This window comes from Longimycelium tulufanense, assembly GCF_014645795.1.
In the GTDB taxonomy this organism is placed as follows: Bacteria; Actinomycetota; Actinomycetes; order Mycobacteriales; family Pseudonocardiaceae; genus Longimycelium; species Longimycelium tulufanense.
In genome coordinates this window covers 134,522-192,192 of record NZ_BMMK01000005.1, presented here as the reverse complement: position 1 = coordinate 192,192, position 57,671 = coordinate 134,522, and the positions used below count along the sequence as shown (strand labels likewise).

The window sequence follows — 57,671 nt, the reverse complement described above, 5'->3', positions numbered from 1 at the left end:
GTGGTCATGCTCCGCCCGCGTGGCTTCCAGGAACGTGTAACCCCGTGCCACGGCGTGGTTCAGACGTTTCTCCGGAGCGGATGCGGGTGCCCTCAGCAGGGTCTGTATGGCATAGGCACTTTCTTCGGGTGTACCCACCCAGCGTCCCCAGCTGCCGTCGTCACGTTGGGTCCCGAGCACCCAGTCGACCGCTTGTTCCACCATCCGTGCGGCTCGTTCCCCGCCATGGCGCGCGAGCGCCAGTGCGCAACACGCCGTCGCGTAATAGGGCGAGGCGTGCCACTTGTCCCACCAGTTCCCTTCGTCCTGCTGGGATTTGCCCAGCCAGGACACGAGCTCGTCGATCGCGTTCTCCGCGTGCCGTCCTTGCAGGAGTCCTCGGTTCACGGCCATTCCCAGCGCCTGGAGAACGTGCGCGTTCGTACTGATGGAGGGGGTTCGTTCGGCGTGGAAACAGGAGAAGTGGGCATTGCCCCGGTAGGACCAGAGACAGTCCGGCGGGACCGGGCGACCCCACTGGGCCAGCACGCACAGCACCGTGGCGGTGTCGTCGGCATCCGGGGGGAGCCCGGGGCCTGCGGGAACACCGTCGGGTCCCACCGCGGCGTAGAGCCGGTCGAGCAGCGCTGGGGGCACCATCGGCACCAGGTCGGCGGTCAGTGCGGCGAGAACCCAGCTCAGCTCGAAGAAGGGCACCGGCGCGACACCGGGCACCGGTCCGCCATGCCGTTCCTGCACGGCACGCAGGTACTCGACGGAGTCCTGGTGTCGCCCGGCGGGTGGTCGCCCGAGCCAGGCCGCGGTCGCGGCAGGGGAGCAGCCGACAACACCGTGTTCGTGCGGAACGACGGCGGCGCCCCGGGTGATCGGGCCGAGAGCCTCCAACGAGTGCAGGAGCTTGGCGGGTGGCGTCCGGCCGTGGCGGATCATGTCCCGGAGCTGGTGCAGCACACCCTCGTCGACTCCGGGCGGCATCGACAGGCGACCCGGCACGCACCAGCCGGAGAGCTCGGCGACCCGGTGTGCGGCCAGGTGCTCCAGATGGCCGTTGACATCCGCCACGAGCGCGGGAATCACGAGCTCTGCCGCGATGGTGTCGGGAACCGGTGTGTGGTTGCCCGGCACCAGCCAGTCGGACAACGCTCCCAGTGCGCGGCGGATGGCGCTCGCCATTGCCGGCCGCGCCATTGCTGGCGCCCGGACCGGGGTGGCGCCGACCAGGAGTGCCAGCAGGGCCTCGGTGGCGCTGAGGGTAGGGACCAGGGAATAGCAACCCGGACCGCCCCAGGTGCCGTCCGGGTGCTGACGGTCGAGCAGGAACCGCAACCGCTCTCGATGACCGGCCAACCACGGTGCCAGGCGCACGAGGCGGGCGGTCTCGTAGACGGAAGGGGACACGCCGCCGAGCGGGTCGGCGACGATCTCGGAAAGCAGCGCCTCACCGGAGCCGCGACGCTGGTCGACCTGGCGACCAGGCAGCATCGACATCCCCCGTCACCCCCGACGGGCCCTCCCCGGCCCGGACATTCGGCAACAACGGCCGCACCGATCTAGTGTCACCAGAGGTGATCAAATCACTACTTAGGGTAGCAGTTGTCCCGGGGTGCTCACTACCGAACGCCCCTGACGAGTGATCCGGGTGCCTGATCGCCAGCGATGGTCGTGGCTCTCGAGCGGTGGCGTAGCCGCGGGGTGTCAGGTCCGAGCCGGGGGATCCGGCACGGACCCGAATACGTTATAATAATACCGGTCAAGTAATACCGGATGGTCGAACGCGTCGGGGGAACGCCCGTGATCGAACTCAAGACACCCGCCGAGCTGGAGACGATGCGTGCGGCGGGACGTGTGGTGGCGGAGACGCTCGCCGCCGTGCACAGCCGCGCCGAGGCGGGAACTTCCCTGCGTGAACTCGACGAACTCGCCAGGTCCGTGATCAGCGACGCCGGTGCGAAACCCTCGTTCCTGAACTACCACCCGTCCTGGGCGCCGATGCCCTATCCCGGGTGTCTGTGCACCTCGGTCAACGATGCCGTCGTCCACGGGATCCCGAACGACTACCACCTCACCGACGGAGACCTCCTCAGTGTCGACTGCGGTGCCTCCATCGACGGCCTCCATGGTGATGCCGCCATCAGCTTCGTAGTTGGCACGGCAGATCCGGCGGACCACGAGCTGATCGAGTGCGCCGAACGTGCCCTCGCCGCAGGTGTTCAAGCAGCACAGGTCGGTGCCAGGCTGGGCGATATCGCCCACGCCATCGGAAGCATCGGTCGCACCGCCGGCTACGGCCTGATGGCCGCCTACGGTGGACACGGCATCGGGCGGGAGATGCACGAGGCCCCGTTCGTACCGAACGAAGGCCAGCCCGGCCGGGGACTACGACTCCGGCCGGGACTCGTGCTGGCGCTCGAGCCGATGTTCCTGGCGGGTGGTCGGGACGAGTACCGGACCGGCGATGACGGGTGGACCCAGCGGACCGCCGACGGCAGCCGCGCCGCCCATGTCGAGCACACCGTTGCCGTCACCGAGGACGGCCCGGTCGTCCTCACCCGGCGCTGAGCGGGCCCTACCAGGCCGGGGCGGAGACCGACGGGTCCTGCCCGCAGGCCACAACGAGCTGGTCCAGGGAGATGTCCAACGCGGCGGCGACCGCTGCGATCGTGAAGAAGGAGGGAGTCGGCGCCCGGCCGGTCTCGATCTTGCGCAGGGTTTCCGGGGACAGCCCGGCCCTGGCGGCGACGTCCACCATGCTCCGCCCACCGCGGGCCGAACGGAGGAGGGCGCCCAGCCGCTCACCGCGCCGGCGTTCCTCGGCGGTCAGGGGAACACGCACCATAGCCGGAATGGTAGTCCCCGGCGTGTCCCGGAGCGTCCGATGGCGTGGGCCACCACGATGGAGGCGAGTCGGTGCCGCTGGGCGGTGGGGGTGCGGGACCGGCCCGGACGGGACGGTGGTGATCCCGGGGCGGCGGTTGGCAGGCACGGCCGTGTGCCTTCAGCAGCGCGACACCTCGGACGAGATCTTCGGACAATGCGAAGATGTTCATCCGCGGGCAACCGCGGGTTCGGTCAAGGCACCGCGCGACTGTGGTGTCATCGCGCGGTGCGAGTCGAGAAAGACGTGCTCGAGAGCAGTTGGCGGCGTAGCGAGCCGGAGGGATACCGACGTTCCCGGTTGCGGGGATGGTCCCGGGTGCTGATGGCCCCGCTCGTGTTGCTTCTCGGGCTGCTGCCACTGGCAGGGAGCGCCAACGCGAGCGCGGCCGTCCCGGTTCGGGTGTTGGAGTGGAACATCTGGCACGGCGGCAAGGACCCGGCCGTGGGCGGTGCGCAGAACCTGCCGCGGTTGATCGACCAGCTGGTCGCGCTCCAGCCGGATGTCTTCTTCGCCATTGAGACCTACGGATCGGCCGAGGAGATCCGGACCGGGCTGAGTCGGCGTGCGGGCAAGGGTGTGTACTCGGCGACCCGGATCACCTCGGGAGCCAGCGACAACCTCTGGATCTTCACCCACTACCCGGTCGTCGAGGTCTACCCGAAGCCCACCGGGTCCGTGGTGAGCGACTTCAACCTCGGCGGGGTCCGGGTCCGGTTGCCCAACGGCCGCCAGCTCAACCTCTTCGACACCTGGCTGTCCTACAGCAATCCCTGGATCGGTGATCTGGTCGACGAGAACGCTCACAACGTCCGGGCGGGCAAGAAGCCACCACACAGCACCGCGGACGTCGTGGCGGCCGAAGAGAGCAGGCAGCTTCCCAACATCACCGACATTGTCGACGTGCAGTTGCCCCGGATGCTTCGAGGCAACACCGACCCAACCGTTCTCGCCGGTGATCTCAACACCGTTCCGAGCCATGACTGGGAACAAGGGTGGGCCGGCTGCCGGGACCACTTCGGCATGGCGTTCCCGTTGCGGACCACGAAGAAGCTCACCGATGCCGGCTTCGTGGACACCTTCCGGGCCGCCAATCCCGATGTGTGTTCCGCTCCCGGACGAACCTGGAGCCCGCAACCGGAGTACGACCACATGATCATGCCGGACCGCATCGACTTCGTCTTCGCCAAGGGCCGCACCGTCAGCACGACGCGGTCCTTCGTCGTGGGCCAGCGACTTCCCCAGCACGGCCCCGGCCGTTTCTACTCCGACCACGCGGCCGTGGTCAGCGACCTGCTGATCGGCTGATTCCACTCAACGTCACGGAGTGAGCCGTGGGCCCGGGCGGATTCGCCCGGGCCCACGCACGAGCCCCGTCACCGGGTGAAGCGGAACCAGTTGACGTTGACGAAGTCCTGGCCGGACGGGCTGTGGAACACCAGGTAGAGCCGATGGGTTCCGCTGATCTGCGGTGTGGTTTCGGCGCGAATCGTGGTCCAGTTCTGCCAACCGCCGGTGTTGCTCACCGGAACCGAGGCGATGGCCGGACCGGTGGGGGAGTCCAGCCGGTACTCGATGCTCCCGGCTGCCACCGAACCCGACGCCACGCGGGTCAGCACACCGATCGGAGCTCCTGCTTCGAAACTCATCTCGTAGTAGCCGAGATAATCACCATCACCGATCCAGCCGACATTCTGGCCGCCCCCGGCATCGGAACAGCGCTCCAGCCGGGTGCCGCTCTGCTCGTCGTAGTACGTCGCCCCGAGCACCTCGAAGGCATCCTTGCTGGCGGGGAATCGTTGCCCATAGCCGTAGGGGAACAACGCGGGCTTGCCGTCACCGATGTTGATGGGTTGCTGGTCGGCGCTGCGCATCCACGTCATCGGTAGCTTTCCGGTCGGCTCATGGTCGCCGAACAGCACGTCCGCCACACCCTGCCCCTCGGTTCCCGGCAGCCAGGCCGCAACGAGCGCGTCCCAGCCGTCCAGCTCGGGGGCAATGTCCAACGGACGACCGGAAACGAGCACCACGACGAGGGGCACCCCGGACGCCTCGAGCCGTGCCAACACGGCCAGGTCCGTTCCGTCCAGGCCCATCGACCCCGGGCGGTCTCCTTCGAACTCCGCGTACGGTGTCTCCCCGACGACCGCGATCGCAACCCGGTAGCTGTTGTCGATCCCGTGACCATCGCGGTTGAACGTGACGGTGGTCGAGGGGGAGACGGCCGTACGGATACCTTCGAGGATCGTTGTTCCGGGCGTGATGTCCCCGCTGTCGCCCTGCCAGGAGATCGTCCAGCCGCCACTCTGGTTGCCGATGTCGTCGGCGCTCTTGCCCGCCACGAAGATCTTGTCCGCGGTCTTGGGCAGTGGCAGGACACCGCGCTCGTTCTTCAGCAGGACCATCGACTGGCGTACGGCCTGGCGGGCGAGGGCGCGGTGCTGGGCGCTGCCGATCGTCGGGGTGAAACTGCGGTCGGTGAAGGGGTGCTCGAACAGGCCGAGCTCGAACTTCTTGGTGAGGATCCGCCGGTTGGCGTCATCGATCCGGGACATCGGGATGCGTCCCTGCTCGACCTCCTGGCGGAGCAGGCCGAGGAAGCGCCGGAAGTCGTGCGGGACCATGACCATGTCGATGCCGGCGTTCACGCCGAGCCGGACCTCTTCGGCGGTGAGGCCGGGCCGGTCGTCGATCTTGTCGATGCCTTCCCAGTCCGACACGACGAAACCGGAGAAGCCCAGCTCACCCTTGAGCACATCGGTCACCAGGTACCGGTTGGCGTGCATCTTCGCGCCGTTCCAGCTGTTGTAGGACACCATGACCGAGCCGACGCCCGCCGCCACGGCCGCGCGGTAGGGCTCGAGGTGGAGCTCCCGCAGCTCGGCCTCACCGACCTCGGTGTTGCCCTGGTCCACGCCGCCGGTCGTGCCACCGTCCCCGACGTAGTGCTTGGCGGTGGCCAGAACCGAGTCCGGCGCGTCCAACCGCGTCCCCTGCAGCCCGGTCACGATCGTGGTCAACGCGGTCGCGATCTCGGGGCGTTCCCCGTAGGACTCGTAGGTCCGGCCCCACCGGTCGTTACGGGCCACGCACAGGCAGGGCGCGAAGGTCCAGTCGACACCGGTTCCGGCCACCTCCCTCGCGGTGGCGGCGCCGATCTGGCGCACCAGCTCGGGATCGCGGGTCGCGCCGAGACCGATGTTGTGCGGGAAGATGGTCGCGCCGTACACGTTGTTGTGGCCGTGCACCGCGTCCACACCGTAGATCATGGGGATGCCGAGCGGCGTGGAGAGTGCCACCTTCTGGAACTCGTCGTACATGTCGGCCCACGCGGTCGCGGTGTTCGGGGAGGGGGCCGAGCCACCCCCGCTGAGGATCGAACCGATCCGGTATGTCGCAAGGTCTTGCCGGTTGCCCAGCGCGGTCCGCTCGACCTGGGTCATCTGCCCGAGCTTGTCCTCCAACGACATCCGGGACATCAGGTCCGCGACGCGTTCGGGGACCGGGAGGTCCGGATCCTGGTAGGGGAAACGGGAAGTGTCTGCTGTGGCCATCGTCGGTGCCAGGGTGCTGAGGACGAGCGCGGTGGCACCGAGGGCGAGGACCAAGCGGGCTCGGCCGGGGCGAGGCCGGCCGCCGGATCTGGAGGGGGACCGGGACGGATCTGACCGCGTCATCGCGACCTCCCGCGTTTGTTGTTGTTCACAACATGCGGCGGCGGTGCCGGCAATGTAGCCGCCTTCGCGCGACGTGGTCCAGACCTATCCGGGTCATCCCCCGGCGCCTCGGCGCGTTCGAGTCCACATGATGAGCGGCCCGGCCCGGGGCCGCATGAGCAGTGCTTCCCGCGCACCTGCACCGCCGGTGGGGCCCGTGCTTGCGTCCTTGTGGCGCAGCCGCCGCGTCGGTCCGGTGGACAGTGGAGTGAGGCCCCGTGCGGTTCGGGAGCCAACGGAGGAAGCTGGTCCTGGCGGAGTGACGGAGGTACACGGGGTCGCCGACCGGGTACACCGGGGACGGAGGTCGCGGCCGTCGGCGCGAGGAGCAGCGTGCTATGAGGCCCACCATTCGGCTGGGACGCGTGGCCGGGGTGCGCGTCGGCCTGCACTGGAGTGTCGTCGGCATCGTGCTGCTGGTCGCCGTCGGCCTGGCCGGCTACAACTTCCCCGCGGTGTTCCCGGGCTATCCGACGTTCGCCTATGTGGTGGCCGGCGTGGTCGCGGCGCTGCTCCTGCTGTGCTCGCTGCTCGCCCACGAGGTCGCGCACGCGGTCGTGGCGCGACGCAACGGCCTGGAGGTGGAGGGCATCACGCTGTGGCTGCTCGGCGGGGTGGCCCAGCTCCGCGGAGAACCGCGCGGCCCGGGCGCGGACTTCCGCATCGCCGCGGTGGGGCCGCTGGCCAGCTTCCTGGTCGCCCTGGTCTTCGCCGTGGCCTCGTGGGTCGGGGTCAATGCGGGTATCGGGCGACTGTCCGTCGGGGTGATGGCCTACCTGGCAGTGATCAACGTGATCCTGGCGGTGTTCAACCTGGTTCCGGCGGCACCGTTGGACGGTGGCCGGGTGCTCAGGGCGGCGTTGTGGGCCTGGCGCGGTGACCGGGTGCAGGCGGCGGTGTGGGCCACCCGCGCCGGCCGCGGGTTCGGGTTCCTGCTCATCGTCCTGGGGGTCGTGACCCTGCTGGCCGGCAACGGGGGCGGCCTGTGGTGGATCCTGCTGGGCTGGTTCGTGGTCAACATGGCCGCCGCCGAGGAGCAGCAGGCGCGGGTGGGTGCCGCCCTGTCCGGGCTGCGGGTCCGCGATGTGATGACCGAGCACCCCCAGACCGTCGGTGGCGAGCAGACCGTCGCCAACTTCCTCACCGACGTCGCCGTGGTGCGGATGCACTCCACCTACCCGTTGGTCGACAACGAGGGGCGGCTGCGCGGGCTGGTCACGCTGAACCGGCTCCGCGAGGTCCCGCGGGAGCGCCGGGGCCACACCACGCTGTGGGAGATCGCCCGCCCACCCCACGAGGTGCCCCAGGCCGAGCCGGACGAGCCGCTGTCCAGCGTGCTGCCGCGCCTGGAGCAGCCCGGCGACGGTCGCATCCTGGTGCAGCACGAGGGCCGCATCGTCGGCATCATCTCCCCGTCCGACATCAGCCGGGCGGTAGCCAGGCGAGGTTTCACCGTGGGCGGCCGTGCCGGCGCCGACTTCGGCCAGGACACCTCGCGGCCACCTGAGAACTGGTGGTACCCGGGCAAGGGGGATCAGTATCCCCCGCGCAGGGACGACCACCCCCAGCGTTGAGTACCACCGCCTACCCACCGCATGCCACGTGGCGGGCCGCGTATGCCGCGCTCGCGGAGGGGTAACCGGAGAAGGATGAGGCACGTAAGGGCCGGGAGTCGCGATGCTGAGCCGACGCGAACGCCAGCAACTTGCGCGCATCGAACTGTGGTTCGAGCAGAGCGACCCCGAGCTGGCCGAGGCACTGGCTACGGGACGACCGACAGGTGCGGGGCGACGCCGCTGGCCCTACCTCGTCCTGCTGTATCTCGGCGCGGTCCTCTCGCTCGCAGGTGTGGTGGCGGCCAGCCCGACCAGCTTTTTCGGCGGTCTGGTGATCCTGACCGGCACCGCACTGGCGTACCTGTGGCGGCGCGAGAAGCAGCAAAGACGCCTGCCGTAGCCGTGCCGGGAACTCGGTCCAGGAGGGTGTCTCGACGGCCTGGCCAGCTTCGCGACCTCGTGCCACACCACACGGCATGCGCTGGGTGACTCGATCGTTTTCCGACAGGCCCGACCGGAGGTGGGTGGGATGACAGGGCCGGTGGGCGAGCTGGGCATCCTGCCCAGGGTGGACAGCGCCGCATTGCGCGATGACCTGTGCTCCCGCGTGGACGGTGAAGTGCGCTTCGACGCGGGGACGCGCGGCGCCTACGCCACCGACGCCTCCAACTACCGCCAGGTGCCCATCGGCATTGTCCTACCTCGGACGGTCGAGGCCGGGGCCGTCGCCGTTGAGGTCTGCCGCGAGCACGGCGCCCCGGTGCTCTCCCGCGGGGGAGGGACCAGCCTGGGTGGGCAGTGCACCAACGTCGCGGTCGTCATCGACTGGACCAAGTACTGCCACCACCTGCTGTCGGTGGATGCGGAGAACCGGACATGCCTCGTCGAGCCCGGCATCGTCCTCGACGAGCTGAACCGGCAACTCTCCGGGTACGGCCTGGAGTTCGGCCCCCGCCCGTCCACCCACAGCCACTGCGCCATCGGCGGCATGATCGGCAACAACTCCTGCGGCGCCACGGCCCAGCGGACCGGCAAGGTGGTGGACAACGTCGGTGCGATGGAGGTCGTCACCTACGACGGGCTCCGCAGCTGGGTGGGCCCGACCGATGAGCCCGAGCTGAGCCGCCTCGCCGCCGAGGACGGTCGGCGCGGCGAGCTGTACCGGGGCCTGTGCCAGCTACGGGACCGCTATGCCGGGCTGATCCGGCAGCGCTACCCGGACATCCCGCGTCGCGTCTCCGGGTACAACCTGGACGCGCTCCTTTCCGAACAGGACTTCGACGTTGCCAAGCTGCTGGTGGGCAGTGAGGGAACGCTGGCCACGGTGCTGCGCGCCGAGCTGAAGCTCGTCCCGAGGATCGAGCACAAGGCAACGCTCGTGCTCGGCTACGCCGACATCGCTGACGCCGCCGACCACGTCGCCGACATCCTTGCCGTCGCCAGCCCCCTCCAGCTCGAGGCCATCGACGACCGGCTGGTCGAGCTGATGCACCGCCAACGCATGCACGAGGAGTCCGCACGGCAGCTCCCCCGCGGCGGTGGCTGGCTGCTCGCCCAGTACGGTGGAGACTCGCCGGAGGAGGCCCGGGACCGGGCGCGAGAAGTCCTGGCGGCACTGCACAAGCGGCCGGAGAACGACGACGTCCTGCTGGCCGAGGACCCCCGGCTGCAGGAGAAGATCCACGCCGCACGGGAGTCCGGGCTGGGGGTGACCGCCCACCCGCCCGGGCTGCCGGACAACTGGCCGGGCTGGGAGGACTCCGCGGTACCACCGGACCGGCTCGGTGACTACCTGCGCGACCTCAGGGCGTTGTTCACCGAGTTCGAGCTGGACCACCCCTCGATCTACGGGCACTTCGGCCACGGCTGCGTGCACACCCGCATCCCCTTCCAGCTCACCACCGCGCTCGGGGTGCGCGGCTTCCGCCGGTTCGTGCAGCGCGCCGCCGACCTGGTCAGCGAGTACGGCGGCTCGCTGTCCGGGGAGCACGGCGACGGCCAGGCCCGTGGGGAGCTGCTGGTCCGCATGTTCGGGCCAGAGTTGGTCGGTGCGTTCGGCGAGCTGAAGAACCTGTTCGACCCCGGCAACCGGATGAACCCCGGCAAGATTGTGGCGCCCTGCCGGGTCGACGAGCACCTGCGGCTGGGGCCGGACTGGCGACCGCGGCAGGAACCGACCCACTTCCGGTACCCCGACGACGGCCGCAGCTTCGTCCGCGCGGTCGGCCGCTGCGTGGGGGTGGGCAAGTGCCGGCAGCACTCCGGCGGCGTGATGTGCCCCTCCTACATGGCCACGCTCGAGGAGGAGCACTCCACCCGGGGCCGGGCGCGTCTGCTGTTCGAGATGATGCGGGGACACGAGGACTCCCCGATCACCGACGGCTGGCGGTCCACCGCCGTGCGCGACGCCCTCGACCTCTGTCTGGCCTGCAAGGGCTGTAAGAAGGACTGCCCGGTCGGCGTCGACATGGCCACCTACAAGGCCGAGTTCCTTGCCCACCACTACCACCGGCGGCCGCGCCCCGCCCAGCACTACAGCCTTGGCTGGATGCCACTGTGGGCCCACCTCGCGGGCCAGGTGCCCCGGCTTGCTAACGCGGCTCTGCACACACCGCTGGTGTCGCGCGTGGGAAAGCGCGTCGCGGGCATAGCCCCGCAACGGGAGATCCCGAGGTTCGCGCCACGGACGTTCCAGCGGTGGTGGCGGCAATACCGCTGTCCGGAGAGTGCTGTTCCTGGAGATCCACGGACGGTGGTGTTGTGGCCGGACACCTTCACCAATCACTACCACCCGCACATCGCTCGGGCCGCGGTCCGGGTGCTGCAAGCCGCCGGCTTCCGGGTGGTCGTACCCGAACAGGCCCTGTGCTGTGGCTTGACGTGGATCTCCACCGGGCAGCTCGACATGGCGGCCAAGATGATCCGGCGAACCCTCCGCGCGCTGCGTCCATGGATCCGGACCGACACGTTGGTGGTCGGCCTGGAACCCTCCTGCACCGCAGTGTTCCGCGCCGACATGGAAGAGCTGATGCCCGATGACGAGGACGTACGCCGGCTACGCCGCCGTTTCGTCACCCTGGCCGAGATATTGACCAGCCACCTGCCCGGGCCCTGGTCACCACCCCAGGTGCACCGGGAGGCGCTCATCCAGACGCACTGCCACCAGCACGCAGTGCTGGGCTTCGGGCCCGACGTTGAACTCATGCGGCAGATCGGTCTGGACGCCGAGGTACTGGACTCCGGATGTTGCGGCCTGGCAGGAAACTTCGGCTTCGAAAAGGACCACTACGATGTGTCGATGGCCTGCGCGGAGCGCGCCCTGCTCCCAGCGGTGCGGGAAGCCGCGCCTGACACGGTGCTGCTCGCCGATGGCTTCAGTTGCCGTACCCAGATCGAGCATGGGAGTACGCGGCATGCCCGGCACCTCGCCGAGGTTCTGGCGGGCGCACTGGGATAAGACGCCCATCCCGTTGCCGTTGTACACCCCACGCGATACTGCCCGACATCGGTCGTCCTCGGCGAGTGTGTCCCGCCCACCTCCTCGGTCTCGGTTGGGATCCGACAAGCGATTGCGGCGTTCCCTCACCAGCGGCACCGGATCGGCTCACCGCCCGGATCCCGGCAGCATCTCCTGCATCTTCACCTTGGTGCCCTGCTTGAGGATGTTCCACGCCTCCGGGTCGCCCTTCAGCAACGCCGCGGCGGTCTTCTCCATCTGCTCCCACGTGGCGTGCGGCGGGATCGGCGGGATGTTCGGGTCGGTCAGGAACTCGACCACACACGGCCGGTCACAACGCAGCGCCTCCTCCCAGGCACCGCGCACGGTGTCCGGCTTGTCCACCCGGATGCCGTGCAACCCGATGCTCTCGGCGAAGGACGCGTAGGGGAACTCGGGAAGCCGCTGCGACGGCAGGAACTGCGGCGACCCGCCCATCGCGCGCAACTCCCAGGTCACCTGGTTGAGATCGCCGTTGTTGAGCACCCCGACGACCAGCCGCCGGTCACGCCACTCCTGCCAGTACATCTCGATGGTCAGCAGCTCGTTGAGCCCGTTCATCTGCATGGCGCCATCACCGACGAGCGCGAAGACCGGCCGGTCCGGGTGCGCGAACTTGGCGGCGGTCGCGTACGGCATGCCGCAGCCCATCGTCGCCAACGTTCCGGACAGCGAGCCCCGCATGCGGCCCCGGAACTTCAGGTGCCGGGCGTACCAGTTGGCGGCCGATCCGGAGTCGGAGGTGATGATTGCGTCTTCGGGCAGCAGCGGGGACAGGTCGTGGAAGACCAGCTCCGGGTTGATCGGGTCGGCCGACACCTTGGCCCGCCGATCCATCACATCCCACCACCGGGAGATGTTGTGCTCGATGGTCCGGCGCCAGTCACCGTCCGCCTTGCGCCGCAGTCGCGGCAGCAGGGCCCGCAGCGTGCGCGCGGCGTCGCCGTGCAGGTTCGCCTCGAAGGGGTACCGCAGACCGAGCATGGTGGGGTCGATGTCGATCTGTACCCCGCGGGCCTGGCCGTAGTCCGGAAGGAACTGGCTGTAGGGCAGGTTCGACCCGACCACGAGCAGCGTGTCGCAGTCCCGCATCAGCTCGTAGGACGGCCGGGTGCCCAGCAGGCCGATCGCACCGGTGACGAACGGCAGGTCGTCCGGCAGCACGTCCTTGCCCAACATCGCCTTGGCGACCCCCGCACCCAGCACCTCGGCGACCTCGACCAGCTCCTCGCGCGCGTTCCGCGCACCCTGGCCGGCCAGGATCGCGACCCGCTCGCCCGCGTTGAGCACCTCGGCGGCGTGGGCCAGGTCCTCCTCGGCGGGCACCGGGACGGCGTGCGGCATGCCCAGGCTGGAGGGCACCATCTTGAACTCGTGCGGCGGCGGGCTGTACTCGAGGTCCTGCACGTCGGCCGGGATGATGACGGTGGTCACCGTGCGCCGGCTGTAGGCGATCCGCATCGCCCGGTCGAGCACGTTCGGCAGTTGTTCGGGCACCGTGACCATCTGCACGTACTCGTTGGCCACGTCCTTGAAAAGGCTGATGAGGTCGACCTCCTGCTGGTAGGAGCCACCCATCGCGCTGCGCGCGGTCTGCCCGACGAGCGCCACCACCGGCACGTGGTCGAGCTTGGCGTCGTACAGGCCGTTGAGCAGGTGGATCGCGCCGGGGCCGGAGGTGGCCGTGCACACCCCGACCTGGCCGGAGAACTTTGCGTAGCCGGTCGCCTCGAAGGCGGCCAGCTCCTCGTGGCGGGCCTGGACGAACCGCGGGTCGTTGTCCGCCCGCTCCCAGGCCGCGAGCAACCCGTTGATCCCGTCGCCGGCGTAGCCGAAGACGTGGGTCACCCCCCACTCCCGAAGTCGCCGCAACACGTAGTCGGCCACAAGCTGGGCCATGGCACCTCCTCGGACGAGGCCACGCCGGCACCCGAAGGTGGCCGGCACCTTCGGGTAAGGCGTTCCCGGGTACGGCGCTCGAAAACCCGACCGACCCCGAGGCGCGTCGATTACCGTGCCCGATATCATCGGGATATGACGATGACAGCGGCCGATGACGAACTCATACGGGTGGAGCTCGCACCTGCGGCGGCGTTGTTCCGGTCCCTGGGCGATCCGACCCGCCTGGCGATCCTGCGCAGGCTGGCCAGCCAGGGCCCGGCCCGGGTCGTGGACCTGGTCGAGGTGTTGGGCCTGGCGCAGTCCACGGTGTCCCAACACCTGGCCTGCCTGCGTGGCTGCGGGTTGGTGGCCTCGGAACCCGCGGGACGGGCGTCGGTGTTCCGGCTGGCGCAGCCGGGACTGGTCGACGTGCTGGCGGCGGCCGAGGTGGTCCTGGCCGCGACCGGCAACGCTGTGGCGCTGTGCCCGACCTACGGCTGCGCCGGGGACGAGCGGGTGGAGGACACCCAGCCGTGAGCGGGCCGGAGCGGGAGCCGCAGACCGACGTGCACCCCAGCCGTGTGGACGAATGCTGCGATGTGTCGCCGCCCGGGGCCGAGCCCCGCGGCCTCGACCAGGACCGGCGGCGGGTGTTGTCCCGCCGCGTCCGACTCCTGGTCGCCGCGACGATCACCTACAACCTCGTCGAGGCGGGGGTGGCACTCTCGGCCGGCGCGGCGGCCGACTCGACCGCGCTGGTCGGGTTCGGCCTGGACTCGCTGGTCGAGGTCGCTTCCGCGGCCGCGGTCGCCTGGCAGTTCTCCGGCCGCGACCCGCAGGCCCGGGAGCGCGTCGCACTGAAGGTCATTGCGGCCTCCTTCGTCCTGCTCGCCGGGTACGTCACCGTCGAGTCCGTGCGCGCGCTCCTGGGCGTCGCGCCTGCGGAGCACTCGACGGTCGGCATCGTGCTGGCCGCCCTGTCGCTGGTGATCATGCCGGTGCTGTCGACCGCCCAACGCCGCGCCGGCCGGGAACTGGGCTCGGCGAGCGCGGTCGCCGACTCGAAACAGACCCTGCTGTGCACCTACCTGTCCGGGGTCCTGCTGACCGGGCTGCTGCTCAACAGCCTGTTCGGCTGGTCGTGGACCGACCCGCTGGCCGCGCTGGTCATCGCCGCCGTCGCGCTGAAGGAGGCTCGCGACGCCTGGCGTGGCCGGCACTGCTGCTAGCCGTGCCGGGACAGGGCGCCCGAGCTGCCCGCCCCAGCCATCAACGATGGGCGGCGTGTCGTGACCTTGGCTCGAAACGCTCGCTCATTTACCCATCAGTAGATTACTGTCCGGAAGCGGGCCGTGACTGCTGAGGGAGGCGGGAGGCGGCATGGACTTCGAGGAGTACCGGCGCTTCGACGCTCTGGGCCTGGCGGAGCTGGTCGCCAGGGGCGAGGTGTCGGCCGCGGAGCTGCTGGAGACCGCGCTGGTCCGAGCCGAGCGGGTCAACCCGCGCATCAATGCCATCGTGCGCACGATGGAGACCCAGGCCAAGGAACGGGTGTCGCAGGACCTGTCCGGCCCGTTCGCGGGTGTCCCCTTCCTCATCAAGGATCTGCACCAGGACTTCGCCGGTGAGCCCACCGCCGGTGGCTGCCGTCCGCTGGCCGGCCACCCCGTCCTGGAGTCCTCCGCGACCGTGCGGCGCTGGCTGGACGCCGGGCTGGTCATCTTCGGCAAGACCAACACCCCCGAGTTCGGCGCCAAGGGCGTGACCGAGCCGGACCTGTTCGGCCCCACCCGCAACCCCTGGGCGTTGGACCGGACCCCCGGCGGGTCCTCCGGGGGCTCGGCGGCCGCGGTGGCGGCCGGCATCGTGCCGGTGGCCGGGGCCAACGACGGGGGCGGGTCGATCCGCATCCCCGCCGGCTGCTGCGGGTTGTTCGGGCTCAAGCCCGGGCGGGGACTGGTCTCCTCCGGTCCCGCCTTCGGCGAGCTGCTCCACGGTGCGGCCACCAATGGTGTGCTGTCCCGCACCGTGCGGGACACCGCCGCGATGCTCGACGTCCTGGTGGGCCCGGAAGCGGACAGCCCCTACGGGGTGACCCCGCCGGAACAGAGCTACCTGTCCCAGCTGGGGCAGCCCCCTGGCCGGCTGCGGATCGGCTTCAGTCACCGGTCGGCGCTCAACCCCCGGGTGCATCCCGACGCGGTCGCGGCCGTCACCGGCGCCGCCGAACTGCTGGCGGAGCTGGGACACGTGGTGGAGCCGGCCGAGGTGGACTACGACGACGAGGAACTGGCCCACGACTTCCTCACCGCGTGGTTCGCCACCATGGCCGCCCTGGTGCGCGACATCGGGAACCGGACCGGCTGCCGACTCGGCGACTTCGAGTTCGACACCCAGATCATGACGGGGCTGGGGCGGCTCACCACCGCGCCCGACTACATCATCGCCCACATGCGGTGGCACCTGTACGTGCGCGCCCTGGCCGACTTCCACAGCCGCTACGACCTGTTGCTCACCCCGACGCTGTCCCGCCCACCGATCCCGATCGGATCGCTGGGCACTCCACCGTTGCTGCGGGTGGCCGGCAAGGCAGTGCTGCGGCTGCGCTTGACGCGGCTGCTGCGTCGGTTGGGCGTGGTGAACAAGGTCATTCGGGACAACCTGGGTTGGGTGCCCTACACCCAGCTCGCCAACCTCACCGGCCGCCCCGCGATGTCGGTGCCGACCTACTGGACGGCCGACAACCTGCCGTTGGGTGTCCAGTTCGTGGCCCCACTCGGCGGCGAGGGTCTGCTCCTGCGCCTGGCCGCGCAGATCGAGGAAGCCCGCCCCTGGGCGAACCGTTTCCCACCCCTGTGACGGATAAGCCGGCCCGTTTTGCGCTGGTCCCGCTGGGTAGTCCGATATCTGCTCGCGTCCCCATGCGAACGAGAGGATCTTCGCGTCATAGGGTCGTTCGTGGTGACCGCGGTGTGTTCGCCGACCGGAAGTCCACAGTCGCACGCCGGTGACTTCGGTGTGGCGGCGGGTGCTACCGGCAGCGTTGCACACCACCACGACGAGAGAGGAGCTCCGTGACCAAGCGCCGTCTGCCTCGTCCCCGGGAGCTTGCCGAGATCCTGCGGCCGAAGCCGATCAAGCTCAACCCGACCGAGCGCAGGCTCGCCAATGCGCACACGATCGCGGACCTGCGCCTGATCGCTCGCCGCCGCTGCCCGCGGGCGGTGTTCGACTACACCGACGGTGCGGCCGAGCAGGAGGAGAGCCTGCGCCGCGCCCGGCAGACCTTCCGCCGGGTCGAGTTCCACCCGAACGTGCTGCGCGGTGTGTCCGATGTGGACCTTGGGATCGAGATCCTCGGCAAGCGTTCCTCGCTGCCGTTTGCCTTCGCGCCGACGGGTTTCACGCGCATGATGCATCACGAGGGTGAGGTTGCGGTGGCCCGGGTGGCCCAGCGTGCGGGAATTCCCTATGCGCTGTCCACCATGGGAACCACCTCGATCGAGGGTGTCGCCGCGGCCGCTCCGCGGGCGCGGCGGTGGTTCCAGCTCTACGTGTGGCGGGACCGCGGGGCGGGGCGCGAGCTGATGGACCGCGCACACAGCGCCGGTTACGACACCCTCATGTTGACGGTGGACACCCCGGTGGCAGGGGCGAGGATGCGTGACGTGCGTAACGGCCTGACCATCCCGCCGACGCTCACGCTGCGTACGTTCCTCGACGGCGCGATGCATCCGTCCTGGTGGTTCAACCTGCTCACCACGGAACCACTGACCTTCGCGTCACTGCGGTCCTGGGGTGGCACGATCGCGGACCTGATCAACTCGCTGTTCGACCCCACGCTGAACCTCGAGACCCTGGACTGGGTGCGGGAGTCGTGGCCGGGCAAGCTCGTGGTGAAGGGGATCCAGAACCCCGAGGACGCCCGTGCGGTCGTGGCGCGTGGTGCGGACGCGGTCATCCTGTCCAACCACGGTGGGCGGCAGCTCGACCGCGCTCCGGTCCCGCTCGAACTGCTGCCCGCGACGTTGGAATCGGTGGACGACAAGGCCGAGGTCTGGCTGGACACCGGCATCCTGTCCGGCGCCGACATCGTGGCCGCGCTCGCCATGGGCGCGCGGACCTGCCTCATCGGCCGGGCCTACCTGTACGGCCTGATGGCCGGTGGGGAGCGGGGTGTCCAGCGGGCCCTCGACATCCTCCGGACGGAGATCGTCCGGACCATGCAGCTGCTCGGCGTCCGCACGGTCGACGAGCTACGTCCGAGCCACGCGACCCTGCGCTAGCCGCGCAAGCGGCCGAACCACGGTCTGGCTTTGTCCGGCACCGACGTTGCCGCATGCGAACAATGGCCGAGGCGGTGCGGGCGCGCGGTGTGTGGCGGCCGGCAATCCCGAGCCTGGACGCACTGCTGGTGCGCGGTCGGCCGACGGATGGCGCACGCCGCCGGAGGCACCACCGACGTTGCGGTACTTCCGCGACCGGACATCGACAAACGTCACGGTCGCGGAGATCCGTCGAAGTCCGCCCCGGTCAGTTCGCCTCGCTCAGCAGGACAAGCCGCCGGGCGGCTGCTGCCGCGGCGCCCCGCACCTCCGGAACCACCCGGCGCAGATCCAGACGCCTGGCCGGACCCACCACCGAGATCGCTGATTCCGGTGCTCCGGCGTGGGCCGCGACGGCTGCCGCGACACAGACCAGGCCACGGCTGTCGTGGTGCACGGCGTATCCGTGCGCATGGAACGGTGCCAACGGTTCGGCCCGCGCGGAACGCCGGGCGAGCAGAAGTCGTCCGGCAGCCGACGACAGCGCCGGGACCGTGCGCCCGGCGTGCCGGGTGACCCTGCCGGCCGCTTCGACGTCGACGAGGCAGGACCCGTCCAGGATCGACAGATAGGACGGCTCGTTGGTGAGCTCCGACAACCGCAGCAGTACCGGGAGGACGGTGGTGCGCAGCGCCCGCAGCCGGGGAACCCGCATGCCGAGGGAGAACAACTGGGTGCCCAGCCGGAACCCGCGCCGGCCGCGTTCCAGCAGCCCCCAGCCAACCAGCTCGTGGAGCAGCCGGTACACCGTCGGTTTGGGGATACTGCACCGGTCAGCCAGCTCGGCGACCGTCAGTTCCCCGTCGGTCGGACCAAATTCAGCCAGTATCGCCAGGCCGCGGGACAGCATCGACTGCCTCCTGCTGTCGCCGGCCCCTGCTGACGGTGCGTGGTTCGGGTCGAGATCCCTCAGTGACGTCGCAATACCCATGGTGACACTCCCATCGGTGATTGGCGGCCGGATTCGTGATCGTGCGGGCAATGCGGCTTGTCGTGGTCCGGACGTAGGTCGAACGCCAGCCGCGGTTTCCCTCGTCAGCAGGGAAACCGCGTACGTAACTCAACGCCGATCTCCTCGATCGCGGGGTTGACCGCCTCGGGAATCCCCGACAGCAGGAAGAACCCGTGAATCATGCCTTCGTGCCGGTGCACCCTCGCCTCCACGCCCACCGTGCGAAGCCGGTTCCCGTATTCCTCGCCCTCATCGCGTACCGGGTCGAACTCGGCAGTCAGGATGAGGGCCGGCGGAAGCTTCGAAAGGTTGGGAGCTAGCAAGGGTGCCGCGTAGGGGTGATCGGATTCCTCCGTTGCGGACATGTAGAGCTCCCAGCAGGTCAACAAGGTGTCTCGGGTGATGAAGTAGCCCTGCCCGTAGTCGTGGTAGGACGCGAAACGCGATCCTTTGGCCGGAGCGAGGATCGGGCACATGAGGATCTGGAGGTGGAGCCGGGGGCCCCGGCGGTCCCTGGCCATCAGTGCGACCGCCGCCGCCAGGTTGGCGCCGGCGCTCTCACCGGCAACGACAACGGCGTGCGGGTCCGCGCTGAGGGCGCCCGCCTGTGCGGCGAGCGCGGTCACCGCGGCGTAGGCATCCTCGACCGGTCCGGGGAAGCAGGTCTCCGGGGCGAGCCGGTACTCGACGCTGGCGATCACCGCGCCGGTGGCGTTGGCGAGCCGACGCAACGGGCGGTCCACCAGCTCCAGCGAGCCGTAGGACCATCCACCCCCGTGGAAGAACACGACGAGGGGCCGGCCGCCGTCCCCGCCTCCCGGCTGGTAGATCCGCACCGGAAGGCGCCCGGCCGGGCCGCGGACCAGCAGGTCGACCACGCCGGCGACCGGCTCCGGGTCACCCTGCGCCGCGCGCAGGCCGGGCATGAGGTCACGGGCGGTGGGGACGCCGACCCGGTGTAACGGGGGAGTGCCCTGTTCCCGCAGCCAGGTCAGGAACTGCTCGATCCTGGGATGGAGAGGCATGTCGGTCTCCGGGGTGGAAGGTGTCTCGGCAAGGTCGACTTCGGCGGTGGGGTCGAAAGACTCGCGCGTCTGGTACTGCGAGCCGGCAGGTGCTCGTGTCATGGGAGACGTGTGTGCTTCCCCGTGGTGACGAGCGGCGAGGGAGTATCGGCAATCGTTCGGCAGCCAGGCTGGGTTGGTCGCAATCCAGACGCCGGTGGTGCGGTGCCGGAATCGGTGCAACACGTGCACAGGCAGGTCCCACCACGCGCCCGATGTCCGGCCGGTCGTGCCGATGTGCGGCTGGCGATGTCCATTCCCGCGACAGCGCGTGTTCAGCACACAGCCGCTTTCCATGAGACGGTGGCGTCGGTGAAGCCGACAGCTCGGTGCCGGGGTCGTGGTGCCGTTGAAGCCGCTCACGGCGTACTCGTCGTCTCCCCTCGACGCCGGTTCTCCATGAACGTCTCGAACTTGTCGCGGAAGTCCTGCGGGGTGCGTATACGCGGGCGACGCCACGGATCCACGAGCGCACGGCTGGAGCGGGCCTCGGCGATCAGCTGCGCGCCGTTCCCGCGGTAGATCTCGTGGTAGCACTCGAGCCGGACAGTGGATGTGCCGGCCCAGGTGCGGATGACGAAGCTGGCAGGACAGGCATACCCCTGGCTGTCGCATTCCCCCCACCGCACGCGGGCCGAGGTCGCGACATGGTCCCGGCACATGATTCGTGGTGCGGTTTCCACCCAACGTGGCATAGCTTTCCGGGCCCCCAAGGCGGCTGCTGCGGCAACGTGAACTGCGAGAGACCAGCGGGTTGAAAACGGCTCGAAGAACTGGTTCATTAGTCGACTCCGGCGTGGAGGCTAAGCAGGTGCCGGGATGCCCGTCAAGGTTCGTTCGGGTCAACTATCGAGTCCTTTGCGGAGAGTGTTCACGCTGGCCACGTGAAGTGGCAGAACATTTCAGACCCTTTCGTGTCCTTCATTTCAAGCCTGGTCGCTGTCTTCGCTCGGCATCCCGTAATAGCTCTGGACTGGTGACTCGTTGACACCCGTTGGCGCGTTCGCTTAGCTTTGCCGCGCAAATCCGGATCCGGCTGGAGCGGATCCGGATCACGCGACGGAATTCGTTCACCGCAGGTGGTTGACGTGGAACGTCGTCGAACCCCGCTGATTCGGACGGCAGGTGTTGCTTCGTGGTGGGATTTTCCGTTGCCCTGCCGCCAGGCGTCGGCGACGCGGACATCGATCCGCTGCGGGGGGACGAGCCGGTCGCACTGAGGCGGCTCCGTGGCGCTGCACGCGCACGGAAGCGGGGTGCGCGGATCGTCACCGATGACGGGGCAGCCGGACCGGGCCGCGGGCTGGCGCGGGCCGAGCTGGCGCGGGCAACGACGGTACCGGACGGGGATGCGTGATGAGCGAGCCATCGTCAGGTGGCCCGGCGTGGGTCTTCCCCGATCAGGGCAGCCAGTTCCCCGGCATGGGGCGCGAGCTCGACCGGAGCGAACCCACCCTGGGGCTGCTCGCCCGCGCCGGGGAGGTCACCGGGCTACCGGTGGCGGAGCTGATGCGTTCGGCCGACGCAGCAACGCCGACCGACCCGGAGGTCGGCCAGGTCCTGGTGTTCGTCTGGTCCTGCGCGATGGCGGCGCGGCTCGGGGTCCGCGGCTGCCGGCCGGCCCTCGTGGCCGGCCACAGCCTCGGTGAGTACAGCGCGCTGGTCGCGTGTGGCAGCCTCGACATCGACACCGCGCTCCGGCTGGTGTCCTCCCGGGGAAAGGCCATGGCCCGGGCGACCCGGCGCCACCCCGGCGCGATGGCGGCCGTCGTCGGCCTGCCACCCGACGTTGTCCTGAAGCTCTGCGGTGAGCAAGACGGCGAGACCGTCGTCGTCGCGCACTTCAACTCTCCCCGGCACATCGTGGTTTCCGGTGAAGCCTCCGCTGTCCGGGCCGTGGCCACCGCCGCCCGCGACAGCGGTGCGTTGTGGGTCCGGCTGTTCTCGGGGGGAAGTGCTCACCACTCGCCCTTGATGGCCGAGGCCGAAGCGGAACTGGCGCGGGAGCTTGCCACGGTGCGGCTCCGGCCGCCCGGCGTGCCACTGGTGTCCAGCGTGACCGGGCAGGTCGTGTCGGACGTGACGCGGTACCGCGAGCTGCTCCTGCGGCAGGTGACCTCGCCCGTGCGGTGGGACGCGACCGTCCGCACGCTGATCGCTCTCGGTGCCGGGACGTTCGTCGAGATCGGCCCAGGCCGGATGCTGGCAAGCCTCGGCCGGGAGATAGCGCGGACGGCACGACACCTGGGAACGCACGAGGCGCTACGCCTGGCCGAGCCGTCGGTGGCGGTGGGTGAGATGTCCGAGGCGGCCCTGGGCTACTTGGTGTTCCGCGCATTCGGTAGGGAGTTGACGTGACTTCTCCCCGTTCTACAGCACCGGGGTTCTTTCCCCCGCGGGCAAGGGTCTCCCTTCACCGCCAGCCGGCGCTCGAGTGGCGTCGGACGGTTCGGGTACCGCCCGGGCCTGGGGCCCGGAACATCCCAGGAGGTTCACGGTGGCGGACGTGGAGGGAAACGTTGTCCTGGTCACGGATGCCACCAGGGGCATCGGCCTCGCGGTGGCCAAGGAACTGGCGGGCGCGGGCGCAATCGTCCTCCTCAACGACCCCGAGCCCGAGGAACAGGCCGAACGGGCGTTGGCGGAGGTACGGAAGCTGCAGCCGGAAGCACGGCTCGTCCGGGGTGACGTGGCAGATCCCGCGGACATCGACCGGATGTTCGCCGAGATCCGGACCAACTATGGCGGACTCGACGGCCTGGTCAGCAACGCCGGTATCACCGCCGACGGGTACGCCGTGACGATGGGCGAGGCCAAGTGGCGTCGCGTGCTCGACACGAACCTCACCGGAGCGTTCCTGTGCTGCCGCGCGGCCGCCCGCCTGATGGCCGGCCAACGGGCCGGCGCCATCGTCGTGGTCAGCTCGACCAGCGCCACCAACTCCCTGCCGGGGCGGGCGAACTACGCGGCGTCCGAGGCCGGACTGCTGGCGGTGGTGCGGGTGCTGGCCAAGGAACTCGGTGGGTACGGGGTGCGGGTGAACGCGGTGCTCCCCGGGCTCGTCGAGACCACGATGACCGACACGGCGCCCGATGACCGGCTCGCCGACCACCTGCGGCAGGTTCCGCTCGCCCGCAGCGGCCGGCCGGCCGAGGTGGCCTCGGTCGTGCGGTTCCTGTTGAGCGAGCGGACCGCGTCCTATGTCACCGGAACCTCGGTGGTGGTGGACGGCGGCCTCACCTGTTGAACCCAACCCGTTGGCACCGCCGACCGGCCACGCCGGTTGGGCGGTTGTGCAGCGAATCCCACCGGAGCCACAAGGAGCGGAGAACATGTCCCCGAGCCTGGCCGAGACGAGGCGCCTGGCCGCCGAGCGCAGCGCGCTGTTCCCGGGTCAAGCACCTTCTGGCGGAACGCCTGTCGCTGGACGTCGAGCCGGAACTGATCGGCGACGACCAGCCGCTGTTCGGCCGTGGCCTCGAGCTCGACTCGATCGACATGCTGGAGCTGGCGATGGCGGTCGAGGAGGAGTTCGGGGTGACCATCACCGACGACGACGCCGAGAGTTTGCTCTCGCTGAACCGACTCGTCGACCACATCCAGGCGAAGCAGTCCTGAACGCAGCCACCGTGCCGGGAACAGGTGGACGGCGTGGCGGCCGCCGCCGACCTCCCGCGGCTGCCGTCGCACCCCTACCCCGTTCCACCACCGGGCCGTGTCACTGCACCGAGACGAACAGAATGAGGTGGAAGATGAACCGCGTCGAAACCAACCCCACCGACCAGTATCGCGCGTTGCGCCGAGGCTGTGGCCTGGTCGACTACTCGGCAGTCGGGTTCGTGCGGGTGTCCGGTGCCGTGGCGACGGACTTCCTGGGTGAGATCTGTACCCGCAGCACCGACTTCCTTCTGGAAGGGCAGATCTCCGCCGCGCTGATGCTGCGCGAGAACGGCTTGATCGTCTCGGAGGTGCTGATCTACCGCAGCGCCACCGACTATCTGGTGGAGATATGGCCGGACCAGGCCCGCGTGGCGGTCGACCACCTGCTTACCGCTGCCGAGGGCGTCACGGACCTTGACGTCACCGATGCCAGTGACCAATACGCCGCGTACGGTGTGGAGGGGCCCGCTGCTGGCCGGATCGCGGCGAAGTTTCTCCCGTTCCCGGTGGCGTCCATGGCCTACGGCAGCTTCGTCGTTACCGAGGACGGTTTGGCCGCCCGCATCGGGGTCACCGGTGAGTACGGCTACAAGTTCGTGGTCCCGGCAGCGAAAGCCGCGGACATGCACGACCAGCTCGTCGTGCTCGGCGCCCCGGACTGCGGGCGAGCCGTGTTGGACGTGTGCCGGATGGAGGCCCGCTACGTCAACCTGGAACGCGAGAGCGGCGGCGCCGAGGTCACCCCGTTCGAGGTCGGCCTGCAGTGGCTGATCGACTTCGAGCACGACTTCGTCGGTAGGGAGGCGCTTCTTGTCCGCTGGAACAATGGTCTCGAGCGCGAGCCCGTGTGTTGGGTAGCGGACGAGGGGCTGGTTGCACCACCTGCGCGGGGGAGCGGCGTGGTCGTGGACGACACCGAGGTTGGCATGGTGACTCACGCCGTGCACTCCCCGTCGCTGGCGCGGGTCATCGGCACGGCACTGGTCGACAGTTCGGTCGCTGCGTCTGGGCTGGACCTCGGCTTGGCCGCGCCGAAGTTGGCTATCCGTACCATCTCGGCCCCGTTCCTGGTGCCGAGGAGCTTCCGCATGCCGCTTGCGTGAACCACCCAGTTGGGACGCGACCACGTCGCCAGCAAGGACGAGAGACGTTCCCTGGTGCGAGAACCGATGTTGACGTTCGCACGAGCGCGAAGGTTACGATTGATCTCGGTAGTTATCGCTTGTAACCTGCCGGGCTATCCCCCGGGGCAGCCAGTGGTGTCGCCGCGTTCCATTCTCCATTCTCCGTTGTCCGGTGCGCAGGAGGAACGGTATGTGTGGAATCACTGGCTGGGTGTCGTTCGAACGGGATCTCGGTGCGCACCGGGACACCCTCGATGCGATGGTCGCGACGATGGCGCGTCGCGGGCCGGACGCCACGGGCGGGTGGACCGGCCGCCACGCCGCTGTCGGGCACCGCCGCCTGTTGACCATCGATCCTCGGGGCGGTGCGCAGCCCATGGTCGAGAACACACCCACCGGGTCGGTGGCCCTGACCTACAGCGGCGAAACCTACAACTTCGCCGAGCTTCGCGCCGAGCTTCGCCGGCGCGGCCATCGATTCCGCACCCGCAGCGACACCGAGGTCGTGCTGCGCGGATATCTCGAGTGGCATGAGGACGTCGTGCACCGCCTGAACGGGATGTACGCCTTCGCGGTGTGGGACGATCGGCGCAGTCGGCTGTTGATGGTGCGTGACCGGCTCGGTATCAAGCCGCTCCACTACTACCCGACCTCGGACGGGGTGCTCTTCGGCTCCGAGCCGAAGGCGATCCTGGCCAACCCCTTGGTGGCGCCACCGTTGACCTGGACGGAATGCGGGAGATCGTCGCCGGGGTGAAGACACCGGGAGTCGCGGTCTGGCGGGGCATGCGGGAGGTGCTTCCCGGGGCGCTGGTCACGGTGGGCCGGGATGGCCTCCGGGAACATGTGTACTGGCGGCTCACCCCGCGGCACCACCGAGACGATCGACAGACCACCATCGTTCGGCTCCGGGAACTGTTGCGGGACACGGTTCGTCGTCAACTGGTCTCGGACGTGCCCGCGTCCGTGCTGCTGTCCGGTGACCTGGAATCCAGCGCCGTTGCCGGGTTCGCGGCTGGTGAGTTGGCGGAGCGGGGGAAGCGGGTCCGCTCCCTCTCCGTCGGATTCGCCGAAGGCGCCGACAACATCGGCCCAGACGGTGTCTACGTCAACCCGGACGCTCCCTACGTGCGGGCGGTCGTCGACCATCTCGGCACCGACCACACCGACCTCCTGCTGGACCATGCTTCGCTGGCCGATCCCGCAGTTCGCGAAGCGGCTGTTGTCGCACGCGACATGCCCGTCGGGCGTGGGGACATGGACCACGCCTTTCTCCTGCAGTGCCAGGCGATCCGGGAATCGTCAACCGTCGTGTTGTCCGACGAGGGCGTGAACGAGACGTTCGGCGACTACCGGTGGTTCCACGACCCGATGGTCGGTGCGGCGGAGGGCTTTCCGTGGCTCAGCGCGGTGACCGGTCGGGTGCGGCAGGAACGGCCGTACCTCCGCTCCGAGCTGGCCCAGGCATTGGACATCCCGGGGTTCACCACCCAGCACTATCGGGACGCGGTCGCCGAGACACCCGTGCTCGATGATGAGGACGCGGACACCAGGAGGCGGCGGGAACTGCTCTACCTGCACCTCACCCGAAGCCTGCCGGGAACACTCGACCGCAAGGACAGGATGAGCATGGCCGTGGGCCTCCAGGTCCGGGTTCCCTTCTGCGACCACCGCATCACGGAGTACGCCTTCAACATCCCGTGGTCGTTACACGTCTTCGGCGGGCGGGAGAAGAGCGTGTTGCGCGCCGCGTCGTGTGCGGTGGTACCCCCGGTGGTGCTGAGGCGCGTCAGGAACCCATACCCGGCCATCCGGGGCCGTCGCTATCTCGAGTCGTTGCGGCGGCAGGCACTCGAGGTGGCGGCCGAGCCGGGACACGACGTGTTCACCCTGGTGGACCGGTGCTTCGTACGGCGGGCGGCGGAGGTGGAGCCGGGACAGCCGCCCCGGCAACGATGGTTGGCCCTGGAAAAGTTGCTCGATCTCCGGGTGTGGCTGGATCACTACCGTCCCCGGCTCGTCCTGGCCCGAGCCCTTCGGTATGGGGCATCGGTCCCACACTGTCGCACCCCCTGGTCGAGCCCAGCCGCCGGTGGACGGCCCACCGAACCCCAGGCGGTCGAGCTGGACGTGCGTTCGGTACATGGGTTGAGACCGACGGTGACCGCAGCGGCACGGTCAACATCTCCACGGGGGCGACAAGCGCCACCGCCGGGTTCGGCGTGCCAACGGTAGTCCTGACCAGGAGGACGGCCCCATTCCGGACCCTGCCCGCCCTGTGTGGTGAACCACCTGGCACGCAAGGTCGAGCGTCACCGGTCCCCCGGACGATCTCCTCGCGCACCGTGCTGACGTTGGTGTGAGGTTTCCCAGGTCTCTTATGCTTGTCGGAAACTCGTCGCCGCTTCCCTTGCGAATCGTTCGGTGCCCGATCCCGGCGAGGTATGCCAGGGTGTGTGCTGACTATCTCACCTGACCACCGCGGTCCTTGACCGCGGCAACAGTTGTCGTGAAAGGCGATCACGGCGGTGATCGGGAGACGAAACAGTTATACTGTGTAACAGTCGTCTCTGGTAGCTTTCCCCCGTGCCGTGGATCGGGACCACTCGTGCCGTGGGGAGTTTCTGGTGAGGGGTCGGGGCAGTGAGGTCAGTCCGGCCGCCGGCCCAGGTTCGGCTCCCGCTCGCCCCGGCCGGGCACCAAGCCTGCCGGGCCGCGAGTCGAACCTCCGTGACCTGGGTAGACGGCTCCGCGCGGTGGCCCGCGGCGCCCCTTCGGTGGTGCAGGTGCACGGGGAGCCCGGGATCGGGAAAAGCGCGCTGCTCACCGCGGTCGGCCAGCTCGCGGCCGAGCTCGGTTTCGATGTCGGCACGGCCAGCGGACTTCCCCTGGAGGGCGAATTCGCCTTCGGCGTGATCCGGCAGTTGCTCAATGACCTGCTACCGGCGCGTGGTGACGAGTACTCCGGTTTGTTCGACCAGGTGGGGCAGCGGCGAGAAGCGCACTACGACAACGATGTCGCCCAGGTTGATACCGAGCTGATCCAGGCGACACTGCACTCGATCCACCTGATTACCACGTCGCTTGCCGAGCGAAAACCACTACTTCTGGTTGTCGATGATGCCCATCTGGCCGATGCGCCGTCATTGCGTTACCTGGGATACGCGGCACGGCGGCTCAGCGGCATGCCCGTCATGATCGCCCTGGGTGTCACCGACGGTGAGCTGGTGCGGGACGAGGCGTCCCTGACCGAGCTCACCCTGGCCGCCCACCGGGTCCGGCTCGACGGGCTGTCCCCGGCCGACGTGGCGCAGGTGCTGCGGGACGTCGGCGGACACCGCCCGCGTACCGGCCTGGTCGAGGCGTGCCACGAGGTGACCGGGGGAAACCCCTTCCTGGTGCACGAGCTGTGGGCCACCCTGCGCCGCAGGGTCGCGCGGCGGTCCACGCCACCGTCGGTCCACGACGTGATGACCCTGGGGGCGCCCACCGTCGCCGAGCGGCTGCGCTCCCGGCTCCGTAACTTTCCCTACGCCGTGGAGTTGGCCCGCGCCGTGGCGATCCTCGACGACAACGTCCAGCTCCGGCAGGCGGCATCGCTGGCGCGGCTGGACGTGGACGCCGCGCGAGCCGCCCTGGACGTTTTGGTCAGGATGCGTGTCCTGCAGGACAGGCACCCCCTGCGGTTCACCCATTCCCTCGTCCGCCGTGCGGTCCTCGAGGAGCTCCCCCTGGGCACGCGTATGTTCGGCCACAGCAGGGCCGCGGAGCTGCTGCACACCGAAGGGGCCGCGGACGACGTGGTCGCGGCGCATCTCCTGCAGGCAGGAGCCCCGACCGAACGGTGGCAGGTCGACGTTCTGCACCACACGGCCCGGCGGGCGTTGCGGCAGGGTGCCCCGGATGTGGCCGCGACCCATCTGCGGCACGTAGTGGATGCGCCGCTGTCCCGGGCACGGCGCGCCGAGGTCCTCGGGATGCTGGGCAACGCGGAGCTGATCTTCGACCACGCGGCGGGGATGGCCACCCTGCGGGAGGCGATGGCGCACGCCACCGAACCCACCCTGCGCGCGGGCGTCGCGCTGAGCCTGATCCAGGCGCTGCAGGCGGTGGACGCCTATGAGGAGGCCGGCACGGTCGCGGAGGAGGCACTGGCCTGCCTGGGTTCCGATCACCCCGATCTTGCCTGGCAGCTGCGCAGGATGGTGTTCACCGCGGCGTTGATGCGGCGGCACACCGTTTCCGCGGCCCACGCGCAACGGGAGCGCCTGTTCGCGGAGGTTCCCGACGAACCCCGGCTGCGCCGGGAGTGGCTGGGCTTCTTCGCCGTGCAGTACGCCCGGCGTGGCCGGCACCGGGAACTCGTCGTGCGGTACGCCAAGGAGGCGCTCTCCCCGTTCGAGCTGGCGATCCTCAGCCCGCCAGGGTACTTCCCCCTGTGGTCGTTGCTGGAGGCCGACGAGCTGGACTTCGTGACGGAGTTCTGCCGGGACGTGGGGCAGCGGGCGCTGGACCACGGGCTGCTGCGGCCGGCGGCGTTGGTCCATCTGCTCCGCGGGTCGGTGTACCGCCTGCACGGTGATCTCCCGGCGGCGGCCGCGGAGCTGACCCAGGCGATGGAGCTGTTCGAGGAATGGGGCGTGCCGCCCGGTGACCATGACCGCAGCCTGTGTGGGATGGAGCTGCTGCTGACCACCGTGGACCAGGGCGAGTACGAGACCGCCGAGCGCTGGGTGCGGCGCATGGGGATCTCCGGTGCGCTCCCGGAGCTGTTCCGGAACAACTTTCTGCTACTGGCGCGGGGAAGGCTGCGGGTGGCCACCGGGGACGTCGACGGTGGACTAGCCGACCTGCTCGAGTGCGGCTCGCGGGCCCGCAGCTGGCAGATCGAGAACCCGATGACGCTGCCGTGGCGGGCCGAGGCGGCGCTGGCGCACCTCGCCAGGGGGGAGCAGGAGCAGGCGCGGGAGCTGGCCGCCCGGGACCTGGTGGCGGCGCGTGCCTGGGGCACCGCCCGCCCGGTGGGGGTGGCCCTGCGGGTGCTGGGTGCCGCGAGCGAGCCCGCGGCGGCGGTCCCCGTGTTGACCGAGGCGGTGGAGGTGTTGCGGCGGTCGCCGGCCCGGCTCCCGCTTGCACACGCACTGTTCGATCTCGGCGTGGCGCAGCAGGGCCTGCACCGGCCGGCCGAGGCACGCAACCACCTGCTCGCCGCGGCCGAGCTCGCCCGGGACTGCGGGGCGAACCCGTTGGTACAGCGGGCAGAGGCACAACTGATGTCCGTCGAGCCAGCGACCAGCGCGGCCGACCGGTTCGCCCGGGCCGGGTTGACCGGGCAGGAGGGTCGAGCCGCGGAGCTGGCGGTGGAGGGGCTGACCAACCGGGAGATCGCCGCCCGGATGTATGTCACCGTGCGCTGCGTGGAGTTTCACCTGTCGAACGTGTACCGCAAGCTGGGGATCGACGGGCGTCCGCAACTTCGTACGACACTGGAGTCCCTGTAGGAAGTACTGTGGCGGAAACCCTTGCGAAACAGCAGGTTTCCCGTAACAGCGCCCGCTCGGACAGAGTCGGGAACGTTCGGGACAAGTATGCGGTAGGCAGCACCGCGAGTCTCTACGGCGGGCACCGTAGGAAACCGACGAAGGCACCGCAGCGGACGCGAGAGAATTCTTCGGTGGCGACCGTAAGGACATTTCCGGCCGGAACCGGGAGACTTTCCGTGACCGTGGGTCGGTGGCACCGCGGGGGCGCGGTGAGTGAACGGCGCCCCCGCGCCACGCCGAACGCCTTCGGTCGACGAACGTAGGCGAGGGACTACGCGCGACAACGCACCGGACCGAGGTGCGGTGTCGTGGCGTACGAGGTCGTGACCGGGGCGCGGACGGGGCAACAAATGGTCGTGGGCCAGGGCAGCAGTGCGGGTGTCCCGGCCCAGCCGCCGGGTCGCCGGCGCCGAATGGTGCCGGACCCGCTGCTGGCGGGAGCGGCCGGTGAGGGGAGGCTTCGGTGAAGGTTCCGGTACTCCGCTGGCCGGAGGATGCCGAGGAAGTGGCGCGGTGCCGGGCGCTGGGGCTGCCCCGGCTGCTGTTGTTGGAGCGGTCCGCGTGCCCGCCGGTATGCGCCGATCCGCTCGAGGACTGGGCGCGGACCCCGGTTCCCGAGGACGACCTGCGGGCCAGGACCGCGGCGCTGTTGGCCCGTGCGGCCGGACACCTGCCGGTGGTCGACACCGCGAACGTCCTGCACTTCTGCGGTTCCGCCCTCTTGCTGGGCCCCGGCGAGGCCCCACTGGTCCGGCTTCTGGTGCACGGCTACCGGTCGCTGGTGACCCGTGCCGAGTTGGCCATGCAGATCTGGCCGGACGCGGCGCCACACCGGCGCAACGCACTGGACCTGCGGGTGCTCCGGATTCGCCGCCGCATCGCCCCGCTCGGGCTGGAGATCCGCACGGTCTGGGGCCGCGGTTACGTGCTGACCAGCCGTTGCGTTGACCCAGTGACGCCGGGGGACCCCGATCACGTTGGCGCTTAAGAAAAAGTGGTGCTCAACGCCATTGTTCACCAAGACCGGAGGTGTTGTGCACTGGTCGGGATCGGCCGGGGCGTCGTTGTTCCAGTTGTTCCCACCAGCGGGAGCACCGGGCGTGATGGCTCGGGTGGCTGAAATCCTGCGACATCAACAACGGAGTTCGTGGAGGACGTCGCTCATCGTCTGCTCGAACAGTGCGGTGCGGGCACGCCGGCCGATCGCGGAGAGGTGGCCGGCGGCCTCCATGCACACGATTCCCCACAGCCGGACCCAACACCGGATCGCGACCACGGCCGCTTCCCTGCACAGTGGTACCCCGCACCGGTCGCAGAACTGTTCGATCTTCGCGATCACGTCCGGTGGACAGTCTCCGCGCGGGGCTGCCGCGTCCTCACGACCGTTCCACACCTGTCCGAACAGTGCGAGGAACACGCTGCCGAACTCGGTCCGGGCCTGCCGCTGGTTCTCGCCGACCTCCTCCCACAGGATCGGCGACACCAGCATGAACTGGAACTCACGGGGATGCCGCAACGCCCAGGTGCGGAAGGCACGGCTGGCACCGAGAAGCTGCTCGGTCCCATCCTGGTTCCGTCGGCGCTGGGTGGCCGCCCGCACGTGTTGGGTGAGCTCGGCGAACAGGTCCACCGTCAACGCCTCGACCAGCTCGTCGTAACTGGCGAAGTACCGGTAGATGGCCGGGGAGGTCAGCCCCATCTCCCGTGCCACGGCGCGGATGGTCAGCTGGCCGGGGCCCTGCTCGACGAGGATCCGGCGCGCCACGGTCTTGATCTCCTCCGCGGCGGCGGCTCGCATCCGCGCACGCCAGCTCTGCCCGGGCCGCGCGGTTCCCTTGTCGTCCGACGCCATCGTCCTCGCCCTCGGCCCTTGACCGGCCCGGTGTCGTTTGAGTGGCGGAGAGACGCTCGACCGGCCGGTTACTGCTGGTAACCGACGCTATCGTAGGTAGCGGCCACAGGGGTGCCAAGGGCGGGATCACATGGCCCGATGCCCAACGGGACATCCCTGCACTCGTTCCGCTCGGTAATCGAACGGATGGCGGTACGCCTGCCCCCGTCCGGCCGGTCCGGCAACAGATCGCGCCGGACCTGTTCCACCATGCATCTCGATCCGCACCCGCTCGGCGCCCGGCACCCGGCACCCGCTTCGTTCGCGACGGAGACGTGTCCTGCCGTTTTTCCGTCTGCCGGAAGGAAGTCTGGCCAGGACAGGCCAGACTGCCGCAGGTCTCACAGCGTGGGAGGATGGCCCCGGTACGTGTTGCTGGCGGTTGACGCTGTGCCGCTGCCTTTGGTCAGATGGCGGCGTGACCGGCTCGACCCCGTTGACCAGGCGGCGGCACGTGGACTACGTCCGTGTCGTCGCACAGGGCTGTCAGCGGTAAATCACTCCTCGTTCCCCGTTTCCGCGTGCCATCGAGACATTGCGCGGCGCATGGACAATCACGCCTGTTCGTCGTGGACGTCCGATTTCCGGCTCGGAAGGGCGTTGCGAGACAGCATCCGCGGCTCGCTCACACCTGGTTCCTATGCGAGGAGCGTTGCTGTGTCCGGGCTGTGTCCGGCACCGGTCCAAATGCCGGCCGGTCCCACCATTTTCTCTTGGAGGCTCCTGTGACCGGATTGGTGAGCACCCCGCGCACGGCCCACGTGATCTCCAACGACGACGAGGCCCTGGCCATCGTCGACGAGCTCGCGGCCCGGTTCACCGAAGGAGCGGTCGAGCGGGACGCTCGGCGCCGACTGCCCAGTGCGGAGCTGGACGAGCTCTCCGCCAGCGGCCTGCTCGGCATCACGGTGCCGCGCGAGTACGGTGGAGCCGATGTCGCGGCTGTGACGCTTGTGGAGGTGTACCGCCGTCTCGCGGTCGCCGACCCGAACATCGCGCAGATCCCGCAAAGCCACGTGGTGTACATCAACGTGCTGCGCGAGCAGGGGACCCCCGAGCAACAGCGGTTCCTCTTCGCCGAGGTGCTCGCCGGCCGCCGGCTGGGCAACGCACAGTCCGAGGCCGGAACCCGCCACGTGCAGGACTACCGGACGAGGCTCGTACCGCACCCCGACGGTGGGTTCGTGCTCAACGGCACGAAGCACTACTCCACGGGAGCCTTGTTCGCGGACTGGATTCCCGTTCTCGCCAAGGATGCCGACGACCACATCGTGGTGGCCTACGTACCGGCCGACGACCCGGGCGTCGAGGTCATCGATGACTGGGACGGCATGGGACAACGGACCACCGCGAGTGGCACCGTGCACCTGCGTGACGTCCGTGTGCCGGCCGAACGAGTCGTTCCGCACCACTTGACGTTCACCCGCCCACAGCTCTACGGCGCGCAGGCCCAGGTGCTGCATGCCGCGATCGACGTGGGTATCGCGCGGGCGGCGCTGTCCGATGCCGTCACCTTCGTGCGCACCCGCAGTCGGCCCTGGTTCGAAAGCGGTGTCGAGCAGGCCAGCGCGGATCCGCTGACGATCCAACGCTTCGGCGAGCTGGAGATTCGGGTACGGGCAGCCGAGTCGCTGCTCACCACTGCCGCGCAGGCGATCGACGATGCGCGGGAACACCTCGACGACGAGAGCGCGGCAGCCACCTCCATCGCGGTGGCCAGCGCAAAAGCGTTCTCCGACCCAGTGGCCGTCGAGACCGCGAGTGCCCTGTTCGAGGTGTCCGGGACCCGCTCGAGCCTCGACGCGTTGAACCTCCACCGGCACTGGCGTAACGCCCGCATCCACACCCTGCACGACCCGGTGCGCTGGAAGATCCAGCACATCGGAGGGTACGTGCTCAACGGGACACCGCCCCCGCGGCACGGCCTGATCTGACACGCGAGGTGACGGGCGAAGCGAGCATCACGACGAGGTGACAAGGTGCGCAGCGAAGCCCGGAGCCGAGCAGTCCAATACGGAGAACACGAATGGCCTCGATTCTCGTCCTGTCCGGAAGTCCCTCCACGGCCTCCCGTACCGCCGCCCTTGCCGACCACCTGGCTGTGCGGCTACGCGGGCAGGGTCACCAGGTGCGCACCGTGCGTGTCCGTGAGCTACCCGCCGATGCGCTGCTGTCGGCCGACACCACCCATCCGAAAGTTGCCGAAGTCGTTGCGGCCGTGGGCGACGCCGACGGAATCGTGGTGGCTTCGCCGGTGTACAAGGCCGCCTACAGCGGCCTGCTGAAGGCGTTGCTCGACCTGTTGCCCCAGTTCGCATTGACCGGCAAGGTCGTGCTGCCCCTGGTCACCGGGGGAAGCCCCGCGCACGTGCTGGCCGTCGACTACGCGCTGCGTCCCGTCCTGTCGTCACTGGGCGCCCACCACGTCGTCCAGGGTTGGTTCGTCCTGGACAAGCACATCACCTCGGCCAACGACGGGGTGACGCTCGAGCCGGACGCCGAGCGCCCCCTCTACGAGGTGGTCGACGGGTTCTCCACCGTGCTGCACGACCGTCGCCCGCTGGTCACCACGCCGTGAACCGCGACCGAGGACCGCGATGACACTGACCTTCCACTGGTTCCTGCCCACCTACGGCGACAGCCGTTACCTGGTGGGCGGTGGGCACGGCACCGCCCCGGCCGGTGCGGTTGGCGACCGACCCGCATCGCTGGCCTACCTGGGCCAGATCGCGCGCAGCGCCGAGCAACTCGGGTTCGTCGGCGCGCTGACCCCCACGGGCGCCTGGTGCGAGGACGCCTGGCTCACCACGGCCATGCTCGCCAGCAACACCGAACGGCTCAAGTTCCTTGTGGCATTCCGCCCCGGGCTCGTGTCCCCCGCGCTGGCCGCGCAGATGGCCGCCACTTTCCAACGACACTCCGGGCAGCGGCTGCTGCTCAACGTGGTGACCGGCGGGGAGGACCACGAACAGCGCGCCTATGGTGACTTTCTCGACAAGAACGAGCGGTACGAGCGCACGGCCGAGTTCCTGACCGTCGTGCAACGGTTGTGGCGCGGCGAGCGGTTGGACTTCACCGGCCGGCACGTCCGGGTGGCCGGAGCGGAACTGGCCCGGCTGCCCGATCCCGTGCCCGACGTGTACTTCGGCGGATCGTCCGCGGCCGGGATCGACGTCGCGGCCCGGCACGCGGACGTCTACCTGACGTGGGGAGAGCCGCCGGCACTGGTGGCGGAGAAGGTGGACAGGGTGCGCCGGGCCGCCGCCGCGATGGGTCGCGCGCCCCGCTTCGGGATCCGGCTCCACGTCATCAGCCGGGACCGCGCGGATCAGGCGTGGGCGGAGGCCCAACGGCTGCTCGACGCGCTCGATACCGCCACGATCGAACGTGTCCAACAGGGACTGTCCCGCAGCGGGTCCGAGGGGCAGCGGCGGATGTTGGCGTTGCACGGCGGGCGCACCGAGAACCTTCACATCGCCCCGAACCTGTGGGCTGGTGTGGGCCTGGTCCGTGGCGGAGCGGGGACGGCCCTGGTTGGCAGTCACGCCGAACTGGCCGAACGGATCGAGGAGTACCACGCGGCCGGCGTGACCGAGTTCGTCCTGTCCGGACACCCCCATCTCGAGGAGGCGTACTGGTTCGCCGAGGGGGTGCTGCCCCTTCTCGAGCGCAGGGGGCTCTGGCGGCACCCGGGCGCGCCCCGTCCCGAACCCACCAACTCGGTCCCGTTCGCCAGCGCCCGCTGAGTTTCCTCTTTCCACGCCCCACCGCACAGTCGATCCCGAGGAGCCCTCGCCCGATGCCCACGACGACAGCGCCGGTCAAGGTCGCGAGCTGGAACGAGCCCGCCGGAACGGCCACGCGGGGGACGTTGGTCCTGCTACCCGGCCGCGGTGAGCAACCCAGCCTGTACGAGCGCTTCGGACAACGGCTCGCGTCCGACGGCTACCGCGTCCGGGCGCTCGGGGACGCGACCGCGGACCTCGACGCCACACTCGCCGGGGTCCAGCAGCTGTTCTCGGCGGATGCCGAGCCCTCGCCCAGGATCCTGGTCGGCTCCGACACCGGTGCGCTGCTGGCCCTCCGCCTGCAGGCCCACGGCATCGTGCGGGCCGATGCCGTGGTCGTGGCCGGGCTCCCGAACGTCCGGCGGGCGGCCCTCACCCCGCTGGGCTGGGAGGAGGAGCTGCGGGCACGGACGTCCTGCCCGGTATACCGGACATGGCTGACCGACACGGGACAGCTCCGGCGCGGCGTTCTGACCGCGGACCGTATCCCGGTGTCGTTGCGCGAGCCCGTGGACCTGTCGGCGGTGACGGCTCCGGTGTTGGGCCTCCATGGCAGCGCGGACGCCGTCAGCCCCTTGGCCGCGGTCCGTAGCGAGTTCGCCCGGCTCGACACGGTACAGCTCGTCGCCGTGACCGAAGGGAAGCACGACATTCTCAACGATGTGGCGCATCGCAGTGTCGCCGCCACGATTGTGCTGTTCCTCGAAACGCTGCGGAACGGCCCGGACGCACCCAAAATCACCCGGCCGGTGGATCTCGGCATTGAACGCGGACTCCTGCGGAACCATTCGGGCACGGAGTCAGTCATCGGAAACGGCCACATAGCGATGGGCTAACGAATTGATCGAGCTCCGGGAGTTGGCTGGCGCCACTCGTCCGAAGTCGTCACCAGCGCTGCTGGTGCGCATGTCCGGCCCAGGTGACCGTTGCCGCCGACCCGTTCCCGCATACCTGACGGGAGGGGCGTCTCGGTGATTCGGCGGGGTGCTCGGCGCCATTGCCGTGATCGAATCTCCAAAGAATGATCTTCATCGCTCGTTCGAAGTACAACAGGCGTCAAGCCGTAACGCCGAGGGCCCTGGAAGGGACACGGTGAGAGCAGACAACTGCTCCAAAGAGGTTCCGCTGCGACGGAGGTGCCCCGTGCGACTCGCCGCCTTTCCCGCGCTTCCCGCGCTTGCCCTGTTTCTGGTGGCATGCGGGAACGACAGCTCGCCAGGGAACCGCACGGTCCCGGCGACTGCCACCGACGCCGCGACCGTGATCGCCTCCGGTGACTCGCCTTGGGGGCCGGGCGGTTCGGCGTCCAAGCCGGACCGTCGGGACGCGATGTCCCGGTCGATGTCCCCGGCCGGTCCCTCGGCGCTCTGGGCCGACTCGCCGGGCCCTGCGGACCACGCGGGGCAGGACGCACCCGGCAGCCGGTCGAACCGGCCGCGACCGACGGGAGCCGCCGCGCCACCGCTGCTGTCCCGGCCGTGGGCATCGGGAAGTGTCGACCCGGCGCACCCGGTGCCCTCCGTCCGGCCGACCCCCGCACGGCTCACCGGGTCGGCTCCCAGCGTGACGTCGAATCCCAAGCCCACCACCCAGCCCCGGCCCCCGGCGAAGCCGACGCCGACCGGCACCCTGGCGCAGAACGTGCACACCCGGGTACACAAGCAGGTGAGCTCGATCCCGTTGGTGTCACAGGCCCAGGCCGTGTGCCAGCAGCGCCCGGAGTGCGTTCGCAAGAACACCAAGTCCAGGTCCGCCCAGCCGCAGCCGGCACCTGCCGGTGCGGTGCGGCCCGCACCACAGGCGAACGGGTATCCGGCGGCCGGCCGGGGCCGGTAAGCCCGGTCGCGGCAAAACGGGCCGGGCCGCTGCGTCTCAACGGGCTCCGAACCGGGAGAACCGCCCGGACGGCTCGAGGGGGTCGAGTTCGAGCTGCCGTTCGGGCACCTCGCGGTGCGAGACCAGGGACAGGCTTCCGTTGAACAGGCCCGTGGCGGTCCAGCCCGGGCTGCCGATGGCCCGTCCCTGCAGCCGGTGCCCGCTCTCGTCCGCGGCGAGGTCGTCCGCATCGTTGAAGTGGAACAACCCGATCGTCGCCGCGTCCCGCTCATAGGGCTCGGTTGGCTGCCCGTCGCGTACGTTGAACTCCTCCGCCTCCCGGGCGATGTCGGACACGCGCACCTCGTCGACCAGACCCGTGAAGAAGTAGCCCTGGTACAGGTCGTGCGGGTTGTGTGCCCCGATCGTCAGCGGGCGGTCGTTGATGTGCAGCCGCAGGCCCGCGACGCGTCGTTCCGCCACCGGATGGCCGTTGAACCACAAGGTCAGCCGCGTCCCGTCGTACGTCATGGCCACGTGGCTCCAGGTGTCCACGGGGAGGGCCGCGCTGGACTGCACCGTGATCCACCCCGCCCCGGTGGAGAGGAACTCACCGTAAAGGTTGCCCGAACGAAGCCACAGGCTCATGGTGCTCTTGGAGACCACACCGACGTGGTTGACGTTGATGGCTGTCTGGTCGGGTCGGATCCACGCCTCGAGCGTCAGCGACGACTCCGGCCGCTGTAGGGCGGAAGCATGGTCGACCCGCAGGTACTGCGTCGCCGGCAGCGTCGGTGCGATCCCGTCGAACTCCCCGCCGACCATCGCCGCCGTTTCCGGCCGGTTGGTGACCTCCTCCGGGTAGAAGGCATCGTCGTGCAGGTAGAGCAGGGTCCCGATCATGATGGGAGCGTGGGCCCAGCCGGTCTCGATCGCGTAGGGACCCCAGCCGATGTCGGCGCCGCTACCGTAGTACTCCCAGTTGTCGAAGTCGAAGGCCCGCATCCAGGTGCCGTCGAGCGTGGGGTCGGCGCTGCGGAGCTGGATCCGGCTGAGGTAGTCGAGCAAATTCAGCTCCAGCTCGCGGAACCGCTCGTCGCCGGTCGCCTTGTACGCGATCCACAGGTTCATCGCCAGGAAGCCGGTCGTGTAGAGCTGGTCGGTGATCGGGTCCCCGTTCTCCTGGATCACCGTGCTCTCGTAGGTTCCGTACTCCTCGTTGCTCTTGGGGTTCACCCCGTCCCACTCCGGGATCGCACCGGTCAGCGAGTCCTGGCGCTCGACAAAGAAATCCGCGATCTTCGACATCTGATGCGCGTACTTCTCGTCGCCCGAGTACCGGTAGGCCGCCGCGAGCGGCAGTAACGCGCGCCCGTACTCCTCGCTACGGCTCTTCTCCATGCCGATGTCCGGGAACTGCGACATGAAGAAGTCGACGCTCTGCAATGCCCTCGTCAGGTACTTCTGCTCTCCCGTGGTCGCGTAGGCGTGGAACAGGGCGGCCTGCGGCATGCTCTGGTAGTGCGGAATGGATCCGAACCGCTCGTCCACGTCCACCATGGACACGTGTTCCCAGTTCGTCCGGAGCAACGTGGACGCGTGCCCGATGTAGGTCTGTACGCCGGTGTCCACGTTTGCCGTGCGGTACAGGTTCTCCGCCGAACGGAGTCCCTGCACGAATCGTGGCTCGTTGCGGTGACGATGTCCCCATGCCTGCGTGAGCAGGCTGATCCAGCCTTCGTCGTCACGGTAAACGAACTCGTGCGGGCCGTGCTCCCCGGTCCAGTAGCCCCGCGTCTCCCAGAGTCCGTACAGCGAGTTCCGGCTGGGGATCTGCATCCGTTCGAAGACCTGGTCGTTGATGTTCCTGGCGATCTGCCTCCAGGTGTCGTCCCCGGTCAGTTGGCCGTACAGCTCCAGAGCGTGGGCGCTCTGGGTGATTCCGTCGCCGCGAATCTGGTCTTTGAAGGGATTCTTGCCGTCTGGACCGATTTCGGAGCCAAACCCCTCCGCCACCGCCGCGGAGCCGTCCTGCTTGTCGAAGAGTACGCCGGATTGCTGGTACCACTTGGCGGCACGCTCGAGCATGGACCGGTAAGCGTCATGGCGTGACTGGACCGTCAGCTCCACCGTCACGGGCTCGACGGAGTGGGTGTCGCGAACCGTGAAGGTGTGGTGCCCCTTCGGAAGTTGTATCGTCTCGGAGACATACACACCCGGCGAATGCTCGCGTAGCGTGATGTTCTTCCCGCGCTGGTCGGACGCTGTTATCGTCCGGTTCGGCTTGGCTTCGACCGTCAGCGTGACCGGTGTGTCCGGTTCGGCCCATACTCGGGGCTGGGTGTAGGCGTTGAGCGGCGTATAGAGATCGTGTGCCTGCTGTCGTACGTGCTCCGGCAGCAACTCGATGGCCAGGTTGGTCATCACCTGCTTCCAGGCGCCGACGGGTGCATGCCGACCCTGCACGAAGTTGGACAGTGCCGTGCTCGCGTACGCCAGCGTCCCGGGCCCGCGTGGTATCAGCACCAGCGCAGGGTGGGTTTCCCCTGGCAGCCCGAACACCGCGGTGTGGACGCCGGCAACCTTCGCGTAGGTCAGCGCGATCTCGGAACCGGATTCCGTGGTGATGGGAAGGTACGACGAATGGTGCTCGTCGAGGATGGTGTGCTCGTCCAGGCCCGAACCAACGCGGGTGGTCTCGTTGACAACGATCCGTTCGTAGGGCGCCACGACCGGTGCGCCGGCCGCGGGCAGCAGGCCACGTTGGTTGCTCACCGCGAACTCGACGTAGGCGCGCTTGCCGTTGCCGAGGAACCGCTGGAGGTTGGTCACCGCGTCCGAGGAGAGGATGGTGGGCCGGCTCGGATAGCCCGCGGCGGTCACGAACACGGCGTCGTACGGGTCGAGGGAGTCGGTGGCCAAGGCGTCCAGCGGCCGGACCGTGACCGGGACATGGAGCTCGCGGAAGAGCTTGGTCATGTCGTCCACGTGCGCCCCACCGAAGATGCCGACGTGAACCGGAAGCATCGGTTCGCCCGCGTCCTTGCCGGGGGTGGCCTCCGCCATGCGCGTGGCCAGCGTCGCCGTGAGCGCGAGCAGGACGGCCGTGGTGGCGGCCTGCCGCCTTCGGTTGCGGGCAGGTGTCGCTGCCATGGACGCTCCCTTCGCTTCGGATGGCGCCTCACTCGCGCCGCGCGCTGGCTCGGCGGCGGAAGTCGGTCTCGATCTCCTCCAGGCTGCGCCCCTTGGTCTCGGGGATGCGCAGCGCGGCGAAGAGCACCAGCAGCAGGCACAGCCCGCCGTAGAGCCAGAAGGTGCCCGCCGTACCCAGCGCGGCCAGCAGCGGCAGGAAGGTCAACGAGACCGCGAAGTTCATGCCCCAGTTGGCGAACAGCGTGGCGCTCATGGCGGTGCCGCGAACCCGCAACGGGTAGATCTCCGAGGGGATGATGAACACGACGACGTTCAGGCTGGCGGCGACCGCCGCGATGTACACCACCACGCAGGCGAAGGAGATCGTCGCCGCGAGGTCGGAGGCGCCGAGCACGGCGATGGTCGTTGCCAGCACGAGCAATGCGACGCTCATGATGCTGACACCGGTGATGAGCAGCCGTCGCCGGCCGATCCGATCGACCAATGCCATGCCCACGAGGGTCATGGCCACGTTGACCACGCCGATCCCGACGGTGGCCAGGATGGCCGCGGAGATGCCCAGCCCGGTCCGGCCGAAGATCGTGGGGGAGTAGTAGATAACCGTGTTCACCCCGGTTGCCTGGCCGAGGATCTGCAGCCCGACGCCGGCGACGACGGCCGGGCGGATCCAGCCGGCCGACAGCTCCCGCAGCCGCACCCGACCCTCCGGGCGGACCGCCATGATCTGCTCCAGCTCGGCGGTGGGGTCGGTGCCCGGGCGGATCCGCGCGAGCACGGCCCGCGCCTGGTCGATCCGGCCCGCCCGCACCAGCCAGCGCGGCGTCTCCGGCAGGAACAGCATGCCCACCCCGAGTGCGACCGACGGCACGATCGCGACCCCGAACATCGCCCGCCAGTCGCCACCCGCGGCGAACACGTAGTTGAAGGCGTAGGCGAACATGATCCCGATGGTGATCATCAGCTGGTTGACCGCGACGAGCCGGCCACGCAGCCTCGGCGGCGACACCTCGGAGATGAACATCGGCACCAGGACGGACGCCGAGCCCACGGCGAGGCCGAGCACGGCCCGCGCGAGGATCAACATGGCGGCGGAGGTGGCGAACGCCGCCAGCAACGCGCCCCCACCGAACACGACCGCCGCGGCCATGATGGCCCGCCGGCGCCCGTACCGGTCGGCGAGCGGGCCGACGCCGAACGCGCCGATCATCGCGCCGACCAGGATGACGGCGACGACCAGCCCGGAGGTGAACGGGGACAGGCCGAACTCGTCGGTGATGAACAGCAACGCACCGGAGATGACCCCGGTGTCGTATCCGAACAGCAGGCCACCCAGCGCGGCGATTCCGGTGATGCGGTAGACGAGGGCCCGAGTGCCCACCCCGTCGTGGGGGTCGGCGGTGGCCAACTCCTGCTGGTTGCCGTTCATCGCCCGCCTCCCTTCATCATGGCGGCGGCGGGGCAGGGTTGGTTGTCCGTTGGTCTACCGATCAGCGGTATTGGTACGTAACACTATCTACCCTGTAGCAGGTTCGCGCGCGATACTGCATTCAGTCTGAATATTGGTACGGACCAAGAATGAGAATGGTCATGACCGGCCACCGGGTGCCCAAGTACGAACAGTTGCGCCGGCGGCTGCTGCACGACATCGAGAGGCTGGCCCCGCACCAACCCTTGCCGACCGAACGCGACCTCGCCCTCCGGCACCGGGTGAGCCGGGCGACCGTGCGACACGCGCTGGAGGCGTTGGTCAAGGCGGGTGCGGTGTACCGGGTGCAGGGGGCCGGCACGTTCGTGGCCGACCAGATCATCTCCAAGTCGGTCTCGCTGACCTCGTTCACCGAGGACATGGCCGGCCGTGGCCTGCGGCCCGGCACCCGGGTGCTGGTCGCGGACCTGATCGGCGCCCGCGGGCGGATCTGCCAGGAACTGCGGCTCGGCTCCGAGGACGAGGTCGTGCGGCTGGTCCGGCTGCGGCTGGCGGACGAGGCACCGATGTGCCTGGAGACCGCCTATCTCCCCGCGGCAAGGGTTCCCGGCCTGCTCGACCACGACATGACCGGCTCGCTGTACTCGGTGCTCGACACGAAGTACGGAATCATCCCCGTGGTGGCCGACCAGGTCGTGGAGGCGCTGGTCCTGGGGGACAGCGATGCGGCGTTGCTCGGCGTTCCACCGGGCACCGCGGCGCTGCGCGTGCGGCGGTTGGCCACCGATCAACGCGGTGTGCCGGTGGAGCGGACGACCACCCTTTATCGTGCCGACCGCTACGACATCCGGTTCACCATCGCGAGGCAGCGGTGTTGACGGGACGGTGGGCGATCGGCGTCGACGTCGGTGGTACCAAGATCGCGACGGCGTTGGTGTCGGAAGGCGGTGAGCTGACGGCGCGGACGGCGGTGCCCACCCCGGTCGCTGGGGGAGCCCGGGCGGTGTTGGCTGCGATCGAGGCGCAGGCGCGGCACGTGGCCGGCCAGCTTGCCACCGGTACCGTTCTGGTCGGGCTGGGGATCGGTACGGGAGGGGTGGTCGACCATTCCCGCGGTGTCGTGCTGTCGGCCACGGATCTGTTGCCGGGATGGGCGGGCCTGGCGTTGGCCGACGAACTGGGCCAACGCCTCGGCACGCGGGTGTACGTGGACAACGACGGCAACACGTTGGCCTTGGGAGAGCACCGGTTCGGTGCGGGGCGGGGCTTGCGCGACGTCATCTACGCGACGGTGGGCACGGGCATCGGTGGTGGCATCGTGTTGGGTGGACGACTTCGCCGGGGCGCCAGCCACTCCGCGGGAGAACTCGGGCACGTGCCGGCACCCCAGGCCGTGTGCCGCCGGTGCAGTTGCGGCCGGACCGGGCACGTGGAAGCCGCCGCGGCGGGCCCGGCGATGACCGACGACTACCGTCGCCGCAGTGGGGATATGACCGTGTGCGACCTCCGCGTGATCGCGGAGCGGGCTGGCGAGGGCGATGAGGTCGCCGCCGCGGTGCTCGCCGGCGGGGCCTCGACGTTCGGTCAGGCACTGGCGGGACTCGTGAACGTCGTTGATCCCGAAGCGGTCGTGGTCGGCGGGGGAGTGGCCGACATCGGCCAACTGTTCTGGGCGCCCATGGAGGAGGCGCTGCGGGAGTCGACCCTGCCGGGCCCTTCCCGGGTCCAGCTGAAACCGGCCCTGCTCGGAACGGCCGCGCCGCTGGTCGGTGCGGCGATGCTGGCGATCGATCCCGAACCGGAGGGAAACGAATCACCGTGGTGACCGAGCGACGAGGCGCGGGGTCGGTGCCCGACGCGCTGTCCCGTATCCGACGTGGGCTCGTGGTGTCCTGCCAGGCACCGGAAGACAGCCCACTGCGCGCCACGGTGCACATGGTCGCGATGGCGCGAGCCGTGGCGGCGGCCGGTGCGGTCGGGGTCCGGGCCAACGGGGTCGCCGACGTCCGGGCCATCCGCTCCGCGCTGGAGCTACCGGTGATCGGCCTGTGGAAGGACGGTCGGGCCGGCGTCTACATCACCCCCACGCCCAAGCACGCCCTGACGATCGCGGAAGCGGGTGCGGACGTCGTGGCCGTGGATGGGACGCGACGTCCGCGCCCGGACGGACTTCCCCTCGCCGACACCATCGAGGCCGTACACGACGTGGGCAAGCTCGTCATGGCGGACGTGGCCGATCTCGATGACGGGTTGGCCGCCGAGGATGCGGGCGCGGACGTCGTCTCCACCACCCTGGCCGGCTACACCGGTGAGACCGTGCCCGCAGGACCCGACCTCGACCTGGTCGCCGCGCTCGCTGCGCGGTTGCGGATACCCGTGGTGTCCGAAGGACGCATCACGACACCTGCCCAGGCGCGCCAGGCCCTTGACCTCGGTGCGTGGAGCGTCGTGGTCGGCACCGCGATCACCGCTCCACAGTGGATCGCCGAACGGTTCGTCGCAGCTGTTCGTCGGTGACCGCAAGCATCCATACGTCACGGTTCGTCCGCTTCTTGCTCGTTCATGCGAGCTTGGTCATTCGTTCACCGCGGGGACCGGAGTCTCGGCAAAGCTGGCGGGTCGTGACCGGAATTTCCCGACGCCGACTGCTCGGATCCGCCACCGCGGCCGCGGTCGGCGGTGCCGCCCTGTCCCTGCTCCCACCCTCGCTGCACCGCGCCATGGCCGAACCCATGCGGCGCGGCGGCCTCGATGCGATCGAGCACGTCATCGTGCTGATGCAGGAGAACCGCTCGTTCGACCACTACTACGGCACGCTTCGGGGAGTACGGGGCTACGGTGACCAGGCCCCGTTGCCGCTCCGGAACGGGCGTTCGATCTTCCACCAGCCCGCGCCGCGAGGCGGCGAGGTGTTGCCCTTCTCGTTGCGGGAGATGGCCGAGCGGGCGGGCCGCGACAGCTCCGACATCCAGTACCTCGGTGCCCTGGACCACAGCTGGGACGGCAGCACTCGTGCCTGGGGTCGGGGCTGGAACAACGAGTGGATCGCGGCGAAGACGCCGGCCACCATGACCTACTACGAGCGTCAGGACATCCCGCTGCAGTACGAACTGGCGGACACGTTCACCATCTGCGACGCCTACCACTGTTCGGTTTTCGGTTCGACCAACCCCAACCGGAACTACCTGTGGAGCGGCACCATCGGCTACGAGCCGGGCACGGCCAGGCGTGCGGTGACCAACGCGGCGTACTCCTACGATCACGCCGGATACGAGTGGACGACCTACCCGGAGCGACTCGAGGCGGCGAGCATCTCCTGGCAGATCTACCAGGAGTGGGACAACTTCACCGACAACGCGGTCGAATACTTCGTCCCGTTCAAGCGGATCGGCCACAAGATCCTGCGGGCGGTCGAGGAACGCCACCGCACGACGGAGGAGTTCTACGTCTCGTTGTTCGGCAAGTCTGGCGAGGAACGGAACCGGTTCCTCGAACAGTTGGAGGCCGGCCGTGCTTCCCTGACCGACGTCGAACGCAGGCTGTTCGACCGCGCGATGTACCGGAGCGAGCCGGACACCCTGATCTCCAGACTGCGCGACGACATCGCCGCCCGACGGTTACCGCGCGTGAGCTGGTTGGTGCCGTCCGCGGCCTACTCCGAACACCCCAGCAGTTCCACTCCGGTTGGCAGCGCCAACCTGGTCTACCAGCTTCTCGACGTACTCGCCTCCGACCTGGACACGTGGTCGAAGACCGTGGTGTTTCTGAACTTCGACGAGAACGACGGGTACTTCGACCACGTCCCGCCCCCGGTGTCGCCCCGCCCGGCCGGTGGCAACGGGGACGACTGGTACGAGGGCAAGCCGATCGGGCTGGGACCGCGGGTGCCGATGACGGTCATCTCGCCGTGGACCATCGGTGGTCACGTCAACTCCGAGGTCTTCGACCACACCTCCCTCCTGCGGTTCCTGGAGAGGTGGACCGGCGTGCGCGAACCGAACATCAGCGCGTGGCGGCGAACGGTCTGTGGTGACCTGACCTCCGTCTTCGACTTTCACCAGTCCGGGAAGCCGCCGGTGCTGCACAAGCCGGGTCCGATTCCGTCACCCATCCAGCGGTGGCACCCCGAACCCCCGGCGGAACAGGCCATACCCGAGCAGGAGCGGGGGCGGCGGCCGGCGCGGGCGTTGCCGTACCGGCCGTCGGTCTCCACGCTGCTCGACAAAAGCGGGAAACTGCGGTTGACGCTGGTCAACAACGGAAGCGCGTCCGCGCATTTCGCTCTCTATTCGTACCGGGGCGAGTTCGAGGAGCCGCTGCACGTCGACGTCCATGGCAAGCACACCGAGACGGTGTCGACCTCGAGTGACTATTCCCTGGTCGTCCAAGGGCCCAACCAGTTCTGGTACGAGCTCACCGGCTCCCTCCCGGGTGCGGCGGCTCACGTCGAGGTGGGCATGCGGACATTCTCCTGGCGGGCCGGTGTCGAACTCGTCCTCGACAACCACGGCGATACCCCGGTACTGCTGCAGATCCGAGCGCTGCGGTACGCCGACCGGACCGAGACCGTGCGCCTGCAGCCCCGCCGGAGCCGCGGTGTCTCCTGGCGAACCGATCACGGTTGGTACGACGTGGAGATCACCGCACCGCAGGACGAGTCGTTCCGGCGGCGCCTGACCGGCCGGGTCGAGAACGGCCGAGCCGGACTCACCGCCTGAGCGCGCAACGACGAGCAGGGTGCACGGTGGTGGGACGCGGCAAGCAGCCCCACCACCATGCATCCCGTAACGGTTTCCATCTGTAACCTCACCGCTGGCCGTCGAGGGGGACCACCTGACTCGCCGAGGCGCTGCCCAGTCCGACCCACAGCGTCACGTTGGCGTTGGGCAGCAGGCGCGGGCTGAACCGCATCGGAACGGTCCTGGTCTCACCCGGACCCAGGTCCAGGTCGCACCGCGCCGATGCGTGACCGGTCCACCAGCACCCGGGCGCCGGAACCGCGAACGAGTCGAACGGCCCGCTGACCTCCAGCCGGCCACTGCGGCGTTCCGGTCCGGTGTTGGTGACCTTCACGTACACCGTTGCGGCCCCGAAGAAACCCCGTTCGACGTCGTAGGACAGCTGGACGCTGTCGTGGCGCTGCACGCGTACCGGCACGCTGCCGCTGGCCGACGCCGAACCCGCGCTCATCGTGATCGTGGCCGACCCGTCACGGGCCTCGTTCGAGGCCCGACCCACCAGCTCCAGCGTGAGGGCTGCACCCGGGGACAGGGTGCCGCCCAGCTGACAGGCCAGCCGGGTGCCCGGCTGGCCGCAGGATGACACGGCCTGACCAGCCTGGCGCACCGACGCCATCACACCCGCCGGCAGATCCACCGTCAGCCGCACTCCCCGCAGAGTGCTGTTTCCACTGTTGCGAACCGTGACGGGGATCGCCTGCTCACCGCCGTTCGCGGTGAGGTCCCAGGACTGCGCGCCCACCTGCAGGGCGAGCGCGTCCCGTGCCGGGGATGGGGATGGCGGGCTCGACTGCGTGGGGGAGGTGGTTTCCGGTGTCGAGGGGATGGGGCTCACGTTCGGTGGCCGGCCACCCTGGCCCATCGCTTCGGAGATCACCGGAGCGTTCGGGTTGTTCTCGATAACCGGGAGGATGGAGACGGCGACGGCGGACGCGGTCGCCACGAGCGGGCCCACCACCGACCACATCTTGGCTCGGGGAAGCCACATCGACCCACCGGCGGGTGTGGTGGCGGGCAGCGCGAAGGTCGCCGCGACCTTGCCGGAGGTCGCACCCGCGCCAACCGAAGCGAGGTAGCCCGCCGCGGCCGGCCCCAGCACCAGTGGCGCGACCACCGCCCGCAGCGACGCGTTGAGGTCACTGAGCTCGGCGGCCAGTTGCCGGCACCGCTCGCACTTGTCCAGATGCGCCTCCACCTGGGCGGTCTCCCGGCGGGAAAGTCCGCGGCGGGCCCAGGCACCCAGGCGGTCGACCGTCCCGCGGCACTGTTCCGCGCGGCTTTCGGCGAGGTGTACCTGCAGGTATGCCTGCCGCAGGCCCTCCCGGGCCCGGTAGGCCAGGGCGGCGACACCGTTGGCGGTGAGCCCGAACAGCGGCGCCACCTCGCCCGCGGGCCGGCCCTCGACCTCGGTGTGCCACAGCACCGCCTGCCACCGCTCGGGCAACCGGTCGAACGCCTTGGCCGCCATCGACCGCTCCAGCCGGGTCCCGGTGTCGTCGGGATGCGTCGTCTGCCGGCCGACTCCTTCCATGTCGTCGACATAGACCATGCGGCTTCCGCGCCGGTACCGCTCGTACGCGACGTTGCGCACGGTGGTGAGCAGGTAGCTGCGGAAGTTGCTGTCCGGCCCCGATCCGGCGACGAGCACCTCGAGCACCTTGGCGAACGCCTCGGACACCACGTCGTCCGCTTCCGCCGTGGAGTTGCACATCTGGTGGGCGAAGCAGCGGGCCGGGCCACGGTGGCGGTTGTACAGCTCGCTGAACGCCTCGGTCCGGCCGGCCCGGACCGAGGTGATCAGCTCGGCGTCACTGGGGACGTCGCTCTGGACACGGCCAGCGGTGGGTGCCTCTGGTCGGTCACCGCTCACGGGGTTACCTCCACTGGGGGATGAAGCAGTCACCCATAGATGAATGAGGACCACTGGGGATGACGCGAGTCCTCACCCCGATAGGTGAGATCTTCGGAAATACGTGTCATTGGGTCTGCGGTCCGCTCTCATGGCTCCACGTGACACGTGCTGACACCGCGGGTGATCGCGCCGCCGGGTGCCCCGGCCGAGCAGACCGTTCGGCCGGGCCGAGAACCGTGTCCGACTTCGTCCGCAGCTGGCGCACCGCGAGCACCGCCGCGGGCTGGGCGTTCCCCGCCGAGTGGCTGCTGGCCGAGGTGATCGACGTGGCCGAGTCCGCGGTGCGCGGCGAGGACCCCGCACCGGCGTTGTTCTGTCTGGGTGCGGCCCGGGCCCGGGCCGGTGCCCAGCTCACCGAGGCGGTCGCCGACCTCACCGCTTTTCACCGGGTGGTGCATCCGGAGGAGGGCGAGCCCGACCCGGATGCCGTGCCGTCCCGGTGGTTGCGCTCGCTGTCGATGGGCTGGGCGGACGCGGTGGCCGAGCACATCGGCGCGACCCGGGTCGACGACGGCCTGACGGGACTGACGACCGGTGCCTACCTGCGCACCCGCCTCACCGAGGTCTACCAGGCATGCGAAGCGGACGGCACCGCCCCCGCCGAGCACTACGGGCTGGTGGTGGTGACCGTCGAGGTGCCCGACGACCTGTGGTTGGAGCGGGCGGCCGCCATGGTGCTCGTGGCGGACACCCTGCACGGTGTCTTCTCGGCGGGACAGACCCGCACCCTGGTCACCCCCGCCACCGCGGTGGTGCTCACCCGGCTGGATCCGTTGCTGCCGTCCCGCGTCCTGGCCGCGCGCCGGCTGGTCCGGCACCGCCTGCACCAGGACGGAACCGATTCCGCAGTGGTGCGGATGTGGTTGGAGACGCTGCCTTCGGACTACCAGTCCGCGTGCGGTCTCCTGGAGAGCCTGCGCCACTAGCATCGTTGTGGTCCTGATCACGTCGCGTCATTTCCCAGTGGTTGTGCGCGTCTGTGCTGCGAAGCCGCGCCCGTTCACGAGTGAGGTGATCCCATGACCGCAGTGCCCGTCACACGTCCGAGCCCGCAGTTCCGGGTGGCCAAGGGGCTCCGTCCGTCCGCCGGTCTGCTGTCGGTGCTCGCGGTGTCGGCGCTGCCGCTGATGCGGGAGGGGATCGCCCGGGTCGTCGAACGGACCCCGCGGCTGTTCCTGGCCGGGTCGGCCGACACCGGCGCCGCCGCGGTGAACCTGGTGCACCTGCACCGACCCGACGTGGTCGTGCTGGACGAGCTGGTTGATCCGCGGTTCGACCTGTTGCACCTGTTCACCGCCGAAGCCGGCTGCCGAGGCGCGGTGTTGTTGTGCCGCACCGAGCAGCAGGCGCTCGAGCGGGCCGGTGCCGCCCGTCGGGCCGGCGCGACCGCCGTGCTGCCGGCCAGCGCGGCCCCCGGCCTGCTGGCACGCGCGGTCCGGCACGCCGGCGGAGAGCCACTGCTGCCGGAGAAGCCCGCGGCGGCCACGGCGTCCCACTCGGAGCCGGCGACCGCCCGGCGCGCCACCCCGCTGTCGCGGCGGGAGTCCCAGGTGCTCCAGCTCATCGCGGAGGGCCTGGACAACCGGACCATCGCCGAGCTGCTGGTGCTGTCGGTGGAAACCGTTCGCACTCACGCCAAGAACCTGGCCCGCAAGCTGGGCGCCCGGGACCGCGGGCAGGTCATCGCCATCGCCTACCGCTCCGGGATGGTGCACCCGGGCGGTGCCGGCGCGTTCCCGCGCCGGCCCTGACCTCGACCTCACGGTGCGACCGACCATCCTTCCCGCAAGGGGGACGATGCCTCGTCAGGGAGGACGACACGCCAGCCGTCCCAGAGACCGTCGAAGGCGGAGGGACTCGCGGAACGCGCGCCGCGGTCCTGCGATCCCCGCTCCTGCTGCGCGGGCACCTCGCCCTGCTCCGGCACGCGGTTCTCGGTGCGAACGCGCTGACAGATCAGGTGCAACTGGCGGGCACACGCGCGATACGGATCGCGGCGACCCAGCTCCCACTCCAGCCGCACGACCTCTTCCTGGGCGGCACCGGGTCTTGTCGGGCCGAGATGCTCCACCAGGACCCCGACCCCGTACCACTGTCGAACCGGGGCACCGAACTCCTCGGCCAGCTCGGCCAACTCCAGCGGGGTGGTGGCGGTGCCCGCTTCCGGCCCGGCCTCCAGCAAGGCCAACGCATCACCCCACCGCCCCTGGAAGGCCGGCCGCAACACGTGGGCCGCGCGGTTGTCCAGCAGCAGGCTGAGCATGCCGTTGGGTGCGGTGAGCTGCACCAACGCTCGCAACAACGGCTCGCCGACGGCAGCCTTCCGGTCGTGCCAGCAGATCAGGTCCCAGCCCCCGCCGAGCTGCTCGATGGCCTGCGGGCTGTCGCCGAGCACCACCCGGACCCGTTGCCGGGTACGCGAGTCCTCCCGCTCCAGCGCGGCCACCGCCGCGTCCCGCAGCTCCGGCGCCGGCGTGACGAGGGTGACCTGACAGCCCCGACGGGCCAGCAGCCGCGCCTGCAGGCCGCTGCCGCCGATGTCGAGCACCCGCCCCGGTTCGGGAATGTGCTCGGCGAGTCCCTGGTCGACCAGCGCGTGCCGGACCAGGTCCCGCAGCGTGGGTGCCGGGGTGAACGGATCGAAGAGCCGGGTGGTGTTGGTGTGCCACCACACGCCAGGAGCACTCATCTCTCTCCTCGGGTCGGCCGCGCGGCAGGTCCGTACAGCTGGTAGTAGTGGTCGGCCAGCCCGCTCGCGGCCAACGCGGCGTTGGTGCGTGCGACGTTGTGGCCCGGACCGAAGTGGTGGTCGCGGCTGGCCAGCAGCACGGTGCCGATGACCGCCGCGGCGGTGGCCAGGTCGGTACAACGGTCCGGCAGCGGGAACGCGCGCTGGTGTTCGGGACTGACACCGCGCAGCACGGTGGCGGTGTGGCCGGTGCCGAAGTGGAACCGCACCCCTGTGGCGCCCAGGTCCTCCTGCCCCACGGCGGCCTCGGCGAACTCGTCCAGTGCGAACTCGCCTCGTCCCGGTATCGCGGACAACAAATGGATGTCCCGGTGCAGATGCTGCTCGAGGTGGTCGCCGTGCACGCTGACCCGGCCCGTCGTCGCCACCAGGAGCGCCGGCCGGTGCTCGGCCAGCAGGCGCGGCACCGAACGGGCCGTCACGAAACCCCGTTCGTGCGCGGTGACCAGCGCGACCGGGTCGGTGTCATGGACCGCGACCCGCAGCCGCCGGGCCCGCAGCTGCTCGGCAAGCTCGGCACCGACGTGACCGAAGCCCACCACGAGCACCGGTGACCCGTCGTCCAGCTCCAGGGCCTGCAGTCGGCGCAGGACGGCCCGCGCCGCACACTGACCCTCCACAGTGGACACAAGTCGGCTCTGGCCGGCGGCGAAGATGGGCAGCGGGATCTGCTCCGGCACCGGATCCAGGGCGATGACCGGGTTCCGGCTGCGCTCCACCAGACCGCCGTATCCGGCGGCCAGCCCGGGAATCTCGGACAGCAGCGTGGGCAGGGTGTACCCACCGTCGTCCGTCAGGAACGGCGTCCGCCCGGCCTCCCGGGCGCGCCCGGCGTGGTCGAGCAACGCGTCGGCGACCTGCGGACCGGCCCAAACCGGGATTCCCACCTCGTTGAGGTGCGCGGTCACCCGTTCCAGGCCGGGGTTGTCGGACACCGCCAGCACGGTGAGCTGTCGCTGCTCGACCCCGAGTGCGATGAAGGTCTCCACCATCACCGGCACCTCCGCGGCGGTACGGCACACCAGCAGTGGTGCCGCCGACGACAGTGCCGCCCCGGGAAGCGCGACCCCCAGCCCCCTGGTCAACGGCATACGGACCCGCAGTTCCTGCAGCTCCGCGTGGGTCAACGGGGCGGCCCGCACCGCGGCCAGCAGGAGCTGGACGAGCTCGTCGCCATATCCGGCGGAAGCACTGACCCGCGCGGTCAACACGGCGGTGCCGGGCGATCCGCCAGTGGACCGGGTTTCGGTTGCCACGGAGATGTGTACGGTCGCTCCCCCGGGAAGGATCACCTCCCGCGCGGGATCGTCCCCGGAGGGCGGCACGAGGACGGCGTCCGGAACGACCGCCAGCGCGCGCCGCACGGCGGACTCCGCGATGTGCATCGGGTCCGCATCCGGGGCGCGCAGCTCGATGGTGGAGACAGTGGCGGAGCGCCGACCGACCGGATTGTCGGGTGACGCACCATTTTCCGCGCCGTGGAATGTCGGCACGATGCTCATGGCGACGCGAACCCTCCGATTCCTGCGGTGCGCGCGACCGTCCCGACGGTTCGCACCTGGGCAGCCTCGACGTCATTGCCTCGGCACGGCGAGCGGACCTGGGTTTTCTACCCCCGCGAGGGGATGTATGCCCTGTTCTGTCACGAGTAGTCTCACGATTTGTCTCAAGTGGTCAAGTGGCATGCCCCACCGTGTGGATCCGGTGGGTGCGCCACTGGCCTCTCCCGGTGGAAGGAGCCACGATGGTGCGAGGCCGGTCGCCCACCCCGGCCCGGTCTATTTCCGCAGGAATTCCGGTGTGCGGCAGGGGAGACGATTTGTCCGTTCCGTCTGACGGGACTGCTGCTCCGGCATCGTGTCGCTCCGTCAAGTGGGCTTGTCTTGTCCTGACAACGGTTGATGGCACGGTGCCCCCACACCGAAGTAACGGAAGTCACTAGGGTGGGGATGCCGATAGGCAAGGGTTACCGGGGTGGCGGAGACTCATAGCGAGGGTGTATTTCCCTCTAGGTCTCGACCTGATTACGGTTGCCGGCGTCCCGGTCATTCGACCGGCCCCGAACTGGTATCGGCCCCTCGCCGGCACCAACCCGAACCGCTGCCGCCCGCCACCCATGACCGCCGCTCGCCCCTGCCCGGTGAGCGCCCCGCGGTCATGCCCGCCGCGCCACCGAGAGACGAGGGAGACGTCGGAGACATGGCAGGAACGGTTCCGGACAGCGATGCCCCCAAGCCCCGTGGTGGCCGGCATCGCAAGCCGACACCGCCGAGACGACGGCGCGTCGGGCCCGGCATCGCCGTCGCGGCCGCGTTGTCGGTGACCGTTCCCTTCACCGGGAAGATCGAGACCGCCACCGAAAGCCTGGCCGACTCGGTGACGCAGTGGTTCGGCGCCGAGCGCGACACCCCGTCCCAGGTCGCGAAACCGCCACGCGCGCAAGCGCTCCCGAGCGAGGGGGTGGCCGGCGGCGGAGACACCCGCCCGGCTCCACCGCAGACTTCCGGCCAGCCCGATGACCAACGGGCCCAGGACCAGCAACCTTCGGACCAGCAACCTTCGGACCAGGGGCCGGATGATCAGCGGCCGCAGGACAACGGGTCCGGCGACCAGCGGACAGCGGAGCCGATTCTCCCGCCGCCGGGCTCGTTGCCGGAGGACCTGGGACTCCTGCCCGGCGATCAGCAGCGGGACCCGGTCCGGGACAACCCGGGCTCGCCGGGGGAGAACTCCCCGGGGCAGGCCGGCAAGGCACCCGACGCTCCCGGCGACGGGAGGCGCGCTCCCGGGGGGAACGGTTCCGCGGACGGTAAGGACGAGGCGCCGAAGCCGGCCGACCCCGGAGAGCACCGCACCGAGCCGGCTCCCCGACCGCCGGCCCAGGACCCCGGTATGCCCCGGGAGAACCCCCCGAACGCTCCGGAGAAGCCGCAACCCGCGGAGCCCCCCGCACCCGAACAGCCCGCGCAGCCGGAGCAACCCGCGCAGCCGGAACGGCCGGAGACACCGGCGAATCCGCAGACCCCGGCCATGCCCGACCCGGAACCGCCCCGGCAGCAACCGGAAACCCCGGCGATGCCGGAGGATCCGCCGGCCGGTGAACAGGCGATGCCGCAACCGAAGGCGGCGGATCTGGCGACCCAGATCCGCGACTGTTTCTCCGAGGGGACCGGTCCGCTGCCGTGTGCCCTCGTCCACCCGGTGGTCAAGCTGGGGGACAACGTGATCGCGGCCGTCCTCAACGGACTGTTCCGCGGCGGCCAGCCCGGGCGGTGACGCCGCGTCCGCCGACCGGGCGGGCCCGACCCGACCACCGACGTACACCCCGACTACACACCCCCTCGCCCCCGAACGCGAGCCCGCAGCACCCGGCAGCGCCTGCCCGCCGCCCGGGCCTGCCCGTTGCCCATGGCTCGCCCGACCGATGGCGTTTCCGCCATCTCTCGCCAAGGAGGAAGATCCAGTGGGTCGTCACAGCAAGAACAACCGCGGAGGGCGCTCCACCTCCGCCTCGCCGCAGATGGTGCGAATGGCGGTGGGTGGCACGGTGACCGCCGGCACCCTCCTCTTCGCGTTGGCCCCCACCGCGCTGGCGGCGGAAACCCCGGCGAACCCGACCGACACGACCATGGGCGGCGCCACCGACCTGGCGCCGGCCGGGACCGACAGAGTGGCCGACCGCGCCGAGGCGACCGTGGACACCACCACCGACGCCAAGGCCGCCGGCACCGACGTGACCGCGACCCTGCCCGGTGCCGAGGCCACGGCGGAGGTTGCGCCGGCCGTGGCCGACGCCCGGAGCACCGACAACACCGCGGGCATCGGCGAGAGCATCAGCGGTGCCATCCGTAAGCCGGCCGTCAAGCCGGCCGTCCGCCTGGCCGCGGTGTCCACTCCGGCCCCCGTCGCCGCGAGCACCTTGGCCGCCGCGCCGGAGCAGGCCCCGGCCGCTCAGGCGGCGATCTCCACCGCGGCCCCGCTGGCCGCGGCCGACACGACGGCCACCCCGAAGGCCGGCGAGAATGGCGGTACCGGCCTGGGCGGCGGCGTGCTGGACGGCCTCGGCCAGCTCGACCTCACTTCGCTGGGTATCGCCGTGGGCAAGCAGGTGGGCTCGGTCGCCGGTGGCGTCATGGGCGGTGCCGCCGATGGTGGCATCGGCGGTGCGACCGGCAACGCGACCGGAACTGCGGCGGTCGGCAGCCAGATCGGCCAGTCGATCGGCGCCGGCGTCGGCGGCGCGGTCGGCGGTGGCATCGGTGGCGCGATCGACCCGTCGCTGCAGGACATCGGCACGCAGATCGGTGAGAACGCGGGCTCAATGGGTGGCTCGATCGTGGGTGGCGCGATCGGCGGTGCCTTCGATGGTGCCGTCGCCGGCCTGCAGGAGGGTGGCGGCCTCGACCTGGGTGGCCTGGGTGGCCTCCTCCCGGGTGCGAACGGAGAGGGCGCCCAGGCGCAGGCGGCGGGGCTGCCCGGCCTCGCCTCCTGACCGCCACCAACCGGCACGTTCGCCCGGTTGTCCCCACCCCGAGGGTCGGGGACAACCGGGCGCTTCCTGCCTGGCACCAGCGGTTTCCGGTCGGTCACACCGACATTGCTGCCGGCTTCACCGGATGTGACGTGGCGCCGGTCGCCAAGACAGCACAGCCGTGCGCGGGATCGTGGCGGAGGCAGTACGGGCCGGGTGGCTCACCCGGCCCGTCGCCCACGGCACGGACAAGCCAGCCATCGCTCCGAGCGGGACCTGCTGCCCGGTGCGATTACGACGTCACGGTGAACCGGCGTCGGGCCCCCACCCGTATACGGGGTTGCGGGCCCGACGCCGCGTGCGCGTTGCTCGGGCAACGTGGGCGGGACGGTCCCGCCCGTGCACACGAGAGAACACGGATGGATAGTCGGGATATCGAGGTCTTCCGCGCGGTCGCCACGGAACTGTCGTTCACCAGGGCGGCACGGATGCTGCACCTGTCCCAGCCCTCGGTGAGCACCCGGATCAAGCGGCTGGAGGCGGGCCTGGGGGTGGAGCTGTTCCGGCGCAACACCCATGGCGTGGAGCTCACCTCGGCCGGCCGCCGGCTGTGGCAGCTCGCCGAGGAGCATGCGGCGCTGTGGCAACGAATTCCGCTCGAGGTTGTCGGCGCCGCGGGGCAGCGACCCGAACCCTTCCGGCTGCGGATGGCCACGGCCACGCCACAGGTGGCGGAGGTCGTGGCCGACACCTACCGGACCTTTCCCCACGTCGCGGTGGAACATCTGGTTACCGGCGCGGCGACCGGCTTGCGGATGCTCGGTCAGGGCAGCCTGCACGCCCTCCTCCACGAGGACCATCCGGCGGCGCCGCTGACCTTCCCGGCACACATCCGGACCGCCACGGTCGTCATCGACAGGCCGTGGGTGGCGTTACCCGCCGGCCACCCGCTCGCCGAACGCGAGGTGGTGCTGCTGGGCGACCTGGCCGAGGAGCACTGGTTCGCCCGCCCTGAGGACGTTGCGGGGGACAGCAGGTTCCCGTTCCTGCACGCGGTATGCGCACAGGCCGGCTTCACCCCGGAAATCCGTTATGTCGCCGAGGGAACCGACGCACTGGTCGACCATCTGCAAGTAGGACACTGTGTCGCGCTGGTGCCGCCGTACTGGCAGCTTCCCGGTGCATGCGTGGTCCGGCCGACCGACGTCTCGGTGTCCTGCCGGCTCTTCTACGCCTGGCACCCGAACCTGCCGCCCGAGCTCGCGCGGTGGCAGCTGGCCCGGTTCCGTAGCTGGTACCGCGAGCGGGCCGAGTCGCATCCGGCCTACTGGCGCGCGATCCGCGCCAACCCGGACCGGTACCGGGACATCCTGGACGAGGTCTCCGAGCTCTCTGCCTCATGAGGTCCCGCGCCTGGGGTTCTGCCTCTGCCGCGCGGCAGGCTGGGATGCGGTAGCCAGTCGGGAGGTGCGCAGCTCCTACTGTCTGGCCTTGTCTTCGCCCAACACCAAGTCGGCGCCCCGTCCGCAAAACGC

Annotated in this window: 46 protein-coding genes and 1 pseudogene (1 of these 47 cut by a window edge); 33 read left to right on the top strand and 14 right to left on the bottom strand. The window is 69.8% G+C overall.

Features of this window, described 5'->3' with window-relative positions:
• Positions 1–1,488: the 5' portion of a prenyltransferase/squalene oxidase repeat-containing protein gene (locus IEY55_RS08210; protein WP_189055620.1), read on the bottom strand. It extends 126 nt beyond the left edge of the window; only the first 1,488 of its 1,614 coding nucleotides appear in the window; the start codon lies at positions 1,486–1,488; its stop codon lies off the left edge, out of view.
• A gap of 303 nt (positions 1,489–1,791) precedes the next feature.
• Between IEY55_RS08210 and map the strand changes: the two genes are divergently transcribed.
• Positions 1,792–2,559: a type I methionyl aminopeptidase gene (map, locus tag IEY55_RS08205; protein ID WP_189055619.1), complete on the top strand. Its 768-nt coding sequence runs from the start codon at positions 1,792–1,794 to the stop codon at positions 2,557–2,559.
• A gap of 7 nt (positions 2,560–2,566) precedes the next feature.
• Here the strand turns inward: map and IEY55_RS08200 are convergent, their stop codons facing one another.
• Entirely contained in the window at positions 2,567–2,836 is a 270-nt protein-coding gene (locus IEY55_RS08200; RefSeq protein WP_189055617.1) for a helix-turn-helix domain-containing protein, read from the bottom strand.
• Positions 2,837–3,103: 267 nt separating this feature from the next.
• Between IEY55_RS08200 and IEY55_RS08195 the strand changes: the two genes are divergently transcribed.
• On the top strand, positions 3,104–4,183 hold the full coding sequence (locus IEY55_RS08195; RefSeq protein WP_229686170.1) for an endonuclease/exonuclease/phosphatase family protein: 1,080 nt from the start codon (positions 3,104–3,106) through the stop codon (positions 4,181–4,183).
• 68 nt (positions 4,184–4,251) lie between these two features.
• On the opposite strand, the gene IEY55_RS31955 is transcribed toward IEY55_RS08195, so the two are convergent.
• Together IEY55_RS31955 and IEY55_RS08190 are read right to left on the bottom strand one after the other, a co-directional pair.
• Positions 4,252–4,644, bottom strand: coding sequence for a carbohydrate-binding protein (locus IEY55_RS31955; protein WP_229686181.1), 393 nt, complete (start codon positions 4,642–4,644; stop codon positions 4,252–4,254).
• 24 nt (positions 4,645–4,668) lie between these two features.
• Positions 4,669–6,429, bottom strand: a pseudogene (locus tag IEY55_RS08190) (glycoside hydrolase family 3 protein); the annotation flags it as partial.
• A gap of 500 nt (positions 6,430–6,929) precedes the next feature.
• Between IEY55_RS08190 and IEY55_RS08185 the strand changes: the two are divergent.
• The 3 genes from IEY55_RS08185 (at position 6,930) to IEY55_RS08175 (ending at position 11,604) form a co-directional block, all read left to right on the top strand.
• Positions 6,930–8,165 (top strand): site-2 protease family protein, encoded by a 1,236-nt coding sequence (locus IEY55_RS08185; protein WP_189055613.1) that lies wholly within the window; start codon positions 6,930–6,932, stop codon positions 8,163–8,165.
• A gap of 103 nt (positions 8,166–8,268) precedes the next feature.
• Positions 8,269–8,547 carry a DUF3040 domain-containing protein gene (locus IEY55_RS08180; protein WP_189055611.1) on the top strand — a complete coding sequence of 93 codons (279 nt, stop codon included), beginning with the start codon at positions 8,269–8,271 and terminating at the stop codon, positions 8,545–8,547.
• 129 nt (positions 8,548–8,676) lie between these two features.
• Positions 8,677–11,604, top strand: a complete 2,928-nt coding sequence (locus IEY55_RS08175; protein ID WP_189055609.1) for an FAD-binding and (Fe-S)-binding domain-containing protein — start codon at positions 8,677–8,679, stop codon at positions 11,602–11,604.
• A gap of 147 nt (positions 11,605–11,751) precedes the next feature.
• Here IEY55_RS08175 and IEY55_RS08170 read toward each other — a convergent pair whose 3' ends face one another.
• The gene (locus IEY55_RS08170) at positions 11,752–13,542 is read right to left on the bottom strand and encodes a thiamine pyrophosphate-requiring protein (protein WP_189055607.1); all 1,791 of its coding nucleotides are present in this window, start codon (positions 13,540–13,542) and stop codon (positions 11,752–11,754) included.
• A 135-nt stretch (positions 13,543–13,677) separates the two neighbouring features.
• On the opposite strand from IEY55_RS08170, the gene IEY55_RS08165 reads away from it, so the two are divergent.
• The 4 genes from IEY55_RS08165 (at position 13,678) to IEY55_RS08150 (ending at position 17,810) form a co-directional block, all read left to right on the top strand.
• A complete protein-coding gene (locus IEY55_RS08165) occupies positions 13,678–14,061 on the top strand; it encodes an ArsR/SmtB family transcription factor (protein ID WP_189055605.1) in 384 nt (127 codons plus the stop codon).
• A 62-nt stretch (positions 14,062–14,123) separates the two neighbouring features.
• Positions 14,124–14,753: a cation efflux transmembrane domain-containing protein gene (locus IEY55_RS08160; RefSeq protein WP_189055696.1), complete on the top strand. Its 630-nt coding sequence runs from the start codon at positions 14,124–14,126 to the stop codon at positions 14,751–14,753.
• Between the two features lie 151 nt (positions 14,754–14,904).
• Positions 14,905–16,383 (top strand): amidase, encoded by a 1,479-nt coding sequence (locus IEY55_RS08155; RefSeq protein ID WP_189055603.1) that lies wholly within the window; start codon positions 14,905–14,907, stop codon positions 16,381–16,383.
• 215 nt (positions 16,384–16,598) lie between these two features.
• A complete protein-coding gene (locus IEY55_RS08150; RefSeq protein WP_189055601.1) occupies positions 16,599–17,810 on the top strand; it encodes an alpha-hydroxy acid oxidase in 1,212 nt (403 codons plus the stop codon).
• A 247-nt stretch (positions 17,811–18,057) separates the two neighbouring features.
• Here IEY55_RS08150 and IEY55_RS08145 read toward each other — a convergent pair whose 3' ends face one another.
• The 3 genes from IEY55_RS08145 to IEY55_RS08135 form a co-directional block, all read right to left on the bottom strand.
• Positions 18,058–18,699 (bottom strand): IclR family transcriptional regulator, encoded by a 642-nt coding sequence (locus IEY55_RS08145; RefSeq protein WP_189055599.1) that lies wholly within the window; start codon positions 18,697–18,699, stop codon positions 18,058–18,060.
• Positions 18,700–18,884: 185 nt separating this feature from the next.
• Positions 18,885–19,928 carry an alpha/beta hydrolase gene (locus tag IEY55_RS08140; RefSeq protein ID WP_189055597.1) on the bottom strand — a complete coding sequence of 348 codons (1,044 nt, stop codon included), beginning with the start codon at positions 19,926–19,928 and terminating at the stop codon, positions 18,885–18,887.
• 296 nt (positions 19,929–20,224) lie between these two features.
• Complete coding sequence (locus tag IEY55_RS08135; protein ID WP_189055595.1) at positions 20,225–20,548, bottom strand: acyl-CoA thioesterase family protein; 324 nt, start codon at positions 20,546–20,548, stop codon at positions 20,225–20,227.
• 452 nt (positions 20,549–21,000) lie between these two features.
• On the opposite strand from IEY55_RS08135, the gene IEY55_RS08130 reads away from it, so the two are divergent.
• The 10 genes from IEY55_RS08130 to IEY55_RS08090 all read left to right on the top strand — a co-directional run bounded on the left by IEY55_RS08130 (position 21,001) and on the right by IEY55_RS08090 (position 31,180).
• Entirely contained in the window at positions 21,001–21,222 is a 222-nt protein-coding gene (locus IEY55_RS08130) for a hypothetical protein (RefSeq protein ID WP_189055593.1), read from the top strand.
• Positions 21,222–22,223 carry an ACP S-malonyltransferase gene (locus tag IEY55_RS08125; protein WP_189055591.1) on the top strand — a complete coding sequence of 334 codons (1,002 nt, stop codon included), beginning with the start codon at positions 21,222–21,224 and terminating at the stop codon, positions 22,221–22,223. Before IEY55_RS08130 ends, IEY55_RS08125 begins: the two co-directional genes overlap by 1 nt.
• Before the next feature lie 139 nt (positions 22,224–22,362).
• The gene (locus IEY55_RS08120) at positions 22,363–23,112 is read left to right on the top strand and encodes an SDR family NAD(P)-dependent oxidoreductase (protein ID WP_189055589.1); all 750 of its coding nucleotides are present in this window, start codon (positions 22,363–22,365) and stop codon (positions 23,110–23,112) included.
• A 44-nt stretch (positions 23,113–23,156) separates the two neighbouring features.
• The gene (locus IEY55_RS08115; protein ID WP_229686169.1) at positions 23,157–23,483 is read left to right on the top strand and encodes an acyl carrier protein; all 327 of its coding nucleotides are present in this window, start codon (positions 23,157–23,159) and stop codon (positions 23,481–23,483) included.
• Positions 23,484–23,617: 134 nt separating this feature from the next.
• Positions 23,618–24,628 (top strand): glycine cleavage T C-terminal barrel domain-containing protein, encoded by a 1,011-nt coding sequence (locus IEY55_RS08110; RefSeq protein WP_189055587.1) that lies wholly within the window; start codon positions 23,618–23,620, stop codon positions 24,626–24,628.
• 211 nt (positions 24,629–24,839) lie between these two features.
• Positions 24,840–25,406 carry an asparagine synthetase B family protein gene (locus IEY55_RS32755; protein WP_308424735.1) on the top strand — a complete coding sequence of 189 codons (567 nt, stop codon included), beginning with the start codon at positions 24,840–24,842 and terminating at the stop codon, positions 25,404–25,406.
• Positions 25,382–26,884, top strand: a complete 1,503-nt coding sequence (locus IEY55_RS32750) for an asparagine synthetase B family protein (RefSeq protein ID WP_308424734.1) — start codon at positions 25,382–25,384, stop codon at positions 26,882–26,884. Before IEY55_RS32755 ends, IEY55_RS32750 begins: the two co-directional genes overlap by 25 nt.
• Positions 26,885–27,276: 392 nt before the next feature.
• Complete coding sequence (locus tag IEY55_RS08100; protein WP_189055585.1) at positions 27,277–30,150, top strand: helix-turn-helix transcriptional regulator; 2,874 nt, start codon at positions 27,277–27,279, stop codon at positions 30,148–30,150.
• Between the two features lie 350 nt (positions 30,151–30,500).
• Entirely contained in the window at positions 30,501–30,659 is a 159-nt protein-coding gene (locus IEY55_RS08095) for a hypothetical protein (RefSeq protein ID WP_189055583.1), read from the top strand.
• The gene (locus tag IEY55_RS08090; RefSeq protein ID WP_189055581.1) at positions 30,656–31,180 is read left to right on the top strand and encodes a helix-turn-helix domain-containing protein; all 525 of its coding nucleotides are present in this window, start codon (positions 30,656–30,658) and stop codon (positions 31,178–31,180) included. Before IEY55_RS08095 ends, IEY55_RS08090 begins: the two co-directional genes overlap by 4 nt.
• Positions 31,181–31,324: 144 nt before the next feature.
• On the opposite strand, the gene IEY55_RS08085 is transcribed toward IEY55_RS08090, so the two are convergent.
• Positions 31,325–32,044, bottom strand: coding sequence for a TetR/AcrR family transcriptional regulator (locus tag IEY55_RS08085; RefSeq protein WP_189055579.1), 720 nt, complete (start codon positions 32,042–32,044; stop codon positions 31,325–31,327).
• A 764-nt stretch (positions 32,045–32,808) separates the two neighbouring features.
• Here IEY55_RS08085 and IEY55_RS08080 point away from each other — a divergent pair.
• The 5 genes from IEY55_RS08080 to IEY55_RS08060 all read left to right on the top strand — a co-directional run bounded on the left by IEY55_RS08080 (position 32,809) and on the right by IEY55_RS08060 (position 37,707).
• A complete protein-coding gene (locus tag IEY55_RS08080; RefSeq protein ID WP_229686168.1) occupies positions 32,809–34,017 on the top strand; it encodes an SfnB family sulfur acquisition oxidoreductase in 1,209 nt (402 codons plus the stop codon).
• 92 nt (positions 34,018–34,109) lie between these two features.
• Positions 34,110–34,661, top strand: a complete 552-nt coding sequence (ssuE, locus tag IEY55_RS08075; protein ID WP_189055577.1) for an NADPH-dependent FMN reductase — start codon at positions 34,110–34,112, stop codon at positions 34,659–34,661.
• Between the two features lie 19 nt (positions 34,662–34,680).
• On the top strand, positions 34,681–35,829 hold the full coding sequence (locus IEY55_RS08070; protein WP_189055575.1) for an LLM class flavin-dependent oxidoreductase: 1,149 nt from the start codon (positions 34,681–34,683) through the stop codon (positions 35,827–35,829).
• 53 nt (positions 35,830–35,882) lie between these two features.
• Positions 35,883–36,707: an alpha/beta hydrolase gene (locus IEY55_RS08065; RefSeq protein WP_189055573.1), complete on the top strand. Its 825-nt coding sequence runs from the start codon at positions 35,883–35,885 to the stop codon at positions 36,705–36,707.
• Positions 36,708–37,014: 307 nt separating this feature from the next.
• Positions 37,015–37,707 (top strand): hypothetical protein, encoded by a 693-nt coding sequence (locus tag IEY55_RS08060; RefSeq protein WP_189055571.1) that lies wholly within the window; start codon positions 37,015–37,017, stop codon positions 37,705–37,707.
• Positions 37,708–37,743: 36 nt separating this feature from the next.
• On the opposite strand, the gene IEY55_RS08055 is transcribed toward IEY55_RS08060, so the two are convergent.
• On the bottom strand, positions 37,744–40,839 hold the full coding sequence (locus tag IEY55_RS08055; RefSeq protein WP_189055569.1) for a LamG-like jellyroll fold domain-containing protein: 3,096 nt from the start codon (positions 40,837–40,839) through the stop codon (positions 37,744–37,746).
• A gap of 28 nt (positions 40,840–40,867) precedes the next feature.
• Positions 40,868–42,265, bottom strand: a complete 1,398-nt coding sequence (locus tag IEY55_RS08050; RefSeq protein WP_189055568.1) for a sugar porter family MFS transporter — start codon at positions 42,263–42,265, stop codon at positions 40,868–40,870.
• Positions 42,266–42,426: 161 nt separating this feature from the next.
• Between IEY55_RS08050 and IEY55_RS08045 the strand changes: the two genes are divergently transcribed.
• The 4 genes from IEY55_RS08045 (at position 42,427) to IEY55_RS08030 (ending at position 46,983) form a co-directional block, all read left to right on the top strand.
• Complete coding sequence (locus IEY55_RS08045) at positions 42,427–43,143, top strand: GntR family transcriptional regulator (RefSeq protein WP_189055566.1); 717 nt, start codon at positions 42,427–42,429, stop codon at positions 43,141–43,143.
• Positions 43,140–44,090 carry an ROK family protein gene (locus IEY55_RS08040; protein WP_229686167.1) on the top strand — a complete coding sequence of 317 codons (951 nt, stop codon included), beginning with the start codon at positions 43,140–43,142 and terminating at the stop codon, positions 44,088–44,090. The genes IEY55_RS08045 and IEY55_RS08040 overlap by 4 nt, the downstream gene beginning before the upstream one ends.
• Entirely contained in the window at positions 44,087–44,782 is a 696-nt protein-coding gene (locus IEY55_RS08035) for an N-acetylmannosamine-6-phosphate 2-epimerase (RefSeq protein WP_229686166.1), read from the top strand. Before IEY55_RS08040 ends, IEY55_RS08035 begins: the two co-directional genes overlap by 4 nt.
• Before the next feature lie 104 nt (positions 44,783–44,886).
• A complete protein-coding gene (locus IEY55_RS08030; protein ID WP_189055564.1) occupies positions 44,887–46,983 on the top strand; it encodes a phosphocholine-specific phospholipase C in 2,097 nt (698 codons plus the stop codon).
• Positions 46,984–47,071: 88 nt separating this feature from the next.
• On the opposite strand, the gene IEY55_RS08025 is transcribed toward IEY55_RS08030, so the two are convergent.
• Entirely contained in the window at positions 47,072–48,874 is a 1,803-nt protein-coding gene (locus IEY55_RS08025; protein ID WP_189055562.1) for a sigma-70 family RNA polymerase sigma factor, read from the bottom strand.
• 218 nt (positions 48,875–49,092) lie between these two features.
• On the opposite strand from IEY55_RS08025, the gene IEY55_RS08020 reads away from it, so the two are divergent.
• Positions 49,093–49,842 carry a hypothetical protein gene (locus tag IEY55_RS08020; RefSeq protein WP_189055560.1) on the top strand — a complete coding sequence of 250 codons (750 nt, stop codon included), beginning with the start codon at positions 49,093–49,095 and terminating at the stop codon, positions 49,840–49,842.
• A gap of 93 nt (positions 49,843–49,935) precedes the next feature.
• Positions 49,936–50,667: a response regulator transcription factor gene (locus IEY55_RS08015; RefSeq protein WP_189055558.1), complete on the top strand. Its 732-nt coding sequence runs from the start codon at positions 49,936–49,938 to the stop codon at positions 50,665–50,667.
• 8 nt (positions 50,668–50,675) lie between these two features.
• Here the strand turns inward: IEY55_RS08015 and IEY55_RS08010 are convergent, their stop codons facing one another.
• Together IEY55_RS08010 and IEY55_RS08005 are read right to left on the bottom strand one after the other, a co-directional pair.
• Positions 50,676–51,605, bottom strand: a complete 930-nt coding sequence (locus IEY55_RS08010) for a class I SAM-dependent methyltransferase (protein ID WP_189055556.1) — start codon at positions 51,603–51,605, stop codon at positions 50,676–50,678.
• Complete coding sequence (locus IEY55_RS08005) at positions 51,602–53,167, bottom strand: Rossmann-fold NAD(P)-binding domain-containing protein (RefSeq protein WP_189055554.1); 1,566 nt, start codon at positions 53,165–53,167, stop codon at positions 51,602–51,604. The genes IEY55_RS08010 and IEY55_RS08005 overlap by 4 nt, the downstream gene beginning before the upstream one ends.
• Positions 53,168–53,864: 697 nt before the next feature.
• On the opposite strand from IEY55_RS08005, the gene IEY55_RS08000 reads away from it, so the two are divergent.
• The 3 genes from IEY55_RS08000 to IEY55_RS07990 all read left to right on the top strand — a co-directional run bounded on the left by IEY55_RS08000 (position 53,865) and on the right by IEY55_RS07990 (position 57,539).
• Complete coding sequence (locus IEY55_RS08000; RefSeq protein ID WP_189055552.1) at positions 53,865–54,941, top strand: hypothetical protein; 1,077 nt, start codon at positions 53,865–53,867, stop codon at positions 54,939–54,941.
• A 187-nt stretch (positions 54,942–55,128) separates the two neighbouring features.
• Positions 55,129–56,157: a hypothetical protein gene (locus IEY55_RS07995; protein WP_189055550.1), complete on the top strand. Its 1,029-nt coding sequence runs from the start codon at positions 55,129–55,131 to the stop codon at positions 56,155–56,157.
• Between the two features lie 398 nt (positions 56,158–56,555).
• Positions 56,556–57,539 carry a LysR family transcriptional regulator gene (locus tag IEY55_RS07990; protein ID WP_189055548.1) on the top strand — a complete coding sequence of 328 codons (984 nt, stop codon included), beginning with the start codon at positions 56,556–56,558 and terminating at the stop codon, positions 57,537–57,539.
• Positions 57,540–57,671 lie beyond the last annotated feature (132 nt).

What these genes read in the sequence shown, in the direction of transcription:
- IEY55_RS08125 (WP_189055591.1), top strand. Translation starts at nt 21,222, where the DNA reads ATGAGCGAGCCATCGTCAGGTGGCCCGGCGTGGGTCTTCCCCGATCAG.
- IEY55_RS08175 (WP_189055609.1), top strand. Translation starts at nt 8,677, where the DNA reads ATGACAGGGCCGGTGGGCGAGCTGGGCATCCTGCCCAGGGTGGACAGC.
- IEY55_RS08165 (WP_189055605.1), top strand. Translation starts at nt 13,678, where the DNA reads ATGACGATGACAGCGGCCGATGACGAACTCATACGGGTGGAGCTCGCA.
- IEY55_RS08070 (WP_189055575.1), top strand. Translation starts at nt 34,681, where the DNA reads ATGACACTGACCTTCCACTGGTTCCTGCCCACCTACGGCGACAGCCGT.
- IEY55_RS08000 (WP_189055552.1), top strand. Translation starts at nt 53,865, where the DNA reads ATGGCAGGAACGGTTCCGGACAGCGATGCCCCCAAGCCCCGTGGTGGC.
- IEY55_RS08200 (WP_189055617.1), bottom strand. Translation starts at nt 2,836, where the DNA reads ATGGTGCGTGTTCCCCTGACCGCCGAGGAACGCCGGCGCGGTGAGCGG.
- IEY55_RS32755 (WP_308424735.1), top strand. Translation starts at nt 24,840, where the DNA reads ATGTGTGGAATCACTGGCTGGGTGTCGTTCGAACGGGATCTCGGTGCG.
- IEY55_RS08065 (WP_189055573.1), top strand. Translation starts at nt 35,883, where the DNA reads ATGCCCACGACGACAGCGCCGGTCAAGGTCGCGAGCTGGAACGAGCCC.
- ssuE (WP_189055577.1), top strand. Translation starts at nt 34,110, where the DNA reads ATGGCCTCGATTCTCGTCCTGTCCGGAAGTCCCTCCACGGCCTCCCGT.
- IEY55_RS08055 (WP_189055569.1), bottom strand. Translation starts at nt 40,839, where the DNA reads ATGGCAGCGACACCTGCCCGCAACCGAAGGCGGCAGGCCGCCACCACG.
- IEY55_RS08005 (WP_189055554.1), bottom strand. Translation starts at nt 53,167, where the DNA reads ATGAGCATCGTGCCGACATTCCACGGCGCGGAAAATGGTGCGTCACCC.
- IEY55_RS07990 (WP_189055548.1), top strand. Translation starts at nt 56,556, where the DNA reads ATGGATAGTCGGGATATCGAGGTCTTCCGCGCGGTCGCCACGGAACTG.
- IEY55_RS08145 (WP_189055599.1), bottom strand. Translation starts at nt 18,699, where the DNA reads ATGCTGTCCCGCGGCCTGGCGATACTGGCTGAATTTGGTCCGACCGAC.
- IEY55_RS32750 (WP_308424734.1), top strand. Translation starts at nt 25,382, where the DNA reads ATGCGGGAGATCGTCGCCGGGGTGAAGACACCGGGAGTCGCGGTCTGG.
- IEY55_RS08170 (WP_189055607.1), bottom strand. Translation starts at nt 13,542, where the DNA reads ATGGCCCAGCTTGTGGCCGACTACGTGTTGCGGCGACTTCGGGAGTGG.
- IEY55_RS08085 (WP_189055579.1), bottom strand. Translation starts at nt 32,044, where the DNA reads ATGGCGTCGGACGACAAGGGAACCGCGCGGCCCGGGCAGAGCTGGCGT.
- IEY55_RS08140 (WP_189055597.1), bottom strand. Translation starts at nt 19,928, where the DNA reads ATGACACGAGCACCTGCCGGCTCGCAGTACCAGACGCGCGAGTCTTTC.
- IEY55_RS08155 (WP_189055603.1), top strand. Translation starts at nt 14,905, where the DNA reads ATGGACTTCGAGGAGTACCGGCGCTTCGACGCTCTGGGCCTGGCGGAG.
- IEY55_RS08010 (WP_189055556.1), bottom strand. Translation starts at nt 51,605, where the DNA reads ATGAGTGCTCCTGGCGTGTGGTGGCACACCAACACCACCCGGCTCTTC.
- IEY55_RS08110 (WP_189055587.1), top strand. Translation starts at nt 23,618, where the DNA reads ATGAACCGCGTCGAAACCAACCCCACCGACCAGTATCGCGCGTTGCGC.
- IEY55_RS08015 (WP_189055558.1), top strand. Translation starts at nt 49,936, where the DNA reads ATGACCGCAGTGCCCGTCACACGTCCGAGCCCGCAGTTCCGGGTGGCC.
- IEY55_RS08180 (WP_189055611.1), top strand. Translation starts at nt 8,269, where the DNA reads ATGCTGAGCCGACGCGAACGCCAGCAACTTGCGCGCATCGAACTGTGG.
- IEY55_RS08050 (WP_189055568.1), bottom strand. Translation starts at nt 42,265, where the DNA reads ATGAACGGCAACCAGCAGGAGTTGGCCACCGCCGACCCCCACGACGGG.
- IEY55_RS08045 (WP_189055566.1), top strand. Translation starts at nt 42,427, where the DNA reads ATGACCGGCCACCGGGTGCCCAAGTACGAACAGTTGCGCCGGCGGCTG.
- IEY55_RS08185 (WP_189055613.1), top strand. Translation starts at nt 6,930, where the DNA reads ATGAGGCCCACCATTCGGCTGGGACGCGTGGCCGGGGTGCGCGTCGGC.